The sequence below is a fragment of the Streptomyces sp. NPDC004658 genome (genome assembly GCF_040609555.1).
GTDB lineage: Bacteria > Actinomycetota > Actinomycetes > Streptomycetales > Streptomycetaceae > Streptomyces.
In genome coordinates this window covers 54,158-106,057 of sequence record NZ_JBEXKG010000007.1, presented here as the reverse complement: position 1 = coordinate 106,057, position 51,900 = coordinate 54,158, and the positions used below count along the sequence as shown (strand labels likewise).

Annotated in this window: 80 protein-coding genes and 1 tRNA gene (1 of these 81 running past the window's edge); 71 read left to right on the top strand and 10 right to left on the bottom strand. The window is 70.1% G+C overall.

The window, feature by feature from the left end; all coding sequences use genetic code 11:
- Positions 1–305: 305 nt before the first annotated feature.
- The gene (locus ABZV94_RS05450; protein WP_356337433.1) at positions 306–1,160 is read left to right on the top strand and encodes a GNAT family N-acetyltransferase; all 855 of its coding nucleotides are present in this window, start codon (positions 306–308) and stop codon (positions 1,158–1,160) included.
- A 3-nt stretch (positions 1,161–1,163) separates the two neighbouring features.
- On the opposite strand, the gene ABZV94_RS05445 is transcribed toward ABZV94_RS05450, so the two are convergent.
- Both ABZV94_RS05445 and ABZV94_RS05440 read right to left on the bottom strand, forming a co-directional pair.
- Positions 1,164–1,655 (bottom strand): nucleoside deaminase, encoded by a 492-nt coding sequence (locus tag ABZV94_RS05445; protein ID WP_356337431.1) that lies wholly within the window; start codon positions 1,653–1,655, stop codon positions 1,164–1,166.
- Positions 1,639–2,925 (bottom strand): MFS transporter, encoded by a 1,287-nt coding sequence (locus ABZV94_RS05440; protein ID WP_356337429.1) that lies wholly within the window; start codon positions 2,923–2,925, stop codon positions 1,639–1,641. Before ABZV94_RS05440 ends, ABZV94_RS05445 begins: the two co-directional genes overlap by 17 nt.
- Before the next feature lie 59 nt (positions 2,926–2,984).
- Here ABZV94_RS05440 and ABZV94_RS05435 point away from each other — a divergent pair, with 59 nt between their 5' ends.
- Both ABZV94_RS05435 and ABZV94_RS05430 read left to right on the top strand, forming a co-directional pair.
- A complete protein-coding gene (locus ABZV94_RS05435) occupies positions 2,985–3,356 on the top strand; it encodes a MerR family transcriptional regulator (RefSeq protein WP_356337426.1) in 372 nt (123 codons plus the stop codon).
- Positions 3,357–3,418: 62 nt separating this feature from the next.
- Positions 3,419–4,195 carry a GNAT family N-acetyltransferase gene (locus ABZV94_RS05430; RefSeq protein ID WP_356337424.1) on the top strand — a complete coding sequence of 259 codons (777 nt, stop codon included), beginning with the start codon at positions 3,419–3,421 and terminating at the stop codon, positions 4,193–4,195.
- 1 nt (position 4,196) lies between these two features.
- Here ABZV94_RS05430 and ABZV94_RS05425 read toward each other — a convergent pair whose 3' ends face one another.
- The 3 genes from ABZV94_RS05425 to ABZV94_RS05415 form a co-directional block, all read right to left on the bottom strand.
- Positions 4,197–4,415 carry a GlsB/YeaQ/YmgE family stress response membrane protein gene (locus ABZV94_RS05425; protein WP_356337439.1) on the bottom strand — a complete coding sequence of 73 codons (219 nt, stop codon included), beginning with the start codon at positions 4,413–4,415 and terminating at the stop codon, positions 4,197–4,199.
- 44 nt (positions 4,416–4,459) lie between these two features.
- Positions 4,460–5,827: an integrase gene (locus ABZV94_RS05420; RefSeq protein ID WP_356337422.1), complete on the bottom strand. Its 1,368-nt coding sequence runs from the start codon at positions 5,825–5,827 to the stop codon at positions 4,460–4,462.
- 428 nt (positions 5,828–6,255) lie between these two features.
- Positions 6,256–6,669: a helix-turn-helix domain-containing protein gene (locus tag ABZV94_RS05415; protein WP_356337419.1), complete on the bottom strand. Its 414-nt coding sequence runs from the start codon at positions 6,667–6,669 to the stop codon at positions 6,256–6,258.
- On the opposite strand from ABZV94_RS05415, the gene ABZV94_RS05410 reads away from it, so the two are divergent.
- The 20 genes from ABZV94_RS05410 (at position 6,668) to ABZV94_RS05315 (ending at position 16,247) form a co-directional block, all read left to right on the top strand.
- Positions 6,668–7,108: a helix-turn-helix transcriptional regulator gene (locus tag ABZV94_RS05410; protein ID WP_356337417.1), complete on the top strand. Its 441-nt coding sequence runs from the start codon at positions 6,668–6,670 to the stop codon at positions 7,106–7,108. The two genes, ABZV94_RS05415 and ABZV94_RS05410, sit on opposite strands and share 2 nt — an antisense overlap.
- 3 nt (positions 7,109–7,111) lie before the next feature.
- Positions 7,112–7,411: a DNA-binding protein gene (locus ABZV94_RS05405; RefSeq protein ID WP_356337415.1), complete on the top strand. Its 300-nt coding sequence runs from the start codon at positions 7,112–7,114 to the stop codon at positions 7,409–7,411.
- A 95-nt stretch (positions 7,412–7,506) separates the two neighbouring features.
- Positions 7,507–7,911: a hypothetical protein gene (locus ABZV94_RS05400; RefSeq protein ID WP_356337413.1), complete on the top strand. Its 405-nt coding sequence runs from the start codon at positions 7,507–7,509 to the stop codon at positions 7,909–7,911.
- The gene (locus tag ABZV94_RS05395; protein WP_356337410.1) at positions 7,908–8,420 is read left to right on the top strand and encodes a hypothetical protein; all 513 of its coding nucleotides are present in this window, start codon (positions 7,908–7,910) and stop codon (positions 8,418–8,420) included. The genes ABZV94_RS05400 and ABZV94_RS05395 overlap by 4 nt, the downstream gene beginning before the upstream one ends.
- Positions 8,421–8,622: 202 nt before the next feature.
- The gene (locus ABZV94_RS05390; protein ID WP_356337408.1) at positions 8,623–9,000 is read left to right on the top strand and encodes a hypothetical protein; all 378 of its coding nucleotides are present in this window, start codon (positions 8,623–8,625) and stop codon (positions 8,998–9,000) included.
- Positions 8,997–9,620: a hypothetical protein gene (locus tag ABZV94_RS05385; protein ID WP_356337407.1), complete on the top strand. Its 624-nt coding sequence runs from the start codon at positions 8,997–8,999 to the stop codon at positions 9,618–9,620. Before ABZV94_RS05390 ends, ABZV94_RS05385 begins: the two co-directional genes overlap by 4 nt.
- Positions 9,617–9,820, top strand: coding sequence for a hypothetical protein (locus ABZV94_RS05380; RefSeq protein ID WP_356337405.1), 204 nt, complete (start codon positions 9,617–9,619; stop codon positions 9,818–9,820). The genes ABZV94_RS05385 and ABZV94_RS05380 overlap by 4 nt, the downstream gene beginning before the upstream one ends.
- Positions 9,817–10,083: a hypothetical protein gene (locus ABZV94_RS05375; RefSeq protein ID WP_356337403.1), complete on the top strand. Its 267-nt coding sequence runs from the start codon at positions 9,817–9,819 to the stop codon at positions 10,081–10,083. Before ABZV94_RS05380 ends, ABZV94_RS05375 begins: the two co-directional genes overlap by 4 nt.
- The gene (locus ABZV94_RS05370; RefSeq protein ID WP_356337401.1) at positions 10,080–11,138 is read left to right on the top strand and encodes a hypothetical protein; all 1,059 of its coding nucleotides are present in this window, start codon (positions 10,080–10,082) and stop codon (positions 11,136–11,138) included. The genes ABZV94_RS05375 and ABZV94_RS05370 overlap by 4 nt, the downstream gene beginning before the upstream one ends.
- Positions 11,139–11,209: 71 nt before the next feature.
- The gene (locus ABZV94_RS05365; protein WP_356337398.1) at positions 11,210–11,740 is read left to right on the top strand and encodes a hypothetical protein; all 531 of its coding nucleotides are present in this window, start codon (positions 11,210–11,212) and stop codon (positions 11,738–11,740) included.
- Positions 11,737–12,462 (top strand): exonuclease domain-containing protein, encoded by a 726-nt coding sequence (locus tag ABZV94_RS05360; protein ID WP_356337396.1) that lies wholly within the window; start codon positions 11,737–11,739, stop codon positions 12,460–12,462. Before ABZV94_RS05365 ends, ABZV94_RS05360 begins: the two co-directional genes overlap by 4 nt.
- Positions 12,462–12,812, top strand: coding sequence for a hypothetical protein (locus ABZV94_RS05355; RefSeq protein WP_356337394.1), 351 nt, complete (start codon positions 12,462–12,464; stop codon positions 12,810–12,812). The genes ABZV94_RS05360 and ABZV94_RS05355 overlap by 1 nt, the downstream gene beginning before the upstream one ends.
- The gene (locus ABZV94_RS05350) at positions 12,809–13,039 is read left to right on the top strand and encodes a hypothetical protein (RefSeq protein ID WP_356337392.1); all 231 of its coding nucleotides are present in this window, start codon (positions 12,809–12,811) and stop codon (positions 13,037–13,039) included. Before ABZV94_RS05355 ends, ABZV94_RS05350 begins: the two co-directional genes overlap by 4 nt.
- Complete coding sequence (locus tag ABZV94_RS05345; protein ID WP_356337390.1) at positions 13,036–13,308, top strand: hypothetical protein; 273 nt, start codon at positions 13,036–13,038, stop codon at positions 13,306–13,308. Before ABZV94_RS05350 ends, ABZV94_RS05345 begins: the two co-directional genes overlap by 4 nt.
- The gene (locus tag ABZV94_RS05340; RefSeq protein WP_356337388.1) at positions 13,305–13,823 is read left to right on the top strand and encodes a Holliday junction endonuclease; all 519 of its coding nucleotides are present in this window, start codon (positions 13,305–13,307) and stop codon (positions 13,821–13,823) included. Before ABZV94_RS05345 ends, ABZV94_RS05340 begins: the two co-directional genes overlap by 4 nt.
- The gene (locus ABZV94_RS05335) at positions 13,820–14,530 is read left to right on the top strand and encodes an SAM-dependent methyltransferase (RefSeq protein WP_356337386.1); all 711 of its coding nucleotides are present in this window, start codon (positions 13,820–13,822) and stop codon (positions 14,528–14,530) included. Before ABZV94_RS05340 ends, ABZV94_RS05335 begins: the two co-directional genes overlap by 4 nt.
- Positions 14,527–14,949 carry a hypothetical protein gene (locus tag ABZV94_RS05330; RefSeq protein WP_356337384.1) on the top strand — a complete coding sequence of 141 codons (423 nt, stop codon included), beginning with the start codon at positions 14,527–14,529 and terminating at the stop codon, positions 14,947–14,949. The genes ABZV94_RS05335 and ABZV94_RS05330 overlap by 4 nt, the downstream gene beginning before the upstream one ends.
- Entirely contained in the window at positions 14,946–15,545 is a 600-nt protein-coding gene (locus tag ABZV94_RS05325) for a WhiB family transcriptional regulator (protein WP_356337382.1), read from the top strand. The genes ABZV94_RS05330 and ABZV94_RS05325 overlap by 4 nt, the downstream gene beginning before the upstream one ends.
- Positions 15,546–15,720: 175 nt before the next feature.
- Complete coding sequence (locus tag ABZV94_RS05320; protein ID WP_356337380.1) at positions 15,721–15,924, top strand: hypothetical protein; 204 nt, start codon at positions 15,721–15,723, stop codon at positions 15,922–15,924.
- Positions 15,921–16,247: a hypothetical protein gene (locus tag ABZV94_RS05315; protein WP_356337378.1), complete on the top strand. Its 327-nt coding sequence runs from the start codon at positions 15,921–15,923 to the stop codon at positions 16,245–16,247. Before ABZV94_RS05320 ends, ABZV94_RS05315 begins: the two co-directional genes overlap by 4 nt.
- A gap of 65 nt (positions 16,248–16,312) precedes the next feature.
- On the opposite strand, the gene ABZV94_RS05310 is transcribed toward ABZV94_RS05315, so the two are convergent.
- A complete protein-coding gene (locus ABZV94_RS05310) occupies positions 16,313–16,525 on the bottom strand; it encodes a hypothetical protein (protein WP_356337376.1) in 213 nt (70 codons plus the stop codon).
- Between the two features lie 185 nt (positions 16,526–16,710).
- On the opposite strand from ABZV94_RS05310, the gene ABZV94_RS05305 reads away from it, so the two are divergent.
- From ABZV94_RS05305 to ABZV94_RS05235, 15 genes are all read left to right on the top strand, one after another.
- The gene (locus ABZV94_RS05305; protein ID WP_356337373.1) at positions 16,711–17,517 is read left to right on the top strand and encodes a helix-turn-helix domain-containing protein; all 807 of its coding nucleotides are present in this window, start codon (positions 16,711–16,713) and stop codon (positions 17,515–17,517) included.
- Positions 17,514–18,275, top strand: coding sequence for a hypothetical protein (locus tag ABZV94_RS05300; protein WP_356337371.1), 762 nt, complete (start codon positions 17,514–17,516; stop codon positions 18,273–18,275). The genes ABZV94_RS05305 and ABZV94_RS05300 overlap by 4 nt, the downstream gene beginning before the upstream one ends.
- Positions 18,272–19,033: a hypothetical protein gene (locus ABZV94_RS05295; RefSeq protein ID WP_356337369.1), complete on the top strand. Its 762-nt coding sequence runs from the start codon at positions 18,272–18,274 to the stop codon at positions 19,031–19,033. Before ABZV94_RS05300 ends, ABZV94_RS05295 begins: the two co-directional genes overlap by 4 nt.
- Complete coding sequence (locus ABZV94_RS05290) at positions 19,030–19,338, top strand: hypothetical protein (RefSeq protein WP_356337367.1); 309 nt, start codon at positions 19,030–19,032, stop codon at positions 19,336–19,338. The genes ABZV94_RS05295 and ABZV94_RS05290 overlap by 4 nt, the downstream gene beginning before the upstream one ends.
- The gene (locus tag ABZV94_RS05285) at positions 19,335–19,700 is read left to right on the top strand and encodes a DUF4326 domain-containing protein (protein WP_356337365.1); all 366 of its coding nucleotides are present in this window, start codon (positions 19,335–19,337) and stop codon (positions 19,698–19,700) included. Before ABZV94_RS05290 ends, ABZV94_RS05285 begins: the two co-directional genes overlap by 4 nt.
- Complete coding sequence (locus ABZV94_RS05280; RefSeq protein WP_356337364.1) at positions 19,697–19,999, top strand: hypothetical protein; 303 nt, start codon at positions 19,697–19,699, stop codon at positions 19,997–19,999. The genes ABZV94_RS05285 and ABZV94_RS05280 overlap by 4 nt, the downstream gene beginning before the upstream one ends.
- A gap of 38 nt (positions 20,000–20,037) precedes the next feature.
- Positions 20,038–20,271: a hypothetical protein gene (locus ABZV94_RS05275; protein WP_356337363.1), complete on the top strand. Its 234-nt coding sequence runs from the start codon at positions 20,038–20,040 to the stop codon at positions 20,269–20,271.
- Positions 20,272–20,319: 48 nt separating this feature from the next.
- Positions 20,320–20,643, top strand: a complete 324-nt coding sequence (locus ABZV94_RS05270) for a hypothetical protein (protein WP_356337361.1) — start codon at positions 20,320–20,322, stop codon at positions 20,641–20,643.
- Positions 20,644–20,686: 43 nt separating this feature from the next.
- Positions 20,687–21,121 carry a hypothetical protein gene (locus tag ABZV94_RS05265; protein ID WP_356337359.1) on the top strand — a complete coding sequence of 145 codons (435 nt, stop codon included), beginning with the start codon at positions 20,687–20,689 and terminating at the stop codon, positions 21,119–21,121.
- A gap of 619 nt (positions 21,122–21,740) precedes the next feature.
- Entirely contained in the window at positions 21,741–22,139 is a 399-nt protein-coding gene (locus tag ABZV94_RS05260; RefSeq protein WP_356337357.1) for a hypothetical protein, read from the top strand.
- An 80-nt stretch (positions 22,140–22,219) separates the two neighbouring features.
- Positions 22,220–23,281, top strand: coding sequence for a ParB N-terminal domain-containing protein (locus ABZV94_RS05255; protein ID WP_356337355.1), 1,062 nt, complete (start codon positions 22,220–22,222; stop codon positions 23,279–23,281).
- 158 nt (positions 23,282–23,439) lie between these two features.
- A complete protein-coding gene (locus ABZV94_RS05250; protein WP_356337353.1) occupies positions 23,440–23,850 on the top strand; it encodes a hypothetical protein in 411 nt (136 codons plus the stop codon).
- 44 nt (positions 23,851–23,894) lie between these two features.
- Entirely contained in the window at positions 23,895–24,611 is a 717-nt protein-coding gene (locus tag ABZV94_RS05245) for a DUF6085 family protein (protein ID WP_356337351.1), read from the top strand.
- Between the two features lie 188 nt (positions 24,612–24,799).
- Positions 24,800–25,150 (top strand): hypothetical protein, encoded by a 351-nt coding sequence (locus tag ABZV94_RS05240; protein ID WP_356337348.1) that lies wholly within the window; start codon positions 24,800–24,802, stop codon positions 25,148–25,150.
- Positions 25,147–25,374, top strand: a complete 228-nt coding sequence (locus tag ABZV94_RS05235; RefSeq protein ID WP_356337346.1) for a hypothetical protein — start codon at positions 25,147–25,149, stop codon at positions 25,372–25,374. The genes ABZV94_RS05240 and ABZV94_RS05235 overlap by 4 nt, the downstream gene beginning before the upstream one ends.
- Before the next feature lie 135 nt (positions 25,375–25,509).
- Here the strand turns inward: ABZV94_RS05235 and ABZV94_RS05230 are convergent, their stop codons facing one another.
- Complete coding sequence (locus tag ABZV94_RS05230) at positions 25,510–25,716, bottom strand: hypothetical protein (RefSeq protein WP_356337344.1); 207 nt, start codon at positions 25,714–25,716, stop codon at positions 25,510–25,512.
- An 86-nt stretch (positions 25,717–25,802) separates the two neighbouring features.
- Between ABZV94_RS05230 and ABZV94_RS05225 the strand changes: the two genes are divergently transcribed.
- Positions 25,803–25,878: transfer RNA gene (locus tag ABZV94_RS05225), tRNA-OTHER, on the top strand.
- A gap of 278 nt (positions 25,879–26,156) precedes the next feature.
- Here the strand turns inward: ABZV94_RS05225 and ABZV94_RS05220 are convergent.
- Both ABZV94_RS05220 and ABZV94_RS05215 read right to left on the bottom strand, forming a co-directional pair.
- A complete protein-coding gene (locus ABZV94_RS05220; protein WP_356337342.1) occupies positions 26,157–26,555 on the bottom strand; it encodes a DUF6221 family protein in 399 nt (132 codons plus the stop codon).
- Positions 26,548–27,000: a helix-turn-helix domain-containing protein gene (locus ABZV94_RS05215; protein WP_356337340.1), complete on the bottom strand. Its 453-nt coding sequence runs from the start codon at positions 26,998–27,000 to the stop codon at positions 26,548–26,550. Before ABZV94_RS05215 ends, ABZV94_RS05220 begins: the two co-directional genes overlap by 8 nt.
- A 302-nt stretch (positions 27,001–27,302) precedes the next feature.
- Here ABZV94_RS05215 and ABZV94_RS05210 point away from each other — a divergent pair, with 302 nt between their 5' ends.
- From ABZV94_RS05210 to ABZV94_RS05170, 9 genes are all read left to right on the top strand, one after another.
- Positions 27,303–27,680, top strand: coding sequence for a hypothetical protein (locus tag ABZV94_RS05210; RefSeq protein WP_356337338.1), 378 nt, complete (start codon positions 27,303–27,305; stop codon positions 27,678–27,680).
- Positions 27,680–27,874, top strand: a complete 195-nt coding sequence (locus ABZV94_RS05205) for a hypothetical protein (protein ID WP_356337335.1) — start codon at positions 27,680–27,682, stop codon at positions 27,872–27,874. Before ABZV94_RS05210 ends, ABZV94_RS05205 begins: the two co-directional genes overlap by 1 nt.
- Positions 27,871–28,020 carry a hypothetical protein gene (locus ABZV94_RS05200; protein WP_356337333.1) on the top strand — a complete coding sequence of 50 codons (150 nt, stop codon included), beginning with the start codon at positions 27,871–27,873 and terminating at the stop codon, positions 28,018–28,020. Before ABZV94_RS05205 ends, ABZV94_RS05200 begins: the two co-directional genes overlap by 4 nt.
- A complete protein-coding gene (locus ABZV94_RS05195; RefSeq protein WP_356337331.1) occupies positions 28,020–28,178 on the top strand; it encodes a hypothetical protein in 159 nt (52 codons plus the stop codon). Before ABZV94_RS05200 ends, ABZV94_RS05195 begins: the two co-directional genes overlap by 1 nt.
- An 80-nt stretch (positions 28,179–28,258) precedes the next feature.
- Complete coding sequence (locus ABZV94_RS05190; RefSeq protein ID WP_356337329.1) at positions 28,259–28,465, top strand: hypothetical protein; 207 nt, start codon at positions 28,259–28,261, stop codon at positions 28,463–28,465.
- 121 nt (positions 28,466–28,586) lie between these two features.
- Positions 28,587–28,757, top strand: a complete 171-nt coding sequence (locus ABZV94_RS05185; protein WP_356337327.1) for a hypothetical protein — start codon at positions 28,587–28,589, stop codon at positions 28,755–28,757.
- Positions 28,758–28,852: 95 nt separating this feature from the next.
- Positions 28,853–29,077, top strand: a complete 225-nt coding sequence (locus ABZV94_RS05180) for a hypothetical protein (RefSeq protein ID WP_356337324.1) — start codon at positions 28,853–28,855, stop codon at positions 29,075–29,077.
- Positions 29,078–29,090: 13 nt separating this feature from the next.
- Positions 29,091–30,020: a hypothetical protein gene (locus ABZV94_RS05175; protein ID WP_356337322.1), complete on the top strand. Its 930-nt coding sequence runs from the start codon at positions 29,091–29,093 to the stop codon at positions 30,018–30,020.
- 59 nt (positions 30,021–30,079) lie between these two features.
- Positions 30,080–31,870 carry an FtsK/SpoIIIE domain-containing protein gene (locus tag ABZV94_RS05170; RefSeq protein ID WP_356337320.1) on the top strand — a complete coding sequence of 597 codons (1,791 nt, stop codon included), beginning with the start codon at positions 30,080–30,082 and terminating at the stop codon, positions 31,868–31,870.
- A 234-nt stretch (positions 31,871–32,104) separates the two neighbouring features.
- Here the strand turns inward: ABZV94_RS05170 and ABZV94_RS05165 are convergent, their stop codons facing one another.
- Positions 32,105–32,290: a hypothetical protein gene (locus ABZV94_RS05165; protein ID WP_356337319.1), complete on the bottom strand. Its 186-nt coding sequence runs from the start codon at positions 32,288–32,290 to the stop codon at positions 32,105–32,107.
- A 104-nt stretch (positions 32,291–32,394) separates the two neighbouring features.
- On the opposite strand from ABZV94_RS05165, the gene ABZV94_RS05160 reads away from it, so the two are divergent.
- From ABZV94_RS05160 to ABZV94_RS05050, 23 genes are all read left to right on the top strand, one after another.
- Positions 32,395–32,742 (top strand): hypothetical protein, encoded by a 348-nt coding sequence (locus ABZV94_RS05160; protein ID WP_356337316.1) that lies wholly within the window; start codon positions 32,395–32,397, stop codon positions 32,740–32,742.
- A 141-nt stretch (positions 32,743–32,883) separates the two neighbouring features.
- Positions 32,884–33,423, top strand: a complete 540-nt coding sequence (locus ABZV94_RS05155) for a helix-turn-helix domain-containing protein (RefSeq protein WP_356337314.1) — start codon at positions 32,884–32,886, stop codon at positions 33,421–33,423.
- Entirely contained in the window at positions 33,404–34,903 is a 1,500-nt protein-coding gene (locus ABZV94_RS05150; protein WP_356337312.1) for a hypothetical protein, read from the top strand. Before ABZV94_RS05155 ends, ABZV94_RS05150 begins: the two co-directional genes overlap by 20 nt.
- 214 nt (positions 34,904–35,117) lie before the next feature.
- Positions 35,118–36,605 (top strand): phage portal protein, encoded by a 1,488-nt coding sequence (locus tag ABZV94_RS05145; protein ID WP_356337310.1) that lies wholly within the window; start codon positions 35,118–35,120, stop codon positions 36,603–36,605.
- On the top strand, positions 36,602–36,880 hold the full coding sequence (locus tag ABZV94_RS05140; RefSeq protein ID WP_356337308.1) for a hypothetical protein: 279 nt from the start codon (positions 36,602–36,604) through the stop codon (positions 36,878–36,880). The genes ABZV94_RS05145 and ABZV94_RS05140 overlap by 4 nt, the downstream gene beginning before the upstream one ends.
- Positions 36,877–37,917 (top strand): head maturation protease, ClpP-related, encoded by a 1,041-nt coding sequence (locus ABZV94_RS05135; protein WP_356337305.1) that lies wholly within the window; start codon positions 36,877–36,879, stop codon positions 37,915–37,917. The genes ABZV94_RS05140 and ABZV94_RS05135 overlap by 4 nt, the downstream gene beginning before the upstream one ends.
- An 11-nt stretch (positions 37,918–37,928) precedes the next feature.
- Complete coding sequence (locus ABZV94_RS05130; protein WP_356337303.1) at positions 37,929–39,275, top strand: phage major capsid protein; 1,347 nt, start codon at positions 37,929–37,931, stop codon at positions 39,273–39,275.
- A gap of 85 nt (positions 39,276–39,360) precedes the next feature.
- The gene (locus tag ABZV94_RS05125) at positions 39,361–39,780 is read left to right on the top strand and encodes a hypothetical protein (RefSeq protein WP_356337301.1); all 420 of its coding nucleotides are present in this window, start codon (positions 39,361–39,363) and stop codon (positions 39,778–39,780) included.
- A gap of 2 nt (positions 39,781–39,782) precedes the next feature.
- A complete protein-coding gene (locus tag ABZV94_RS05120; protein ID WP_356337299.1) occupies positions 39,783–40,250 on the top strand; it encodes a hypothetical protein in 468 nt (155 codons plus the stop codon).
- Between the two features lie 100 nt (positions 40,251–40,350).
- Positions 40,351–40,572 (top strand): hypothetical protein, encoded by a 222-nt coding sequence (locus tag ABZV94_RS05115; RefSeq protein WP_356337298.1) that lies wholly within the window; start codon positions 40,351–40,353, stop codon positions 40,570–40,572.
- Between the two features lie 3 nt (positions 40,573–40,575).
- Positions 40,576–40,941 (top strand): hypothetical protein, encoded by a 366-nt coding sequence (locus ABZV94_RS05110; RefSeq protein WP_356337296.1) that lies wholly within the window; start codon positions 40,576–40,578, stop codon positions 40,939–40,941.
- Between the two features lie 35 nt (positions 40,942–40,976).
- Positions 40,977–42,038, top strand: a complete 1,062-nt coding sequence (locus ABZV94_RS05105; protein ID WP_356337294.1) for a LamG-like jellyroll fold domain-containing protein — start codon at positions 40,977–40,979, stop codon at positions 42,036–42,038.
- A gap of 20 nt (positions 42,039–42,058) precedes the next feature.
- A complete protein-coding gene (locus ABZV94_RS05100) occupies positions 42,059–43,126 on the top strand; it encodes a hypothetical protein (protein ID WP_356337292.1) in 1,068 nt (355 codons plus the stop codon).
- 1 nt (position 43,127) lies between these two features.
- Positions 43,128–43,514, top strand: a complete 387-nt coding sequence (locus tag ABZV94_RS05095) for a hypothetical protein (RefSeq protein WP_356337289.1) — start codon at positions 43,128–43,130, stop codon at positions 43,512–43,514.
- A gap of 2 nt (positions 43,515–43,516) precedes the next feature.
- A complete protein-coding gene (locus tag ABZV94_RS05090) occupies positions 43,517–43,975 on the top strand; it encodes a hypothetical protein (RefSeq protein ID WP_356337287.1) in 459 nt (152 codons plus the stop codon).
- On the top strand, positions 43,976–44,728 hold the full coding sequence (locus ABZV94_RS05085; RefSeq protein WP_356337284.1) for a hypothetical protein: 753 nt from the start codon (positions 43,976–43,978) through the stop codon (positions 44,726–44,728).
- The gene (locus tag ABZV94_RS05080) at positions 44,715–45,173 is read left to right on the top strand and encodes a hypothetical protein (protein WP_356337281.1); all 459 of its coding nucleotides are present in this window, start codon (positions 44,715–44,717) and stop codon (positions 45,171–45,173) included. Before ABZV94_RS05085 ends, ABZV94_RS05080 begins: the two co-directional genes overlap by 14 nt.
- 6 nt (positions 45,174–45,179) lie before the next feature.
- Positions 45,180–45,587, top strand: a complete 408-nt coding sequence (locus ABZV94_RS05075) for a hypothetical protein (RefSeq protein ID WP_356337279.1) — start codon at positions 45,180–45,182, stop codon at positions 45,585–45,587.
- 501 nt (positions 45,588–46,088) lie between these two features.
- Positions 46,089–46,421, top strand: coding sequence for a hypothetical protein (locus ABZV94_RS05070; protein WP_356337278.1), 333 nt, complete (start codon positions 46,089–46,091; stop codon positions 46,419–46,421).
- Between the two features lie 2 nt (positions 46,422–46,423).
- Complete coding sequence (locus tag ABZV94_RS05065; RefSeq protein WP_356337276.1) at positions 46,424–46,873, top strand: hypothetical protein; 450 nt, start codon at positions 46,424–46,426, stop codon at positions 46,871–46,873.
- A 126-nt stretch (positions 46,874–46,999) separates the two neighbouring features.
- Positions 47,000–51,094: a phage tail protein gene (locus ABZV94_RS05060; RefSeq protein ID WP_356337274.1), complete on the top strand. Its 4,095-nt coding sequence runs from the start codon at positions 47,000–47,002 to the stop codon at positions 51,092–51,094.
- A gap of 13 nt (positions 51,095–51,107) precedes the next feature.
- Positions 51,108–51,614, top strand: coding sequence for a hypothetical protein (locus tag ABZV94_RS05055; protein WP_356337273.1), 507 nt, complete (start codon positions 51,108–51,110; stop codon positions 51,612–51,614).
- Positions 51,615–51,621: 7 nt separating this feature from the next.
- Positions 51,622–51,900, top strand: partial view of a hypothetical protein gene (locus tag ABZV94_RS05050; protein ID WP_356337270.1) — the 5' portion only. 2,613 nt of this gene lie beyond the right edge of the window; 279 of the gene's 2,892 nt are visible here — the first part of the coding sequence; its start codon is at positions 51,622–51,624; its stop codon lies off the right edge, out of view.

The following is a 51,900-nucleotide window of genomic DNA, read 5'->3' as shown; positions in this document are numbered from 1 at the left end:
GGGCCCCGGCGTGGGCGCATAGGCCCCGGCCCGGCGCGGGGAGGTACGGGGACCGTTGGTGCACACGCGGCCGGGCACTGCATGCGGAATCGGTCACCGCGCCGGGCGCGTCTCCCGCGTGCCCGCCGCCCGCTCCACGCGTCACCCGGGGCGGCGACCGCACGGGCACCCCGTGGACGGAGTCCGGCCGCAACGGCCGGTCTCCCCATGGCGCGTGCTCCCTCGATTCGGAAGGATGCTCCGGGCGGCCGGCGGACAGGCGGGCCGTACCGGCAGTCCCACCCCGATGGAAACGGAGCGCATCGATGACCTCTGCGGCCCCCCACGACCTCGTCGTCACGCAGGCCACCCTCGACGACTGGCCGGTGATCAGCGGGTGGGCGGCGGCCGAGGGCTGGAATCCCGGACTGTCCGACGGGCCCGCCTTCTTCGCGCAGGACCCCGAGGGGTTCTTCCTCGGCCGGATCGACGGGGAGCCGGTGTCGGCCATCTCCGTCGTCAACCACGGCCCCGACTACGCCTTCCTCGGCTGCTACCTGGTCCGCCCGGACCTGCGCGGCCAGGGACACGGGCTGACCACGTGGAAGACCGCGCTGGCCCACGCCGGGAACCGCACCGTCGGCCTGGACGGAGTCGTCGCCCAGCAGGACAACTACCGCCAGTCCGGCTTCCGCCTCGCCCACCGCACCATCCGGTTCACCGGCACCGCTCCCGACAGCGGCACGCCCACCGGTGTCCGCCCGGCCGGGCCCGCCGACCTGGCCGCGCTCACCGCCTACGACGGCGCCTGCCACCCCGCCGACCGCCCCCGCTTCCTCGCCGAGTGGCTCGGCACGCCCGGCCACCGTGCCGTCGTCCGTGAGGACGGCGGTCGCCCGACCGGCTACGCCGTGCTCCGCCCCGGCCACGACACCCTGCGCATCGGCCCGCTCTTCGCGGACACCGCCGACGACGCCCGGGCCCTGTTCGCCGCCCTCACCGCCGAGGCGGCCGGCAACGAGGTGGCGATCGACGTCCCCGAGCCGAACGCGGCCGGCATCGCCCTCGCCGAAGAGGCGGGCCTGCGCCCCTCGTTCGAGACCGCCCGCATGTACACGGGGCCGGTGCGCGGACACGCCCGGGAGCGGGTGTTCGGCGTCACCACCCTCGAACTCGGCTGAGTCTCAGCCGACGCCGGCGTTCCCGGTGTGGTGGCGGCGGTGCAACTCCCGCACCTCGTCGACGAGTTCCGGCACCGGCCCCTCCACGGCCACGCCGGGCGCGATGTCCCGCACGGGCAGCGTGCGCACCGGTGGCGCGGGCACGCCCCACTCGGCCAGCAGACCGGAGAGCTGGACGGAGGAGACGATGTACACGATCCGGCCGAGCCCCACCCAGGCGTGCGCCGCCGCGCACATCGGGCAGTGCTCGCCGGACGTGTAGACGGTCGCCGCCGCGCGTTCCCCGGGCGTCAGGTGCGCGGCCGACCAGCGGGCCAGCTCGAACTCGGGGTGCCGGGTACGGTCCCCGTCCGCCACCCGGTTGCGGTCCTCCGCCAGCACGGTCCCGTCCCCGCCCACGAGCACCGACCCGAAGGGCTCGTCGCCCGCGTCCAGCGCCTCTGCCGCCAGCTCCACACAGCGGCGCAGATACCGCAGCTCACTGTCCCGTACCATCGGCCCACCTCCTCACGGCATGATCCCCGGCGGGGCAGGTCACGGCCACCGCGGCCGACCCGGCGGGCGCTCGTGCCTCGGTGGCAACGGCCGTTCGCCGGGCGGGGAAGGCGTGCCGGCGTCCGGCCGCGACCGTCGTGAGCGCCAGCAGGACCGGCGGCAGCGCGGTCCAGGGCAGGACCCCGGCGCCCGCCGCGTCCAGCGCCAGCCCGCCGGTGAGCGAACCGGCGGCGATGCCCGCGTTGTACACCGTGGTCTGCAACGAGGTCGCCACATCGGCGTCGGCCGGCCCCGACGCGTCGACCAGCGCCGTCTGGATCAGCGTGGGCGCCCCGCCGAAGGCCGCACCCCACAGCGCCACCGCGCCGACCAGCAGCCCGTGCACCCGGGCGCCCACCCCCAGCACCAGCAGCGCGGCCGCGACCAGGGCGAGCGCCGTCAGCAGGGTGGGGCGTGGCCTGCGGTCGACCAGCACACCGGTGAGCCAGACGCCGGCCACCGTGGCGGACCCGAACACCGCCAGCAGTACGCCGGTGGCGCCGTACCCGGCCTGCGCGGCGAACGGGGCGACGTACGTGTACATCGCCTGGTGCCCCAGCAGCAGGAACAGCGTGACGCACAGCACCGGGCGGATCCCGGGGCGCGCGGCGACCCGGAACAGGGGCGCTCGCGCGTGCGGCGGCTCGCCCGGGAAGCCGGGAACCCGCAGCCGCACCCAGCCCACGAGCAGCGCGGTGAGCACGGCGAGGGTGCCGAACGCGGCCCGCCAGCCCACCGCCCCGGCCAGGGCGGTACCGGCGGGCACGCCCAGCGCCAGGGCCAGTGTGATCCCGGCCAGCACCACCGCGATGGCCCGGCCGCGCCGCTCGGGCGGCACCATCCGGGCCGCGTACCCGGCGAGCATCGCCCACAGCGTGCCGCCCGCCGCCCCGGCCAGCAGCCGGGCCGCGACGGTGAGCGGGTACGACGACGACAGCGCCACCAGCGCGTCGCCGGCGGCGAAGCCCAGCAGCGCGCCGCACAGCACCGGCCGCCGGGGCAGTCCCCGCAGAGCGGCGGTCACCGGGATCGCGGCCACGAGGGAGGCGGCGGCGTACGCGGTGACGAGGAATCCGATCCGGGACTCGGCCACCCCGAGCGGGGGCGCCATCGCGGGCAGCAGGCCCGCCGGGAGGAGTTCGGCCAGTACGGCGGTGAATGCGGCGCAGGACAGGGCGAGCAGCCCCGACCACGGCAGGCGACCGCCCTCGGCCTGGGAGGACAGAGTCATGCGAGCATGGTGGAAGCCTCACATCAGTGTGAGGGTCAAGCGTGGGTCGGGAGGCCGGCATGCGGATCGGTGAGCTGTCCCGCCGTACGGGCGTCCCCGCCCGGCTGCTGCGGTACTACGAGGAGCAGCACCTGCTCCACCCGGAACGCACCGGCAACGGCTACCGCAGCTATCCGGAGTCCGCGGTCGCGCGGGTGGGGCAGATCCGCGGCCTGCTGGACTCGGGCCTGACCACCGGGATGATCCGGGCGATCCTGCCGTACCTCTGCGGCCCGGAGCACCTCGTGCCGGCTCCCGAGGACGTGCCGGCGGAGACGGCCGCCCTGCTCCAGGGGCACATCGACCGCATCCAGGCCCGCATCGACTGCCTGGCCCGCAACCGCGACCGCCTCACCGCCTACCTGGCGGCGGTACGGCCGGACGGCCGCTGACACACTGTCACCTGCCCGGTAAATGCGTTGTGCCGCCCGGTTCGGCGTGCTGAAGTGAGGCCATGGATCATGCCTCGGTGCTTGCCGTGTACGACCGGGACCTGCGCGAGGGTGCCCGGCCCGACGGGCCGGGGGCCCGGATCGAGCGGACCGGTGGGGTGGTGCGCCAGGTCGCGGACGCGCACGGCTGGAACGGTGTGCTCTGGTCCGGCCTGGACGCGGCGGACGCGGACCGGGCCGTCCGCGAGCAGATCGCCTACTTCACCGGGCTGGGACTGGACTTCGAGTGGAAGCTCTACGGCCATGACGAGCCGGCCGACCTCGCTGACCGGCTGCTCGCCGCCGGGTTCCGGGCCGAGCCCGCGGAGACGCTGATGGTGGCCGAGGTGTCCGGGCTCCCGCAGGACACCGCGCCGCCGGCCGGCGTCCGCTTCGTCGAGGCCACCGATCCGGCCGGCGTCGACCTCGTCGTGGACGTCCATGAGCGGGTCTTCGGGACCGACGGCAGCGGGCTGCGGCACCGGTTGCTGACCCGCCTGGCCGCCGACCCCGGCACGGTCGTCGCCGTGGCCGCCCTCGCCGGCGCCGAACCCGTCGCCGCCGCCCGCATGGAGCTGGTGCCCGGCACCCGGTTCGCCGGGCTGTGGGGCGGCGGCACGGTCGCGGCCTGGCGGGGCCGGGGCATCTACCGCGCCCTGATCGCCCACCGCGTCCGTGTCGCCGCCGCCCAGGGCTACCGCTACGCCCACGTCGACGCCTCGTCCATGAGCCGTCCCATCCTGGCCCGTCTCGGCTTCCACGCGCTGAGCACGACGACGCCCTACGTGTACGAGAACTGACTCAGCGCCGGGCCCGGCTCCGGTCCAGCGCGGCCACTCCGGCGGCCGCGAGGGCTATCTGGATGAGCCACTCGATCCAGTCGGGCCCCTTCGTGTCGGCGACGCCCAGCCCGGCGGCGATCGCCGAGCCCAGCAGCGCGGCCACGATGCCGACGACGATGGTCCACAGGATCCCGATGTGCTGCCGCCCGGGGACGACCAGCCGGCCCAGCACACCGATGACGAGGCCGATGACGATGGCGCTGATGATGCCTGAGATCTCACCTACTCCAGGACCGGCAGGCCGCTGAACAGGGGCGGAGCCGCCCCAAGAAGATCATCTGGGAGAGCCGTGGGAAACGGAGGCGTCCAAAGCCCAGCCCCCACAACCTCCTTCTCCCACACCGCCTGAAGGTACTCCACGATCCGCTCCTCCATAGGCACAGTCACCTCGCTGTAGACGCCCTCCACGCCAGGCAACTCGTGCCCCATACGAGCCTCCACCGCAACCCTGGAGATGTCACCGGCCTCGTCCAGCTTCGCCTTGTGCCAGTGCCGCAGACGGTAGATGGGCTCACCGGCCAGTTCCGGGACGGCCGGGATCGCAGGCCGAGCCGGCCGCGACTTCTGCGGCCCCGCAGCGCGCGCCTTAGCGCCGTCGCGCATTGGATACCAGTACGTACCGTCGAAGTCCGTTTCCAGCAGCGGCTTTCCAGCGATGGACAGAAACACCCACGGCTCGCGATGAGAGGCGAGAAGCGCCGCATGCATGGCATGCAAGAACGGCGGGATCACCAGTGTTCTCCAGCTGCCGTATTTCGGTGTCGCCAGGAATGACTTCCGGCTCACCTTGTACGCCTGGTACTGGACCCGGAGTGCGGCCATGTGCTGGTACCGGTCCACCGCTTCCTCGCGCAGCTCAGGATCGGGCTCCGACTGGGGCCAGTGCACAGAGGAATAGCCGCGCTGGAACCCATACATTTCTCCGGGTGGCCGCATGCCAGTGAACGCGATGGTCCAGATGTACGCCCAGCCCGGGAACCCCCACACCGTGTACGCGTTGCATGCCAGCTGGTGCACGGCTGTCGTGGGAAGCTGCCGCTTCACCCGCCGTGTCTGCTTCTTCTCGTACTTGCCGCGACGCCGCTGCTCAACGATCGGGGACTCGTCGCGCAGCTTGTACCTGACGACGGCATCATCCATCAGCATCTTGAAGACGCCGAGCACATTCTTGGCGTAGTTGTGCGAGTACTTACCTCGCACGTACCTTTCGAACGTGGCGTACTCGACCGGCGTGATCTCGTCCACTTTCCATTGGAGCCAATACGGCTTGATGACCGAGTTCAGCCGCGACTTGTACGTGTTGTTGGAGCGCACGCGGAGCGAAGTCTCGGCAAACCACAGGTCGCAGTACTCGTCCATCCCAAGGCGCTCAGTTGCCTTGCGGCGGTTCCGCTTGTTCCGCACATCGGATTCCCGGTCCAGCCCGAAGGTGTACGCCTCGTCCTCGTCAGCGAAGGGGACACCGGGCTCCGGACCACTCGCGGAATCGTAGCGCTTCTTCTTCGTCGGCTTGCCGGCGTCATCCAAGTGGTATTCGCCTGACCACCACTTGACGCGGATGGAGTTGCCGCGCACTTCGACAGATGGCATTGGACACCCCGTGCTGCTTGGTGAGTTGGGTGGCGTGGCGGGCACCCCTGCCGCCAACGCCTCCACTGGACTGCCTGTCTACGATGCCCGTCCTATCGGACAGCCGCCGCAGGTTTCGCAGTCCTGGCCCTGCGCCTTCATGAACCGCCTCACGCGCACCTGACTTGCGCGGTCTCCGACGGCTTCGGAGGACAGGACACACACCTTCTCGCCTGCTACCTGGGTCGTGTAGCCGAAAGGCTTCGGCCCAAGATCGAGATAGATGACATTACTCACCTGGCCCCCTTTGTCGCCTGGGACCTCCCCGGGTGGAGATGTCAGCGTCGCATGCCGAACGGGTGAGCGGGAGGGGGTTGTTGAGGTTTCATCAGCATCCGGAGGTTACGATTCGGTCACGGTGAAAAGGTTGTACGGTCGATCGCCCCAGATCAGGAGCCGTCCGTCACAATCCCCGCCCTTCGCAGGTTCTCCACAAGTTCGTTCACAAAGGTGTCAAGCTCACCGACCTGAGCAGTCGGGAGGGTTGCCCTCGCTGTATCCCATGCCATCTGCCGCGCCTGCTCCTCGCTGAGCGACGCAGGGGCCGACGCTGACACTGGCGCCTCGCCGGCGAATACCGGCTCTCCGCCTTCTGCGATGGCAATGCAGCTGCCGCTGGCCCAGCCGAGCGCCTTGTCGATCTTCGTGTAGGTGGACTCGCGCACGTCCAGGCCCTCCTCGACGCGCTTCCACGTGTTGCGTGTGACGCCTGCTGCGGCAGCTGCTGCGTCGCGTGACGAGTACTGCTCCAGCCGGTGCGCCTTCACGTGCTTCGCGAGGCGGTCGAGATCACGAGTAGCCATGTCGACATGGTCTCAGGTCCAACCAGTTCCAGCTAGTTCCAACCAGCTATACGGCTGGTTTCGGTGCGTGACGGGTCATCTGCAACCAGCAAAGCCATGGCCAACAGGGTCAACACGGGTCAGTAACATCCATCAAGGGGTAGACAACCAGGGTCAACTAGGGTTAACTCGAAGCATGCACCAACCGACGACCTTCGAGGTCGACGGGGACGCGATCCGCGAGGAGCGCATGCAAGCGGGGCTAACCCAAACCGAGTTGGCCAGACAGGCGGGAATCAGCCCCCGCTACGTCAGCCACCTCGAAACAGGCACCCGCAGACGCATGGGCCCGAAGCCGTACAAGCGCCTCCGCACCGCCCTCAACGCGACTGACGAGCGCCTCCGGCGAAAGCCCCCTCGCCCCACCGAGGACCCACCCCCACCCCCAGAAAGGGAATGACCCGTGCCCACGGACAAGACCCGCTACCACCAGCCGCAGCCGCCGGCCGACCCGGACCAGGAGTACATGACCGTCCAGGAGACGGCCTACGTCCTTCAGGCCAGCACCAACTGGATCCGCCGCCTGCTGCGGGACAACCCGCACCTCTGCGGCCGGAACGGCAACAAGCGGATCGTCATCAACCGCGAGCAGCGGGCCGCGATCCACGCCATCCGCAGCGGAGGTGACCCGCGCACCGGCCGTTCGATCCCGAGCCAGCGCCGCCGGCCCGCCGCCCGCACGCGGGCCGCTGTCGCCGCCTGACCCCCACTCGCGCCGAAGGGCCGCCCAGCTTGCCCGGCCGGCGACCCCACGACTCGGCGCACCTCAACCGAACACGATCGAAGGAGAGGCCACCGATGGCCACATCATTCCAGACCAGCACCACCGGGATCACCCCGGTGTACCCGTTGCACGAGGCGCCGCTCCCCAAGACCGCGTTCGTCGACAGCCGCGGCGAGACGTGGGTACCGGCGGGCCACACGAGCGCGGGGGAGTTGATCCTCGCGTGCCCGGAGCCGCTGAACGAGGACGACCGCGGTGAGGGCCCGTCGTTTCCGTGGACGCTTCGCGTGGTGGAGGGGTTGTTCGGGCCGCTGACGGCTCTGGCGGACCTGGAGGAGCGCCGGCTGGTTGAGGTCGACACGGAGTTCCTGGAGATGTACGGGCCGGACCAGCGGGCGTGGAAGCGCTGGCAGGTCGAGGCGTACGAGGCCGCGATGGCGAAGGTGTTCGCCGAGTTCATCCCGGCGGTGGCGGCATGACTGGGATCTCGCCGCTCGCCATGAAGGCGAAGCAGGTCATCGAGGCGCAGTGGCTGCACGGCCCGGCGTACGACCTGGCGACGCAGGCTGCTGAGGCGCTGGAAGACAGGCAGATGTTGCAGTCTCCGGAAGCTGCGCGGGAACTGGTGGCGGACGCGGTCCGGGTCGCTGAGGAAGCAGTCGCGGAGCTGCGGCGGGAACACGAGGAGTCCGCGCGGCTGCGGGCCCAGCTGGAGGAGCTCCAGCGGAAGTACACGCTCGACACCGCCGAGCTCAAGCGTGAGCGGGACGCCCTCCAGGGGCGGGTCGCCGAGTTGACGGTCGCGGTCGAGACCCCGGAGCTGTGCGCGGACTGCGGTCACATGGAGGACGCGCACAAGGGCGACGGCGACACGAACTGCACGGCCTCGGGCGCGCGGCTCGCCGAGTGCACCTGCGCCTTCTTCATCCCCCGCTATGACGCGGCCGAGCTGGTCGTCGCACCGCCGCAACCGGGCGCCGCCACGTGATGTGGCTGCTGAGCCTGTCCGGGCTGGCGCTTGCGTTCCTCGCGCTGTGGCTGCTGCAACTGGCCGCCGACATGCCGCGACCGCCGCGCACGCCCCGTCCGGCTCCGGGTCCGCGTGTCCCGCATTGGGCGCGGACCGGCCACCTCCCACCCTCTCCTTCTTCTTCTGCGGCTGCTGGCCGCCATCGCCGAAAGGCCACCCGATGAGCACCACGACTCCCGTGGACGGGCCGTTCCCGATCCGCGTCAACGCCACCCCCTCCGGCTGCGAGTTGGACGTCTCCGCGTTCCTGTTCAAGGCCGTGTTCACCGAGCTGATCACCGCTGCTGACGAAGACCCCGAGGGTCTCGTCGAGGAGCTGAAGGACATGGCGGAGCTGTTGCGGTCCGCTGTCCACCAGGGCCGCGACTCGCACGCCCGGCACGAGTTCGACGCGCGGATGGTGCAGATGCTCGCCGAGTACGCGGGTGACGGTCTGATCCCCGTGTACGGCGCGCAGGTGGGTCGGCTCCGTGACCGGCTCGCCGAGATCGCCGCCCCGCGTCCCGTCCCCGCCCAGCGCGAAGGGAGCGCGGCATGACCCTCGACACTCGCATCTACGTTCTCGACAAGGTCGACCCGCACGAGACGTTCCGCTTCTGCCGCGAACTGCTCGGCGCCACGGATCGGCACATCTGGTACGACCGCCAGGACAAGACCTGGCGCAAGGGCGAGTCGTTCGTCGAGCCGGGCAACCCGTGGACGGTCGGCAATGAGCTGGGCCAGGGACTCCCCGCCCTGCTCGACGTCTCGTACCGGCCCGACGCTCCCCTCCGTACACCGGAGCAGGCGGCAGAACACGACGAGGACATCTGCAACCTCCCGGGCGTCTCCTGGTACGACCCCGAGGCTGGCCCCTGCGACGGCACCCACTCCTGGACCCGCGCCTGCTGGCTGACCGTCTCCTTCGACACCGCCTACGGCTACCGCGACGAGCGCGGCTACGGCTGCGGCGACCTGCACGCCGAGTACGTCGCGAAGCTCGGCCAGTGGTTCGACGCCAAGGGCGTCCGCTGGGAGTGGATGAACGAGTTCACCGGTGAGATCCACACCGGCTATGAGCGGCTCATCGACCTTCAGTCCGGCGGCTTCGAGGCCAGCGCCTGGTTCCGCACCACCGTCCTGCCGATCATCGCCGCCGAACGGGGTGAGCCCCGATGACTGCGCTTCAGCCTGAGATCACGGCGCTCGTCGCCCGGCAGCAGCGTCTCGCCGACGGCATCGCCGCCGAAGCCCGCCACCAGATGGACCCCGCCGAGGGCCCCATCGAGACCGCGTTCGCCCAGCTCTGCTGCGCCCACCCCGAAACCTGCTCGTGCGAGGCCGACTACCCCGGCTGGATTCCGGGAGGCACCGCATGAGCACCGCCGCCCCGGCCGCGCCCACCGGCCGCCTCGCCGACCTCCTCACGGTCATCCGCCGCCACGGCGGGCGCTGGACCACCAACCGCGCGTTCGCCGCCTACCGCCACCACCCCGCGCTGACCGGCATGCCGCTCGGCAAGGTCCGCACCGTCGCCCGTGGCGACCTCCGCGACCTCGCCGCGTGGGGCTGGCTCGTCGCCCACGACGACACCGGCCGCCGCGAGTACAGCCTCAACACCCGAAAGGACGTGCGCTCGTGAGCGCCGAACTCGTCAAGCACCAAGCAGCCCCGGCGGCCACCCTCCCCGAGAAGATGCAGTACGCGAAGGCTCTTGCCGAGTCCGGCATGCTGCCCGGCCAGTACCGCAAGCAGCCCGCCAACCTGCTGTACGCCCTGGAGTACGCCGAATCGCTGGGCTTGCACCCGATGGCCGCCATCACCGGGATCCACGTCATCGAAGGCAAGCCGTCCGCATCCGCCGCCCTCATCTCCGCCCTAGTGCGCCGGGCCGGGCACAAGCTGCGGGTCCGCGGCAACGACCAGGAGGCGGTGGCGCAGATCATCCGCGCCGACGACCCGGACTACACGTTCGAGGCACGGTGGACGATGGCTCGCGCCGAGCAGGCGGGCCTCGCACGGAAGGCGGTGTGGAAGAACTACCCGGCCGCGATGCTCAAGGCCCGCGCGATCACCGAGGTAGCCCGCGACGCCTGCGAAGAGGCCCTGTCCGGGATGCACTACACGCCGGAGGAGCTCGGGGCGAACGTCAACGCCGACGGCGAGATCGTCGAGGCCGAGGTCCAGCAACTGCGCCGCGTGCAGCAGGGCGAGCAGGACCCCTGGGCGGCACCCGCGCCTCAGCCGAAGGGCACGCTCGTCGTGGACCCCGAGTGCATCGTCACGCACCCGGAAGGCCAGGCCATCGTCGACGCAGCCGCTGAGGCCACGCACCGGGCCGAGGTGAAGGCACGGTGGGCCGAGGCCAAGGATGCGGAGCTGCTTCACGCGATCGTCAAGGCGCCGGACACCGGCGAGTGGGAGATGGTGCGGGAGTACCTGTCCCGCCTCGGCAAGGCACTCCCCGAGGGAGCGCCCGCCGCGTCCGACGAGGACGACGTCACGGACGCCGAGGTCGTCACCGAGGGCGAGACCGAGGCCGACGTCGCCGAGCGGGAACTCCGCTCCGCCGCGAAGGCCGCGGGCCTCGACAACCTCGACGAGGAGTTCGAGCGCTCCTACGGCCTGCCCATCGCCCAGGCCGGCGCCCAGCAACTGCGCGAGATGACCGCGCTCCTCACCGGCTCCGCCGCCTGATCCCTCACGAGTTGGGGTCGTCCTGCCCGTTCACAGCAGGCAGGACGGCCCCGCCCAAGGAGACCACACCCATGAACCTGAAGGAAGCCGCAGCGCGCGAGGCCGCGCTGAAGACGCTCCTCGACGTCGTGGAAGCCGAGTACAAGGCCGCCCGCGCCGAGACCCGCACCGCCCTAGAAGCCGCCGCCGAAACCACCGGCGTCCGCCAGGTCGCCGTCACCCTCCCCGACGGCCCCGACATCGCCACCGTCAGCCTCTCCTCCGGCGAGGCCGCAGCCAAGGTCGTGGACGAGGAGGCGTACACCGCCTGGGTCCGCGACCACTACGCCACCGAGGTCGAGCGCCGCTTCGTCACCACCGTCCGGCCCGCGTTCACCGACCGCCTACTCAAGCAGATGACCGCGGCCGGCGCCGCCGAGTACGCCGACCCGGAGACCGGCGTCATCCACGAGGTGCCCGGCGTACAGATCGCCCCGGCCCGCGCGCGCACCCACTCCGTCCGCTTCAAGAAGGACGGCCGCGAACAGGTCATGCAGGCCTGGCGCGAGGGCCGCCTCGCCGCCGCCGTGCTGCCCGAGCTGACCGCCGGGGGTGCCGAGTGAAGTACCTCGATTCCCGGCGCATCGGCTGGGACACGGAGACCACGTCCAAGGATCCGGCTGAGGCCCGCATCGTCACCGCCGCCCTCGTCGGTCGCGGCGGGGTCAGCCCGGACCGAGTGCAAACGTGGCTCATCAACCCGGGCGTCCCCATCCCGCCCGAGACGACCGCCATCCACGGCGTGGACGACGAACGAGCAATGGCTGAGGGCCAGGATCCGCAGTCCGCGCTCGAAGAGATCGCCGACACGCTCGCCAAGGCCATCGACTACGGCATGCCGATCGTCGCCTACAACACCGCCTACGACTGGTCGGTCCTGCACCACGAACTCGTGCGGCACGGCCTGCGCCCGGTCGCCGACCGGATCCACATGGACGAGCCGTACACCCTGCTCGATCCCCACGTCGTAGACAAACAGGTCGACCGGTACCGCAAGGGCAGCCGCAAACTCCAGACGGTCGCCGAGCACTACGGCGTGCAGCTCACCGACTGGCACACAGCGGACGCCGACGCAGCCGCCGCACTCGGCATCGCCGACGAGCTGTACCGCCGCTACCCGCAGCTCGACGAGATGGGCCCGAAACAGCTGTACGCCGCGCAGAAGGCGTGGCGAGCGGAGCAGCAGGCGGGACTGCAGGAGTACCTGCGCCGCACGAAGCCGACCGCGGTCTGTGACCCGGCCTGGCCCCTCACCATCCCGCAGCCCAGGAAGGAGGGCCAGTGATGTTTGTGACCCTGGCCAAGTACAACGACCTCCGCCGCATCCTCGACGGCGAGTCCCGCCGCCGGCAGGAAGCTGAGGACAAGGTGGACCGGCAGACCGCCGCGATCCTCCGGCTCCAGTCCCTCGTCGAGCACCACCGCGACGAGCACCCCGACAGCCCCGTCCCGGTGCAGCCGGCCACGGGTGACGCCCGGCTGGTGCAGCAGCTGGCCTTGTCGGAGAGGGCCCGGAAGGCGCTGGACGAGCAGATCTTGACCCTGCACTGGACGAACGTCGTCCTGGAGCGGGAGCTGGCCGCGGCGCACGAGCAGCTCGCCGCGCTCCAGACCGCGCCGGGGGTGGCGTCATGACTCCGGAGATCACGATCGGTGCCGCTTCCCTCATGGGTGCGCTCGTCGTCGCGACCGCCGCGGTGCGGTGGGCTGTCCGCCCGGCACCGGTGCGCCGCCGTGAGTACGGCGCCGCCATGGTCCAGCAGTGGACCCACTGCCCGCTGTGCGCCCGGCAGACGACCGCCACCGTCCACGGCACGACGCTCCGCTGCGACGCCGGCCACCTGATCGGGGGCGAGTGGTGAGCCCGCACGACATCGAGCAGCGGCTGATCGGCGTCGCCTGGGCCTACCTCTCCTTCGCCGCGCTGACGATCGCCGTGTTCACCGCGGTCCTCATCAGCCACGGCATCCGCGCCCTCGTCCACCGCCACCGGGCCCGCCGCAACGACTGCGGCCCGGACCGGCTGTTGGAAGAGGTCAACGCCCACCTCGCCGAGGTCATCGGCGCCGACCCGCAACTCGCCGCCGGACTCAACCGACTCCTCAACAACGTCAGCAAGGAGGACCAGTGACCAGCGCGCCGCGCATCCTCGGACTCGACCTGTCCATCACCGCCACCGGCATGTGCCTCCCCGACGGCTCCACCCGCACCATCACCACCCGCGACAAGGGGGACTGGCGACTCGTCGCCATCCAGCACGCCGTCCGCCAGCAGACCGGCGCCCTCGACCTCGCCGTCATCGAAGACCTGCCGACCCATGCCAAGAGCGCGGGCATCACCGGCATGGTCCACGGCGCCGTCCGCACGGTCCTCCTCGACGAGGGCATCCCCTACGTCCTGGTCACCCCGGCCACGCTGAAGGCGTACGCCACAGGTAAGGGCAACGCGGACAAGACCGCGATGGCCATCGCCGCGTTGAAGCGCGCGGGCCGGGAGTTCGGCGACGACAACCAGTGCGACGCCTGGTGGCTCCGCGCCGCGGGCCTGGACTGGTACGGCGGCCCGGAGTTCGAGGTACCGAAGGCGCAGCGCGACCGGCTCGGCAAGGTCGACTGGCCCGCACTCGCCACGGGGGTGGCGGCATGACCTTCACCCTGCCCCCGCGGGTCCCCAACGGCCTCACCCTGCTCGACGTCTGCTGCAAGCAGGGCATGGCCTCCTTCGGTTACTACCTGGCCGGGTTCGACGTGGTCGGTGTGGACCGGGAGCCGCAGCCCCGCTACCCGTTCCCGTTCATCCAGGCCGACCTCCGCGACCTCGACCCCGACTGGATCCGGGAGAACTTCAACGCGTCGGCGTGGTCGCCGCCGTGCTGGGCTCACTCCGACCTCGCGCACCGCACCGGGCTGGAGTACGAGGACTTCATCCCCGATGCCCGCGAGATCGCCGAAGCGACCGGCCTGCCGTTCGTGATCGAGAACGTCGAGGGCGCTCCCCTGAAGAACCCGATCACCCTGTGCGGAACGATGTTCGACGGGCTCCGCGTCAGCCGGCACCGCATCTTCGAGTCGAACCTCGCGCTGTACGCGCCGCGGCCGTGCCCGAAGCGGCACCCGCTGCACTACACCCGCGACAAGCGGAAGGCGCACTACGGGCAGTTGGACGAGTGGACGGCGTTCGTCCAGGTCACCGGTGGCGGTAACTGCTCGAAGGCCGCGGCTGAGGACGCGATGGGTGTGCCGTCCGGGTGGATGACGAAGGACGGCCTGAACCAGGGCGTGCCGCCCGCGTACACCCGCTGGATCGGCCAGCAGCTCGCCGACCACCTGGCCGCGGTGGAGGTGGCCGGATGAGCGTCCGTGCCGACGTCGAGGAACTGCTGCGCGCCGGCTATGGCGACCGCACCATCGCCCGCCGCCTCAACCTCACCCAACCCAGCGTCGCCCGCGCCCGAGCCGCTCTCGGTATCCCGGCCGGGCGTCCCGGCCCCAAGGCCCCGGACAGCCCGGAAGGTGTGTTCTGGCGACGTGCCGAACCCACTGACGACGGTCACCTGCTGTGGCCGGGCTACGACCCGCAGCACGGCGCTCACCTCAGGCACAACTACGCCCGGTACAGCGTGCACCGGATCGCCTTCCGCATCGGCAACCAGCGGGAGCCCGACGGCCGCGTCATGACCGGCTGTGACCGGGTCGGCTGCGTCCACCCGGCGCACGTCGAGGACCAGCGCATGCGTAACCAGTACAACGCGATCTTCGGAGTAGCAGCATGACCCACTACAGCGGCTCGGTCCCCGAGACCAAGCGGAAGATCGACTGGCGGGCCAAGGCCGCCTGCCGTGACGTCGACCCGGACGACATGTTCCCGGAGAACTACGAGCGCGGCATCCAGTACGCCAAGAGCATCTGCGGCGGCTGCCCTGTCCGAACCGCCTGCCTCATCGACGCCATCGACGTCGGCGACAACGACCACGGCATCCGCGGCGGCCTCCGCCCCCAGGAACGCCGGGCCGTCGCCCGCACGGTCGGCGACCAGTACCACGACCCGCAGGCCGTGGAGTCCGCCATCATGCGGGCCCTGTACCCGTCGTCCGGTGAGCGGTCCCTCCGTGAGGTGTGGGAGGGCTACACCAAGGTGCTGCCCGGCGGCCACGTCGGCTGGACCGGCAAGTCGACGTTCCCGTACCGCGGCCACTCCTACGCGCCGAAAAAGGTCGCGTTCATGCTGCACCGCGGCCGGGCCCCCGAGGGCAACGTGCGCAGGACGTGCGCAGTGGTGGAGTGCGTGAACCCGCTCCACCTGGCGGACAGCGAGGAACGCGCTCGCGCCGAACAGTTGGACGCCGCCGCAACGGCCAACGCGGCCTGATGCCTGCCGCCGACGAGCCCGTCTGTGACATCCCTGCCCCGCATGAGGGCCCGGTCCGTCAGTACCCCGCCGGGTGGCTGTGCTCCGCGCACAGCCCCTGGCGGGCCCTCGGACTCCCCGAACCACCACCCGGCCTCACCCCGAGGCCACGCCCGCAGCAGAAGGAGAACCCGTCGTGACGTCGAAGCCCCGCTCCACCGGCCGCAAGATCGCCGGTCATCTGGCCGCCCTCAGCCTGGAGATGCCCCCGGCCGCATGGATAGCGGTCACCGGCACCGTGCCCGCGTGGGCGCGGATCTGGCTCGCCAGCTGGCTGACGATCTGGCTCGTGTCGACCGTCGTCACCGCGGCGGCCCGGCAGGCGGAGACCCAACTGTGACCGCCGCGATACAGCCCGCCCTCGACGGCAGCGTGCCGGCGCCGACCCTCGACTTCCACTCGTGGTGCGACCTGGTGAGGCCGGCCTTCATCGCCGCCGCGCGGTCTGGCCGCAGGTTCACCACCTACGAGGTCGCCGCAGACAACGACCTGCCGGAGCCGCCGAACCCGCGCGCCGACTGGGGCAACTTCGCCCAGTCCCTCGTCCGCGACCGGGTCATCGAGCACGTGGGGTTCGACCGCAGCAGCCGGCCAACGGGGGAGAAGTCCGCGGTCGCCGTGTGGCGCGGCACCCGCGCCGCCCAGGCCGGACGCATCGCCTGACGCACACGGCAGAGCCCCACACCAGCACGGTGCGGGGCCCGCAGAGAAGGGGAGGGAAGGTGCGATCAGAGGATGTCGCCGTCGGCAGGTTCGTCGCTGAGGTGCTTGAGCCGGCGCTCCAGAGCCTGCTTCTTGCGCCAGGCAGCGACGCGCGCGTGGACGTGACGACGGATGTCATCGGCGCGCGAGGTTCCCTCCGCCTCGCACAGCTGCCCGTACGCGGCCCACACCTCGTCATCGATGCGGACCATGCGGCCCGGGGTTCCCTTCGTCGTCATGTCGACAGCGTAGCTGACTTGTCAGTGCCTACACACCCCCTACGGCCTGCCTGTATGTCGAATGTATTGCGGGTGACTATACACCCTGGGGTAGAATCGAAGTCAGGTAAGGCGCTCCAACAGCCGCCCTGAACAGGGGCGTTACTCGGCATGCCCTGACCAGCACTAACGCGAAGAGAGATCCCGTGAGCTTCAAGGTCACCAACTGGGTGTGGGCCCGGTCCGAGTCCCGCAACGGGGCCCGGCTCGTGATGCTCGCCCTGGCCGACCGGGCCGACGACAACGGCTACTGCTGGCCGTCCATCGATGACCTCGCCGAGCGCACGAAGCTCAGCCCCCGCGCAGTGCAGAAGGCCATCGCCACCCTCGCCGACCTCGGTGAGCTGGACGTCGAGAACGGCGGCGGCCGGCACCGGTCGAACCGCTACCGCATCGTCCCGAAACCCCGCACATCTGACGGGGTTACCGACCAGGAACCCCGTCAAAACGACGGGGTATCGACCGAAGAAACCCCGAACTCTGCGACAGAAACCCCGAACTTTGAAGCAGAAACCCCGAACTTTGAGACCGAAAACCCCGTCCAAAGTTCACCCGAACCCTCAGTAGAACCAACAACAGAACCATCAGGGAATCTCCCTACGCGCCGCCGCGCAGAGCCCACCCCCGCCGAGCAGATCTTCGATCAGTGGTGGGAGACCTACGGCCACACCACCGCCCAGGGCAAGCGCACCATCCAGCGCGCCATCGCAGACGCCCTCGGTAACGGCATCGACCCGAACGAGCTGTGCCAGGCCCTCGCCCGCCTCGGTGCCCTCTCCAAGCCCGTGACCGGCGGCACCCTCCAGTTCGCCCTCGCCGAGCTGCGCAAGCCGCAGCCGCAGGCGAACGTCTACCAGCTCCCCACCGGCCAGACCCTCACCGGCACCGACGCGAAGGTCGCCGGCTGGATGGCCATCGCCGAACAACTCCGCCAGGAAGGAGACTCCGCGTGAACGCCGACGAGGCCGCCGCGCTCCTCGCGCACTGCTCCGGGTTCGACAACCGCCAGCCCTCCGTCGCCGCCGCCAAGTCGTGGGCATCCGCCCTGCACGACGTGCCGTTCGACCAGGACGCCCGGGACGCGGTCGCCATCTACTACACGACCCCGCCACAGAACCCGAGCGAGCGGCTGTGGATCCTGCCCCACCACGTCCGCACCCTCCGCACCCGCCTCCGCAACGCCCGCCTGGAGAACTTCCAGTACGAACCCGTCGCCGACGAGACCACCGCCGAGTACCTCGCCCGCTACCGCGGCCAGGTGCAGGCCATCGCCTCCGGCGCCGTCGCCTCCCCGAACGACCGGCCGGCCCTCGAAGGCGGCCCGACGAAGCAGTTCATGCGCGAGCTGGAAGCCCGCGGCTGGGAGGGCCTGCGCGTCGTCCCCGACGACGAGGGCGACGTCAAGGCGGAAGTCATCGACACCGTCCGCCGAGCCGGCCCCCTCGGCATCGTCTGCCCCGCCTGCGGAGCCGCCATAGGCAGACCGTGCAAGACCCCCGGCGGTACCGACAAGCAGCCGCTCGGCAAGCCCCGCACGAAGCCGCACAGCGCCCGCCTGCGGGCCGCGAGCGGCCAGACGGACCAGACCCCCGAGGAACGCGCCGCACACGAGCAGCGGATCCGGGAGATGTCCGCCCGCCACCTCGCCCGCAAGCAGGCCGCCGAGGACGACATCCCCGACGCCGAGATCGTCACCGAGGAGACCGCATGAACCGCCACTGGTACCCGCGCCAGAACACGAAGCGAGGCGGCATCCACCCGCCCCGCACGTCCATCGACCGCATCGGCGACTACTCCTCCGCAATGCGCCGCCAGGAGCAGCGCATCCACGACAAGCAGATCCTCGCCAACTACGTGCAGCTCAAGCCCGGCGTCCTCGTCATCTGGGACCGGCAGCCGCACCGCGTCGTTGAGCTGGCCGAACGTCCGCTGGATCTGTGGGGCGAGAAGCACGAGATGCGGTTCGCCACCGCCCTCGAACGCTGGAAGACCGGCGGGGAGCGTGGCGAACGCCCCGAGAAGGCGACATGGTCCGGACGCCCCTACGTGTTCGTCCTCCAGCCCGACGGCAAGCCCCACGAGAAGCCGCTCCACCTCATCGGCCCTGCCAACCACTCCTGGGACGTCCTGCCCGAGCACTACGCGATCTGCTCCGCCTGCGGCGAACTTCCGCCCTGCCGACACGAGATCGCCGAGCGGGAAGCCGACCAGCAGGCCGCCATCGCCGACGTCCTCATGGACATCCCGGCCGGCCACTGCCTCGCCTGCGGCGAGTACATCACCGTCCGGCAGCAGGCCACCCGCTTCCCCGGCCCGAACCTGTGGCGGCCCGACCTCCCCGAGAACTCCGCCGTCTTCCACGCCCGCCGCGAGTGCTCCACCCCGCGCGAGAAGTACCGCGAGCAGTGGGAAGCCCGCGGCGGCATGAAGCAGCCCGACCTCTTCGCCAACGAGGAGACCACCCGATGACCCGCAAGCCCGGCGCCCCCATGTCCAACACCCTCCGCGCCCTCATCCACAGCACCGCCACCCACCCCGCACGCACGGTCACCTGCCCCCACTGCCACGCCCCAGCCGGTAAACCCTGCACCCTCCGCACCAACGGCCGGCTGCTGCCCGAACCCCACCCCCGCCGCGTCTCCGCCTGGGCCCAAGCCACCGCCGTCTGCCCCGAATGCCAGACCGCACCCGGCGCCCCCTGCCACGACAACGGCCGCCCCCTCCGCTACGTCCACGACCGCCGCACCACCGAAGCGAAAGAGACCGCAGCATGAGCCCCGCCCGCGTCCAGCGCCGCCGCACCAAGGGATGGCGCGCCCCCGCCGGAGCCCGCTACGTCGGCCGCGGCACCCGCTGGGGAAACCCCTGGGTCGTCGCCCAGACCCGCACGGGCTGGGCCGTCAACTGGGCCGGCGAGGGAACGCCTCGCCCCGAATGGACCGCGAGCACCGACAGCCAGCACGCCGCCCACCTGATGGCCGTCGGTCTCTATCGCGAGTACGCCGAGCGAACCATCGGCTTCGCTGTCCGCGCCCGCGTCGAACTCAAGGGCCGCGACCTCATGTGCTGGTGCCCGCCCAACCTCCCCTGCCACGTCGACGTCCTCCTCGAACTCGCCAACCAGGAGAACCCGTGAGCCCCCAGCCCCGTATCCCGCCCGCCGCCATCGCCGAAATCGCCGCCGCCCTAGAGGACTACCACCGCACCATCCCCGCCTACCGGCAAACCCCCCGCGGCGCCGCCGAATTCACCGCCCACTACCTCACCGCCAGCGGCTGGGGAATCCACGTCCCCCGCGACATACAGCCCCGACCCCGCGCCCGCGCCACCTGCCCCCACTGCACCGCGAAGCCCCTCATCACCCGAGCCGGCCGCATCCGACGCCACGGACCCCACGGCCACCCCTGCCCCGGCAGCGGAACACCCGCCGCCTGACCCCGCCCCCCACCACCCACCACACCACGGAGACACCGATGACCAGCATGAACCGCCGCCAGATGAACGAGACCGCCGACCAGCTCGACAAGCAGGCCGCCCGCTACGACGAAGCCGCCCGCGACGCCGCGCAGTTCGCCTGCAACGCCACCGATCAGCTCCAGCGCGACCAGGCCGCCGCCATGGCCCGCCAGCACCGTGAGAACGCCACTGACGCCCGCGCCAACGCCGAAGCGCTCCGCAGCGGCGAGACGCCCTACGGCTGGCAGTAACCCCGACCACCCGACCACCCGACCACCCGGCAGCGAGGAGACCCCCCCATGAACCAGACCACCGACCCGATCCGCGACCTGCACGAGGCCGCCCTTGAAGGCGTCGTCCGCCTGTCCATCCGCTGCGGCAAGGCCCGCGACCCGCGCGAGACGTGGGCCTATGCCGAGGGCGCGTCGATGTCGTGGGCGTTCTACCGGGCCATGGAGCGGCTCGCCGAGATGGACCCGAACGGCACCGCCTCGTTCGCCGCCGAGCTGATCGGCGAACTGGAGGGCGCCACTTACGGCGACCTCATGTGCGACGTCGCCAACGGACTCGGATTCGACACCGAGAAGTGGATCAACCACGAGCACGAGCAGCCCACCGCCTGAGCCTGCCTGCCTGCCGCACCCAACCACCGAAAGGACCCGAACCGTGACCGACCAGCAGCTCGACCTCGACGCCATCCAGGCCCGCGCCGCCCACCTCTACGAGCACGCCACCACCACCGTCCCCGACGTGCAGGACGACTTCGATCAGTTGGCCGGGACCGACGTGCCCGCGCTCATCGAGACCATCCGCCGCCTCCGCGCCGAACTGGCCGGTGCCCAGAAGCAGGCCATCGACTGGGCCGCCGACCAGGTAGACGCCAAGCTCACCACCGAGCCCGACCACAACCGAGCCTCCGCCCTGTACGAGCTTCTGCTCCACCTCCGCGGCGAACTGCCCTGCACCTGCGCCCGCACCGGCGGCCTGCACGCGAAGGACTGCCGGAAGTACGTGCCCGGCCACGAGCTGATCAGCCGCCACAACCAGCTCGCCCGATACCGAGCCGAGCGCCCCGCCGTCCTGCCGTCGTCCGGCGCCTGACCAGCACACCAACACACCAACACACCGACACGGAGTGCAGAAGCATGGCTGTCATCCCCTGCGCAGACTGCGGAAGGCTCCGCCCGCACGCCGCCCACGGACAATGCATCGCCTGCTACCAACGGCGTCGCCGACAAGGCCGCCCACAGGAACCCCGTCGCACAGCAACCTGCACAAGTTGCAACGGCGACCGCCCGCTGGCAGCCAACGGCTGGTGCCACACCTGCTACCAGCGGTGGGTGCGCCACGGCCGGCCCGTCGACGGCCCCCCGGCACCGAAGCAACCACAGGGCTGCGGCACGGACGCCGGCTACCAGCGGCACGTCAAGAACGGCGAGCCGATCGATGACCGCTGCCGGGACGCCCACAACGCCGATCAGAGAGAGCGGCGCGCAGGGCAGCAGCTGAAGCCCACGCCTCGCGCCCAGTGGACAGAGGAGCAGGCGCGAGCGGCACGCACCGTCGCCGTGGCCACCGCAGACAGTCCGGCGGATCGGAGCCTCCTGCTGGAAGTCCTGGGGCTTGCACCCGCCCTGAACCCGGCCGCCACCGGCCAACGCGCCGCGTGAGCCGGCCCCGCACGACGACGGTCCCCAACCCACCCATCAGAAGGAACCCCATGACCACTGACGACGCCCACGTCCAGCACACCTGGCAGCTCCGCCACCCCGACGGCGACGAGATCAGCATCGACCTGTGGACCGACGACTACACGGTCCGCGTCGACGGCGGCCCCGACGACGGCGACCAGCGGGAGGGCGGTCGGGCAGACGTCGACCACCTGCTGGCGAAGTACCAGGCGAACGGGCACCGGCTGGTCCGCGACTACCCGGTCAACGACCCCGCCGTGGCCGAGGAACCGTTGGAGGACGACGAACGGGAGCCGGACGGCCGGCCCGAGCACTGCCCGGAGTGCGGCAGCCCCGTCGAGTACGAGGCCCGCTACAGCGACGACTTCCGCGAAGGTGCGGCGTGGCTGTGCACCGGCTGCAAGTGGGGCCAGTGGCTCACCGCATGACCACCCGCACGACGACGGCCGGCGCTGTTGATGCCAGCGCCGGCCGCCTGCCCCGACCTTCTCACACCCCTGGAGCCCCGATGAACCAGCCCGACCGCACGGCCGCCATCTACGACGCCCTCGCCGGACTGCAAGGCGGACCGCACCACCTGCCACCCGGCACCCGGCAGGCCATCGCCGAGCACTTGGCACAGACGCTGCCCGCCGTGCCCGCGGTGCAGTCGCCCGCCGGCCGCACCACCGAGACCGCCCGCGAGCATCTGCTGCACGCCCTGGACTTCGCCTACTGCCAGGGCATCGGCTACAGCACGCCCGAGGAACTGCTCGCCGCCTTTGAGGCGACCCTCGCCAAGCAGACCGCCCCCAAAGCCGACGCAAAGGCCGCCGACCGGGCCGCCCTGCGCGACCGCATCGCCGCCGTGGCCACGCCGTTCTTCGCGAACTTCTCCGACGAGGAGGCCGCCAAGGACAACGCCGGGGAACTCGCCGTCGCGGTCCTGGCCGTGCTGCCCGAGCCCGCCGACCGGGCCGCCTTGGAGCGGGCCGCCGACATCGCCGAGGACGTAGCCCTGCGCCTGCGCAGCGAGTGCCTGCTCGACCAGATGAACGGCGCCTACGAGGTGATGGCCGAGCTGCGTCGGCTGGCTGGCGAGCAGCCCACGCCCGAGCGGCCCGCCGACATTCAGGTCTGGCCCCTCCAACGCGTCCTCACCGAAGTCCGCTGCGGCTCCGAGGACTGGTCATGGGAGGAGGAGTGGGCCGACCTCGACCGGCGCCACGCCGACACCGGCTACCTGGCCAAGCTGGAGCAGCAGATCCGCGAGAACGGCGTCACCATGCCGGTGCTGATCGGATCGGACGGACGTCTGTGGGACGGGCATCACCGGCTGCGGATCGCGGTCCGACTCGGCATCGGCTACGTGCCGGTGGAGATCACGTCCCCGGCTGGCGAGCAGCCCACGAACAGCGAGGCGGCGTCGGTCGCGGTCACCGCCTACAGCGATGGCAAGGGCCGCACCTACTGCCTCGGCTGCGCCCCGAAGATCGGCGCGGACGTGCCGCTCACCGCCGACGACGTCGACCACTGGGAGCTGTGCCCGAGCTGCGGACGGCATGTGGTCGACGTGACCCGCCCCGCCTGACCGTCTGCCTGCCGGGGGTCGTGCCCGTCCACGACCCCACGGTGGGCCCTCAGCGCCCGCCTCCCGGCCTCACAGCACGCGCGGGCAGTCCCGGAGGGTCCAACCCCTCACGCAGCCCCACAGGCCCCGCCACGCCAATCCAGCACCGAGGAGAACCCGTGATCCGCGAAGACCGCTTCCTCATCAGCCGCAAGCCCTACGCCATCGACCTCACCAGCCTGCGCGGCCACCGCAGCCCCACCCCGCAAGGCCGCAACCCGTACTACTTCGACGGCCGCATCAACGCCGTCTGGTTCCGCCGCCGCAAAGGCGTGACCGTCGCCTGCGTCGGCACCCTGTGGGACCTCCAGCACCCCGAGCCCACCGACGCCCGTCAGTTCCTGGAGCAGCACGACGACGGCCGCTACGGCGGCGACTGCGAGGGCCGGTGGGACGGCGAACGCTACTGGGGCGCGCAGGAGCCCGAGATCATCGGGGCTCACCTCTCGCTCCTGCGGCCGATGCTCGCCAACTACCCGGCCATCCCGCCCGGCTACGACGGCTGGTGGACCTTCCAGCCCGCCCGCTGACGCCCAGCCGTAGCCCGCACCCCGCCCACCACCAGGAGCAGCACATGACCGAGACCCACCCGATCAAGACGTTCCCCAGCATCCAAGGCCGCTGCCCTGCGTGCCGAGGCGACAGCCTGTTCATCGGCTCCGGCGGCTACGTCACCTGCTCACGCATCGACTGCCCCGACCCGTGCGCAGCAGACGACTTGCTGCACCGCCCCGAGGACTACGACGCCTCCTGGCAGCAGCAGAACGACGGCACCTGGGCCCTCCCCATCCGCGACGGTGGCGGCGTACTCACCGTGCCGGCCCGCACCACCATGGGCGAACGCGCCCGACTCGCCTCCGCGTGGAAGGCGGTCAGCACACCCGACCCCGCGCCGGCAGCGACCCAACCGACCGACGGCACCGTGTGCACGGCGTACCAGCCCCCTACAACCGCCGAGATGACCGGCCTCTGCGCCCGCTGCGGCATGTACGACTACCGGCACACCACGCAGCAAGCCAGAGCCGACGCGGTGGGCGTCGACCCGATAGACCCGATCGACCAGTACCGACGCCTGAAGATCGAACTGGAGCACTGGCAGACCGTCATCGTCCCCGAACTCCGCGCACAGCGAGACCGCGCCACCACCGCGCTCGGCGAGACGCTTGCCGTGTTCAGCCCCGTCAGCAGCCACAACGGCGTCCGCATCGGCTGGACCGCCGCGCACCCTATCCACCCCGACGACTACGACCGCTGGACCGCCGCCCTCCCGAAGGGACGCCCCGATGCCTGAACTCCACGGCTGGGCCGGAGCCCCGTGGGCGTGCGTGTGCGGGCGCTCCCACGCCCCATGGTGGCGGACCACCCCACCACCGACCTGCCCGCACGGCTGGCCCGCACAGCCCACACCGGAACCGAGCCCGGTCACCTTCCAGACCCTCGTCCAATGGCTCGACGCGGTCGCTGCGCAAGGAGACGTTCATGCCTGAGCCCGAGCTGACCGCCCGGAAGCTGATCCAGTGGGTGCCGGCCTGCGAGACCGGCCGGCACACCCACCACCCGGGCGAAACCTGCGACGAGTACGAGGAGTTCGCCGCCCACGTCCGCGCCTGGTTCGAGCAGTCGTTCGCAGCCCTGTACGCGGCAGCCGAACGGAGACTGGTCACCGGCGACGGCACTGGCGAACCGCGCGGCGTCCTCGCCTGGGAGCCCACCGAACCCACGCCGGTCGAGCGCGCCCTTGCCATCCTCGGCCCCGAGCTGCGCTGCTGCCCGCTGTACAACGCAGGCCCGCCCGCACTCCGCGTCCACAACTGGAAGGCACGCCCGTGAACGCCCGCATCACGATCACTGAACGCACCGGCAAAGACCTCATCGACCGGCTCTCGGGATGGCACTGGTTCTGGATGGTCGTCGTCCCCGGACACGGCGCGCGTAGCGGCATGGCCCGTACCCGCGGCAAGGCCAAACAGCGTGCGGAGCTGGCCGCGAGAGAGCTACTGGCTCAATCCGAGGAGAGCGTCGAGCGGTACACCTACGAGCCCGGCCCGGCTTGACGCCTGTGGCATCCTGAGCGTGGGACGTCCGTCTGCCCGTGGGAAACCCGGGCCCCCGAGTACCAGTCGGAGTGACAGCCGGACGACCACCCTCTTCCGCCCGCCCCGATTCTCGCGGGGCGGGCGGTCGCATGCTCAGTGCACCCACACCAGCGGCCCGCCACCCCGCCACTCGATCCAGTCCGCGCGCACCACGTCCGTATCGTCCACGCCCTCCAGGCCAGCCCGGCGCAGGAACTCGACCACATCGCCGAGGTCGAACGCCCGGCCAGCGATCTCGCCGTCGATGCGGACACGCCGGCCACCCTGCTCGTCAGGCGGGTACACGATCACCACAGGCATGACGCCACCCTGCCGCACGCCACTGACAACGGCACGCCAGGCGCAGCCGGACGAGCGTCGCTTGACACTGGTGTGATCCTGGATCTGCGGGTAGCTCAACGGGTACAGAGCAACCGGGCTCATCCCCGGAACGGACGCCGGTTCAACCCCGGCCCCGCCCCACAGAGGTCCCGGAAGGTGCTGTCGCTCTCCCGCAGCGTGGTGCACCCGGCAGTAACCACGGGATGCGGTATCCGCAAGGACCGTGACGGCGCCCAGTCCTAGGCAACTGGGCGCCGATCAGACTGCTTGACACTGGTGTGATCCTGGGAGTGCTGCCGGGCGGACCAGCTGCTCGCGCCTGGTGGCGTGCTCTCAGCCTGGGAAGGCTCGGGGCGGAGGACACCAGAGAGCCCCCCGAGTTCAGGTCTCGGGGGGCTCTCGTCTGTTCGGGGGCGCGGCTACGGTCGCCACTCGGCGCGGTAGTCCGGGTGATCGACGTAAGGCAGCGCGAGCAGGCGCAGGGTCAGGCAGGGATAGTCCTGGTCGACTTCCTCGTTGTCGCAGGTGGAGCACACCCAGCCGTTGAGTGCGTGCGCGGCGAGGATCTGCCGCTTCGCTTCGACCTCGCGCAGGACACGCGCCGGATCATGACGAGCGATGTGCGCCCGGTCCTCGTCTCGCTCCACCGTGGCGACGTAGCCGAGCGTGCCCCACTTCCACTTGTTGTCGCGGCGCGCCTGCACGCTGACGTGAATCATGGGCGGGATCTCGATGGCCCACGGCGCGCTCGCGCACGCTTTCGCTGCTGCTTCGTCCTCTTCCAGTCGAGCCCGCAGGAACTCCACCAGCTCATCCATCCGACGCCTCCGGCTCGTCGGCCATGCGGCGCAGCTCGTTCGCGGCGGCGTTGACGTCGTGCATGTGGTCGTCCGTCAGGTCACGCAGCGTCTCGGACTGGTCCAGCTTGTCGGCAGCGTCGAGCAGGACGGCTCGCCGGTAGGCGTCGATCTTCTCGCTCGCGCGCTCGGAGATGTCCGGCGAGTGCTCCTTGCCCTGCATGACGAAGGCGTACAGCTCCTTGCGGGCGTCCATGGGCTCTCCTTGCTGCTTGGGCGGGAAGGTCCGCTTCTTGCGTGGCTGCTTGGGGTTCGCCTTGAAGAACGCGGCCACCTCGTCCTCACGGAACCGTGGCCGCGTACTGCCCTCGCCCTCGACAGGGGAAGGGAAGATGCCGGTCCGCCGATAGGTGTGGATCGTCTGACGGCTGACCCCGTGCTCGGCCGCGATCTCGGTGGTCGTCATCAAGCGCGGGCTCCCCTCGTGTTCGGGGTTCTTGGGCACGGCAACATCCTCCCTGATCTGCTTGACGTTGTAAAGCAGATCGTGCACTGTGGAACAGCACCAACAAGTCGGCCCCGGTCGGTGTGTGAGAGCCCGACCGGGGCCAGTCACCCCGCCTGCCTACCAGGAGGAATGACCGTCATGCAGGGTACCCACGCGCAACCCCAACCGCCCACCCCCCGCACCGCGCCCCTCCCGCCCGCCGCACAGCAAGCCCTGGCCCGCCTGGAGCGCGCGCTCGCACCCCGCCCGGCGGTGACCCGATGATCGGGGCCAGCGACATCCGTCGCGTCTCCGAGATGGAACGCCGCGCCCGCCAGCAGGCCGAGGCCGAAGCGTGGCCCGAGGGTGTCATCGCCCGCTACCTCACCGTCGGCGGCGCGACCGTCGACCTCCGCACCCACACCTTCCGCACCCGCTACACCCAACAGGGACGCCCCTACATCGGCGACGAGGGCCGCGAAGTCGACGGCTTCACCTGGGCCTGCCACGGCTGCGACGCCACCAGCTCCACCGACGGCCGCAACTACATCCGCTTCGACTACGGCCGCTACCTGCCCACCGAGCGCGGTGAAGCCCGAGAAGACGCCCAGGCCCACGCCGAGCGCTGCCGCGCCCTGCCCCGCCCGGAGGTGTCGTGATGGGATCCGCAGACCGCTGGCCCGACCTCACCGGCAAATCCTGGGCGACCAAGACCACGCCCGAGATGACCGACGACGAGGTCAACGACGCCCGCGCCACCTTCGAAGCCGTCGGCCGCAACGACTACGAAGGCGAGTGGCTCCGCCGCCACGGCCTCCCCGAGAACTACGGCGACCCGGAGGCCGCGCGATGACCGAGCAGCAGCCCGAGCCGGACCGCACCCCCCGCGCCAACACGATCCTCGCCGAACCCGCCACCGTCGCCGCCTGCGCCCGCGACTACGCCGCAGCGGCCGACGTCCGCCAAACCCTCGCCGCACAGGAAGCGAGGCAGCACTGATGCGCTGGCTCAGCAGGCATGCTGCCGCCCCGCAGCCCCAACCGACACCGGCCCCCGACGACCCCGCGGACGAGATCGCCCGTCGTGAAGCGGACGCCCTCCGCAAGACCGCCGACGCCCTCGGCGAGATCCACCCCGACGACCAGAAGTACTGGTAACCCCCACAGACCGCCGGGCTGGCGGCACCCAACCCCCTCGTCCCGCCAGCCCGGCATCCCACTCCGAGAGAGGAACCCTGATGGGCCTGTTCAAGAAGACCCCCGAAGAGAAGACCGCGATCGCCGAACTCCGCGCCGCCGACGCCGCGCTCCACGCCAACCAGCGCAAGGAGGAGAAGGCCGGCATCCGCCACGAGACCCCCGAGTACCAGCGCCTCAACAAGGCCGCGAACCAGGCCGCCGCCAAGGTCTCCCGCTGGCACGGCGGCACGAAGCGAGGCCGCTGATGCCCACCAACCCCGACACCGGCAGCCAGATCGAGCACGAGGACGACGGCGACTACACCGTCACCTTCTCCATGAGCCTCCCGCCCCAGCAGCCCACCACCGACGAGGAGAAGTAACCGCCATGGCCTGGAAGAAGACCGCCGCCGAGAAGCTCGACAACACCGCCGCCGCCCTCCACAAGGTCGGCGGGAAGGCCGGGGACGCCGTCGCCAACGCGGTCATCGCCCCCGTCCGCCGGCAGATCGACACCAGCTGCACCCGCTGCGCCAAGGGCAAGTGCAAGACCCACTGACCGGCCGGTAGTCCTCGGCCCACGTCCCCGCCCCGGGACGCGGGCCCTGGAGATCCGACCAGCCACCCCACCCCGACCAACCCGGGAGACCCCCGATGCCGAAGCTGCCCCGCTGCGCCTGGCTCCTCATCGGCGCCCTCACCCTCCTCCTCCACCACACCATCGGCACCGCCGCCACCATCGCGTTCCTGTTCGCCGTACTCGGCTGGGCGCTCACCACGCCAGCCGTCCTCGTCGCCGTCGCCAGCGTCGCCGCCTGGCACCTCCTCAACGCCCACACCCCCCGCGCCCGCCGCCGTACCGCCCGCGCCCACCCCTGACCGGAGACAACCGATGCCCAGCCTGTTCCGCCGCGCCCCGACCCAGACCATCACCGAGAACGTCAACGGCGTCACCGTCGACTACGAAATCCCCGACACCACCCCGACCCCGCCGCGGCTCCCGTTCAACCTCGACGCCACCCTCCGCCGCCTCCTCTTCGCGTTCGCCATCTGCATGACCGCAGGCGCGATCGTGTGGGGCACCGTCGCCATCGGCGGCATGCTCGGCCTCCTCGCCCCCGCCTGGGCGGCGTACCTCGTCGCCGGAGTGTTCGACGCCGGATGGGCCGCGTGCCTGATCGCCGAGTGGCTGCTCCGCTACGACAGCAAGCGCGCCGCCGTACCACAGAAGGTCGGCGTCGCCATGCTCGCCGTCTCCATGGCGGCGATCGTCCTCGACGGCCACCGCAACAACGCGCTCCTCGTCGGCATCGTCGGCGCCCTCGTCTCCGCCGCCGCCAAGGGCGTGTGGGCGATCGGCATGCACACCATCCGGATCAAGCTCGAACCGAAGTACGAGGCGTACCTGCGGGCCCGGCAGCAGCAGGCCGGCACCGAGCAGGCGTTGGCTCTCGGCGAGCGGGACCGGATGCTCACCGAGGAACGGACCGTCGCCCTGCGCCTCGCCCTCGAAGCGCGCCGGCCCGCGCCCGAACCGACCGTGGACCAGATCACGCAGCCCACCCAGTCCACCCCGGTCCAGGGCGCTGACCAGCCGGTGAACCAGGTGGACCCGGCGCCCGAGCCGGTCATGGTTCAGGCCGCGGGCCGGGCCACGGACCGGCCGGTCCAGCCCGAGGACCAGGTGACCGAACTCTTCCGCCGCCTCAAGCTCGGCGAGCACATCACGAAGAAGGGCGCTGCGGAGATCCTCGGCGTCCCCGAGTCCACCGCCTACCGCCGGCTCACCGCCGCGCAGAGCCTCCTCCGCCAGTACAACTGACCGCCAGCCGTCCGGCCCCCGCCCCGCGCGGGGGCCGCCGTCTCTCCGGAGCCCCAGCCGTGAAGCTCAGCCGCGCCGCTGCCGCCACCCTCCCCATGCCCAAGCCGGCCGACATCGCCGCCGCAGTCGCCCTGCCCAGCCTCGTCTCCGGCGCCGCGCTCATCGCCGACATGCAGTACGGCAGCCACGCCGCCACCGTCGAGCTGATCACCGCCCTCGCCACCGGCAAGCTCAGCTTCGTCTCCTTCGCGAAGAGTTGGAGCCCGGCCCTGTCCTGGGGCGCCGGCGCTGTGTCAGCGGCTTTCACGCAGGCCACCATCACCGGCGCGGTCGGCGGCGGCCCCGCGGTCTACGCCTGGCTCGTCTCCATCGGCCTCGCCGGCGCCGCACGCGCCGTGTACCGGCACCACACCCGGCACGACCACATCAAGCTGGAGCACGAGGCGGTGAAGCTCCAGACCGGACTGGTCCGTCTCCAGATGGCTCAGCATCAGTTGGTTCGGCGGACCACGCCCGAACCAGTTCAGTCCGGGCCGGACCTGACCGGGCGGACCGTGGAAGAGACCAGGCTGCGGACCGTGATCCACGAACTGTTCCAGGCCGAGCTGCCGGGCTGCACCGTGGAACGGACCCGGACCGGGTGGACCGCGGTCCTGGACCTGCCCGTGAGCCTGGACCGGACCCGGCTGCGGGCCGCCTGGGACAAGGTGGCGTCCGGGATGGGCGTGGCCGGCGAGTTCATGCTGGAAGACGGCGCGCTCACGAACCAGCTCGTCGCGAAGTTCATCGACGGCGACCCCCTGTCCGCGGTCGTCCCGTACCAGCGGACCAGCGGAGCGCGGTTCACCGACCCGGTCCTCCTCGGCGTGGACCGGTTCTTGAACCCGGTCTGGCTCGACATGGCCTACAACCACACCCTGGTCGCCGGGTCCAGCAAGTTCGGGAAGTCCACGCTGGTTCGGTCCATCGCGGTCCAGCTCGCGGACCGCCCGGACACCGTGCTGTACGGCATGGACCTCAAGCCCGGCGCACCCGAACTCACCCCGATGGCGCCGATCCTCCAGGACGTCGCCACCACCCCCGAGCAGGCGCACGCTCTGCTGGACTGGCTGAAGGAGGAACTGGCCGAGCGGGGTGAGATCCTCGCCCGCGCGGGTGACCAGGAGTGGGACCCGCAGAAGCACGGCCGGCCCGCGATCTGGGTCATCGAGGACGAACTCGCCGAGCTGGTCCGGCAAGGCGACGACGGCCCCTGGAAGAAGACGCCGGCGTCGAAGAAGCAGGAGTCGCTGCTCGCGCTGATGCGGTTCGCTGGCATGCACTTCCTGTCCGCGACCCAGCAGCCTTCCCGGAAGGTGTTCGGTGGGACGACGGACGCCCGCGGGAACTACGCGAACCGCCTGTCCACGCGCATGAACGACGCGGACCACCGACGGTTCATCTTCGGGAACACCCCAGGCTGGGAGCCCGGCAAGCTGGACCAGCCCGGCAAGTTCTTGTTGCAGTCGCCGGTCCACCAGGTGCCAGCCCCGTACAAGGGCATGTGGCTGACGGGCGATGAGTTCCGTGCGGAGGTGGCCCGGATCGGGGCGACGACGGTGCGCGCGCCGGTGGGGAAGCGGCTGATCCTGCCCGTCGCGGGGGAGACGAACCAGCACAAGGTGCGCGCCGCGCTGGCCAAGTACGGCAACGCCACACGGCGCGAGCTGGAGCAGGCGACCGGGCTAGATGAGCGGCAGGTGCTGAAGGCGATAGAAGGCCTCAAGCCGGAGGTCGAGCGCACGGACGCCGGCACGTGGCGGCTGGTCCCGGGGGAGGTGTGGGAGGCGCAGGCCGTATCCGTCGCCTGACCGCAAACCCACAGGTCACCGTCTGCCCCGACGGGTCCCGTACCCCGTCCCCTGAGCGCCGCGGATACGGGTGTCGGGGGACCGGCCGGGGGTGGCTGCGGGACCCGGCAGGGGACCCCATCGGCCGCCTGCGGAGGGCCGTTTGACAGCCCTGCGACACTGAATCTGTCCGTGACGTCGAGCACCACGGATGCCCCTGTGAGACCCCGCCGTGCACCCCCGTCGCGGCGGGGTCTACTGCTGCCCGGGGTCCGGCTCGACGTCGGCGGGCGGGGTGGGGACGGCGCGGGCGAGCCAGCCGTTGCCGAGGACGTCGGTGGGCAGCGTGGCCGGGCGGGCGCCGAGCCGTTCGCACAGCTCGGTGAGCGCGCGCATGCATTCGTCGCGGGTGTCGGCCTGGACTCCGTACCTGATCGCCATGGGTCTGAGTGTGCCGTTACCGGAAGCGGGCGGCTACCGGTTCCCTCGAACGAGGGTCACAGATCAGTGACGACGTCTTCACGCCACCTGCACAGGGGCGCATCATGCGGCGCAGCACACACCACCTCGGGGGGACCCTCATGCGCCGCCAAAAACTCGTCATCACCATCGCCGCGCTCGTCATCGCAGCCGGCGCCGCCGTCGCCGTCTGGATGATGGTCCGACCGTCATACGACGACATGGTGAAGGACTGCCAGAAGTCGCTCACCTCGTCGGCGACGAAGACGCACAGACCCGAGGCGTGCAAGGGGCTGAAGCAGGACGACTACGACACGCTGCTGATGGCGTGGACGTTGAAGCACGCGTTGAAGGAGATGCCGCAGGACGATCAGGACATGCTGGACTACTACGACGACGGGTCGGTGAACGGCAGCCTCACCGACGGGGAGTAGCCCGGGCGTACAGCGGCCCCGCCCGGACTCCGGTGCGGGGCCTTCGTCCTGCGCGCCGCCCCCAGAGCCGCCACCCGGTTGACGCGCATCGTTACCATCAAACCACGCCAACCAGTAACACCCCCACGAGGAGGGGACACCGTGGCCAACGGCAACCCCGCCCACAACCCCCACCAAGACGACCGCGACGGCAAAGGCCAGTACATCCGCACCATCAACAACGCCCGACGCGACGCCCACGCCGCCGAACTCCGCGCCGAAGGCTGGACCTACCAGCAGATCGCCGACGAACTCGGCATCGACAAAAGCAACGCGATCCTCGCCGTCCGCCGCGCCGTCCGCGACGCCTGCGCAGGCCCCGGACAAGACCTCATCAACCTCGAAGTCCACCGCCTCGAAGCGATGTACGACCAGGTGATCGACATCCTGAGCAAGGATCGCCCGGTCGTCTCGCACGGCCACATCGTCTACGGCGACGACGGCCAGCCCCTCGTGGACGACGAACTCAAGCTGAAGGCGATCGACAGGGCGCTCCGCACCCGCGAGTCCTTCCGCAAGCTGTTGGGCCTCGACGCCCCATCCCGCGTCAGCATCGAAGCCGAACAACTCGGCCGCGAGATCAGCCGACTCCTCGACGCAGCCACGACCCCCGAGGACGCCGGTGACGACACCGACGCGTGAAGAGGTCCACCAGCAGATCCAACAACTGGTGCGCGCCGGCGACACCAAGGCGCTCAAGCAGATCCGGGATCAGCTTCAGTCGAAGGTGGACCGCCGCAACCTCAAGCAGCGCACCCGCCTGTACGCGCACAACCCGACCGGCTGGGTCGAGGAACGCCTCGGCCAGGTCGTCTGGTCGAAGCAGCGAGAGATCATGCTCAGCGTGCGGGACAACCGCCGTACCGCCGTCCGCTCCTGCCACGGCGTCGGCAAATCCCACACCGCATCCCTCGTCGCGTCCTGGTGGCTCGACACCCACCCACCCGGCGAAGCGTTCGTCGTCACCTCAGCGCCCACCTTCGCCCAGGTCCGCGCCATCCTCTGGCGGTACATCCGCCGCGTCCACCGCCGCGGACAACTCGCCGGCCGTGTCAACCAGACCGAGTGGCACATGGAGGACGAACTCGTCGCGTTCGGCCGGAAGCCCGCCGACCACGACGAGAGCGCGTTCCAGGGCATCCACGCCCGCTACGTCCTCGTCATCCTCGACGAGGCGTGCGGCATCCCCGGGCAGCTGTGGGTGGCCGCTGACGCGCTGACCACGAACACGGACTGCCGCATCTTGGCGATCGGCAACCCCGACAACCCGGCGAGCCATTTTCGGAAGGTCTGCCAGCCCGGCAGCGGCTGGCACGTCATCGGCATCAGCGCCTTCGAGTCCCCGAACCTCACCGGCGAACACGTCCCGGACGACGTCGCGCAGGCCCTCGTCTCCCGCGGCTGGGTCGAGGAGAAGGCCACCGAGTGGGGCGAGGACAACCCGCTCTACAAGTCCAAGGTGCTCGGCGAGTTCAGCGAGGACGCCCCCAACAAGGTCGTCCGCGCAAGCGACATCGCGAAGTGCCGCATCGACCCCGAGACCAAGCCGACCGCCGCCGACCTCGAGCCGGTGGAACTCGGCGTGGACGTCGGTGGCGGCGGCGACGAGACCGTCATCCGGGAACGCCGCGGCCGGTGCGCGGGCCGGGAGTGGCGGGCGCACACGGACCGCCCGGAGAAGATCGCCCCTCTCGTGTTGCGGGCGATCGAGGAGTCCGGCGCGGAGGCGGTGAAGGTCGACTCCATCGGTGTCGGCTTCGGTGTGATCGGCGAACTCCGCAACCTCGCATCGCAGGGCAAGCACAGCGCGCGGATCGTCGGCGTGAACGTCGGCGAGAAGTCGCAGCAGCCGGACAAGTTCAAGAACCTGCGCGCTGAGATCTGGTGGGAGTTGGCGCGTGGTCTGTCGGAGCGGCAGGGCTGGGACCTGTCCGTGATGGAGAACGCCGACACCACGGTGGCGCAGTTGCTGGAGCCGCTGTGGGAGGTCGACGCGCAGGGTCGGATCTTTGTCGAGCCGAAGGACGAGATCCGGAAGCGGCTGGGGCGTAGCCCCGACAACGCAGACGCGCTCTTGTTGGCGTTCTACAACGGGGCCCGGACGAGAGTGAGGTGGCTGTGACCAGCCGATACGAGCAACTTCGCAGGTGGGTGCAGGCGTGGCGGAAGTTGGCGCCGATTCTGCTTGACACGGCTGGGATCATCCTATTGTCGGGTTCCGCCATTCTGTGGTGGGGCCTGGCAGCAGGCATGGCGGCAGCAGGCGTCGGATGCTTCGTCCTCAACTTCCGGATCTTCGAGGGCAGGCGCGACAGCCAGTAACGATGGGAGGGGCGTTGGCACGGACCCTCCTCGGCGCGCTCCTCAACCGAGCCAGCACTGCAGCTCAGACCCCGGTCCCCTTCGCCTCCCGCTCCCAGTCCTACGGCCGCGGACTCTTCGGCGCTAGCCGCAGCACCACTGCCCAGCTCGACGCGATGGGCTCCGTCGGCACTCTCTTCGCCATCGTCAACAGGACCGCCAAGGCCGAAGCCGGCGTCGAGTGGGGCCTGTTCCGTAAGGCCAAGTCGGGCAAGAAGGAAGACCGAGTTCAGGTCACTTCGCACGCGGCGCTGGACCTGTGGAACAAGCCGAACGAGTTCTACACCCAGTCCGTGTTCGTGGAGGCCGGCGCGCAGCACAAGCTGCTGACGGGCGAGCAGTGGTGGGTGATCGCCAAGAACGAGCGGTCATCGCTGCCGCTGGAGTTGTGGCCGGTCCGCCCGGACCGGATGCGGCCGGTACCCGACCCGGAGACGTTCCTGTCGGGGTACATGTACACGGGCCCGGACGGGCAGGAGATCGCGCTCCGCAAGGAAGATGTGATCTTCATACGGACTCCGCACCCCACCGACCCCTACCGCGGTATCGGTCCGGTGCAGGCGCTCCTCACCGACCTCGACGCCGTGCAGTACTCCGCCGAGTGGAACCGCAACTTCTTCCTCAACTCCGCTGAGCCCGGCGGCATCATCGAGGTTCCGCAGGCCCTCAGCGACCCCGACTTTGACCAGTTGCGGGAACGCTGGAACGACCAGCACAAGGGCGTCGCCAACGCTCACCGCGTCGCCATCCTCGAACACGGCAAATGGGTCGACCGCAAGTACACCCAACGCGACATGCAGTTCGCCGAACTCCGCAACCTCTCCCGCGAGGTCATCCGCGAAGCGTTCGGCTTCCCCAAGCCCATGACCGGCGCAGTCGAGGACGTCAACCGCTCCAACGGCGACGCCGGCGAGCGAATGTTCGCCCGCTGGCTGGTCTGCCCCGACCTCGAAGCCATCCGCGACGCCCTCAACCACCAGCTCCTGCCGCTCTACGGAGCGACCGGGCAAGGCCTGGAGTTCGACTTCGTCAACCCCGTCCCCGACGACGTCGAATCCGAGGCGACACAGCTGACGTCCCGCTCGACCGCGGCGGCCGTACTGGTCCGGGAGGGCTTCGACCCTGCTGGCGTGCTGAAGGCGGTCGGGCTGCCTGACATCCCGTACTCGCGGCGCTCGGATGCGCCGGCACCTCTTGCACCGACGGCCGCGTGGGATGACGCCGTGGCTGGCCTGCTCGGTACGGACGTCGAGGCGGCGATGCGGTGGGAGGTCGTCACCGAGCACGACGACAACGTCTGCGGCCCCTGCGCCGAGCAGGACGGACGGCTCTACCGCAACCGCGCGCAGGCGTACAAGGACTACCCGGGCGGCTCCGGCTACATCCACTGCGTCGGCGCGGAGTACGGCAACGACTGCCGCTGCAAGGTCGTCAAGCGACGGAAGACAAGGGACGACGAGTGAGCAAGTACAGCAACCGTCCCGGGAGACTCCGCATCGGCGGCACCGGCCTTCCCGGTGGCACCGAGATCGACCTCGACGGCGAGGACATCGCCGGTGCAGTGACACATCTATCTCTGCACGTCGGGGTCGACAACAAGCCGACGGCCGTCATCGACGTGGTGCTGCACGAGCTGGACACCGACCTGGAGAACCCGCGCGTCACTGTCCCGCAGAAGACGCGCAACCTGCTGGTCCGGCTCGGCTGGACCCCGCCCGCCGAGGAGGCGCAGTCATGAACATCACGCTGCCCGGTAAGGCGGCCACCTTCCAGGCCAGCCAGCGCGCGCAGGCCGCCAAGCAGCGAGAGCAGCTCGGCATCGAGGCCCGCTCCTGGTACCGCATCAGCAACGCCGCCTCGCAGGACGAGGCCGAAGTGATGTTGTACGACGAGGTGGGCGGCTGGTTCGGCGCGACCGCCGACGAGTTCATCGCGGACCTGCGCGGCATCACCGCCCCGAACATCCGGCTGCGCGTCAACAGCCCTGGCGGCAGCGTGTTCGAAGGCATCGCCATCGCCAACGCGCTCCGCTCCCACCCGGCGAACGTGACGGTGCAGGTCGACGGGATCGCCGCCTCGATAGCGAGCGTGATCGCCATGTCCGGCGACCGCATCGAGATGGCCCCCAACAGCATGCTCATGATCCACGACGCGTCCGGCGTCTGTATGGGAAACGCCTCCGACATGGAAGAGATGGCCGAACTCCTCGACCTCATCTCCGACAACATCGCCGACGCCTACGCCGCACGCGCCGGCGGCACCCGCGACGAGTGGCGAGCCCGGATGCGCGCCGAAACCTGGTACCTCCCCGAGGACGCCGTCGACGCCGGACTCGCCGACGAAGCGCTGGCCGCACCGAAGGCCGGCACCCCGGCTGAGCCGGACGAGGGCGACGAGCCGGAGATGGCCCGTGCCTGGGACCTCGCCGCCTACGGCTACACCGGCCCGCGGCCGACCGAGCCGAAGGCAGAGGCCGGGCTGACCGAGGACATCCGGTCCCTGATCGGTGAGGAGATCGCCGCGCAACTCCGCGCCGCGGTCACCCCGCCCGCCGAGGACACGACCACCGTCGAACCCGCTGCCGCAGCCGAGGAAGCAGCACCCGAGCCCGAAGCGCGCATCGACGACCCGGAGCCCGAGGCGCCTGCCGCCGAACCCGTAGACGAGTGGGCCGCAGCCGTGGCCCGCCTCACCCAGGACGAGCCCGACGCGTGGTCGGTGCTGGTCTCCAACCTCACCACCACGGCGTCGTCCAGCGCGGCGACGGAAGCCTAGAAGGAGGCACTGTGGCTACTCCCACCATCCCGCGCACCCCGGACGAGCTGGAGGACATGCTCGGCGACACCGGGTTCCTCAAGCAGTTCAAGGACCAGGGCGAGCTGAAGGACTGGATCGTCGCCTACGGCAAGACGCAGGGCGAGAAGGATCCCGGCCTGGAGACCCAGATCCGCGAACAGGTGCAGGCGGAGATCGCCAACAGCCTGCGCGGCGACCAGATCGAGAACATCCACCGCCTGAACATGGCCCCCACATGGAGCGATGGCGCGGGCAACCGGTCGAAGTACTACAACGCCAAGGCCCCCGGCGCCGCGCTCGACAAGCAGTTCACCAACTGGGGTGACTTCCTCACCGCGACGTGGGCCGGCGCGAACACGGCGGAGGCGTTCTCCGCGCGCTCGGACATCAAGAAGATCCAGAACGCGTTCGGCTCCACGGTCCCGTCCGACGGCGGGTTCCTCATCCCCGAGGCGCTCCGCTCGGAGCTGCTGCGCGTGCCGATGGAGCAGGGCGTCGTTCGCTCCCGCGCCCGGGTCGTGCCCATGGAAACCCTCATGGTCCCGTACCCGATGATCGACTCCACGTCGAACGCATCCTCGGTACACGGCGGCATCACAGGCTACTGGACCGAGGAGGGCGGTACCCTCACCGACTCCAGCCCGACGTTCGGCCGCATCGAACTGATCGCGAAGAAGCTCACCCTGTACAGCGAGATCCCCAACGAGCTGTTCCAGGACAGCCTCGCCTCGCTGGAGCAGTTCATGAGCGAGTCGTACCCCGAGGCGCTCATGTGGTTCGAGGACTGCGCGTTCACCGACGGCAACGGCGTCGGCCAGCCGCTCGGCTACCTGAACGCCCCCGCAGCCGTCAACGTCCCCAAGGAGTCGGGCCAGTCCTCGGGCACGATCCTGTGGGAGAACATCATCAAGGCGTACTCCCGCATGCTGCCCGCCTCGCTCGGCCGCGCGGTGTGGGTCGCCAACAACGACACGCTGCCCGAACTGCTCACCATGGCCCTGTCCGTGGGGACCGGCGGTTCCGCGGTGTGGGTCGGTGACGGCGGCGGCCAGGACGCGCCGCCCGTGCGGATCCTCGGGCGCCCGGTCATCTTCACCGAGAAGGTCTCCAGCGTCGGCACGGCCGGCGACATCAACTTCGTGGACTTCGGTTACTACCTCGTGGGTGACCGGCAGGCGATGCAGATGTCCACGTCGACCGAGTTCAAGTTCGGCAACGACAAGACCGCGATGCGTCTGATCGAGCGTGTCGACGGCACCCCGTGGATCAAGTCCGCGATCACCCCCCGCAAGGGCTCCAACACCCTGTCCCCGTTCGTGAAGATCGCGACCCGCTGACTTCGCACCCCCGGCCCGGCATTAACACCCCGGGCCGGGGCCAACCCCAGGACGGCAGTAACGCCCCGTCCGGAAAGGCAAGATCATGGGAGCCATCGAAGGTCTCGGGAAGGACTTCCTTCCCGTTCCGATCGCGGCAGGTCAGGCGCTGTCCCTGCGCGACGCCGCTGCGGTCACGTTCGTCTGCACCGGCAACGACACGTTCACTCTCACCTGCTCGGACAGCTACAGCGGGACCTACGCGTCGCCGGGCAACATCATCACTCGCAAGATCACCAACACGGCAACGAACGGTACCGCGGCATTCGTCACCGCTACGCAGAGCGCGTCGAACGCCGTCACCATCTCCTCCGGCACGGTCGCCTTCTGCGTCACCGGCGACTCTCTGCCCGACGGTAAGTCGTACGTCAAGGTCTCCGCTGGCGGCTCCGGCCTCGTGACGGCACTCCTGCACGGTCTGACCGCGCAGCGCAAGGCCGACAACCTCGCGATCCCGGGGGCCTGACCATGTCCGTTCTCATTCAAAGCGACCAGCTGCGTACGCTCGCTGTCGGCACGAAGGTCGACCGCGCCACCGCAGCGCTGCCGCAGACCACTCAGTCCCCGATCTTCACTGTTGCCGGTGGCCGAGTCCTGGTGACGGGCCTGGTTGGCGAGGTCACCACCGTGATGGGGGCGACCGCGACGAACCTGAAGGTCACCGCCAATCCGACCACCGGTAGTGACGTCGACCTCGCGGCCAACGCTGCGGTGACCTCGAAGGAGGTCGGCTCTCTCATCACCCTGCCGGCCGCCAGCGGTTCGGCCCTGGTGGTGAAGAACGGTGGCGGTGGAGGTCAGTTCCCGGCGCACAACCCGTACGTGGTGCCGGTCGGCACGATCGACCTGGTCACGGACGCGTCTGACACGGGTTCCGTGAAGTGGACGCTGACGTACGTGCCCCTGGACAACGGCGCCACTGTGACGGCGGCCTGACGTGGCTCTGTGGCGATGCCGGGAGTGCACCACCGCCTATGCGGTGGGCCTCCCGGCGTGCCCTCACTGCCAGTCGAAGGACTACGAGGAGGACGGCGGCATGTCGCCGAAGATCACCGTATATGGCGGCCCCAGCGTGGCCGGCGTCTCCGCCATCGGGGGCGCGTGGAGCAACGAGGACGACGCCGACGAGTGGCACTCTCCCGGCGAGTTGGGAGGGGGCGACGAACCGGCCGTTGCCGACTCCGCGCCCGCTGAGGAGCAGCCGAGCGAGAAGCCCCGCCCGGCGCGCACCCGCACGGCCAAGAAGACCCGGGAGTAGGCCATGAGCGTCGGATTCTCCACCACGGCGGCGAACACGGCCCTGGACACCCTGGGCTCAACGTACTCGTGGATCAAGCTGCACGTCGGAGACCCCGGCGCTAACGGCACCGCCAGCGCCGCGACCGAGACGACCCGCAAGCAGGCGACCTGGGCGTCCGCGTCCGCCGCCTCCAAGGCGACGAGCGCGGACCTGGTCTGGACGGGCGTTGCCGGCAGCGAGGACTTCACGCACTTCTCGCTGTGGACCGCATCGACCGCCGGGACGTTCGGCGGCTCCGGAACGATCACCGCGAACGCGGTCACCTCGGGTGACACGTTCACCATCCCCGCCGGTCAGCTCACCCTCACCCTGCCCGTCGCAGCCTGACCAACCAGCCCAGCTTAGAGAGGAGGTGACCGCGCATGTCGCAGCGTTCCGATGCGGCGAGTGACCGCGTCAGCTACACGGCGAGCCCGCCGCCGGATCCCGCGACCGCGTTCACGGTCACCTTCTGGGCCCGGCTTCGCGTGGACCGTGATGATTTCTCCACGATGCTGCGGCTGCACTCGGCGTCCGGCGGGTCGACCACGGTCAACGTGGCGACCGGCAGCAGCGGCGTGACACCGGTGGTGGTGAGCCCCGGCAACACGAGCGGCATCGTCGCTACCGACTCCCTCGCGGTCGACGCGTGGCGGATGATCGCCGTCACGGTCGCCGGGACCGGCGCCACCGGCGGCAAGATCTACACCAAGACCATCGGCGGCACCACGAACATCGTCACCGGGCAGGTGTCCGGCGGCAGCGCACCCGACGGACTCACGCTCTTCGGTCGGTCGCCTGGTGACGCGGGCGAGTGGTTCAACGGCGGCTTGGCCTACGTGCGGGTCTGGTCGGCGGTCCTGTCGCAGGCCGAGATCGAAGCCGAGTGGGCGTCGGCGACGATCGTTCGCACGTCCGGGGTGTGGGCGAACTGGCCCATGCTCACCAACATCCTCGACGTCTCCGGCAACGGCAGGCATCTCACCGCCGGAACCACCGCGCTCACCACCGAGGACGACCCGTCACTCAACACGAACGTCACCGGATCGGCTACCGCTGCGCTCGGCGGGCTCACGGCCACGGCATCCGGCACACGCACGGTACGAGCCACCGCGGCCGGGCAGTTCGGCGGACTCTCCGCCACGGCAACGTCACCGTCCCACATCACCGGATCGGCCACCAGCACGCTCGGCGGGCTCACCGCGACCGCGCACGGCCGCGTCCCCGGCGCCCCCGAACAGGGCTCCTGGTGGGGCCTGGTCGACATCCTCCGCGAAGGCGCACAACTGGCCCGGGAGGAACGCGAGCGGGACCCCGTGGCCTGCCTCGACTGCGGCGAACCACTCCGCTCCGGCCCCCGTGGCCAGCTCTACTGCCCGTTCGACGGCTCCATCTGGGGCGCCGGGAACCGCCGCGTCGGCCACGTCAGCGCCACCCACCACTGAACCTGAGAGGAGGACGAGAGATGACCCAGCAGCCGGTGTACGCAACCCGCGAGGACGTCCAGCGCGCCCTTGACACCAAGCCGACCGCCCGCAACGCGTCGCAGATCGACCGGGCCCTCCAGTCCGCCTCCCGCGACGTCGAGCACCTGTGCCACAGGCGCTTCTACCCCGAGCAGGGGATCCGCTACTTCGACTGGCCGGACTCCCAGTACCGGCCGTCGTGGCGGCTGTGGCTCGACGACAGCGAGCTGATCTCCCTCACCTCCATCACCAGCGGCGGCGTGACCATCCCCCTGGACGACGTGCTGCTGGAACCGAACCGCAGCGGCCCGCCTTACACCCGCGTCGAGATCAACATCGGCACGTCGGCTGCGTGGGGCGGCGGCAGCACTCACCAGCGGGACATCACCATCACCGGCCTCTGGGGCTACCGCAACGACGAAACCACCGTCGGTGCCCTGGCCGCCGCCGTCTCCTCGGCCACCGCCACTACGGTGACGGTCGACGGCCCCACCGCCGCGGCGGTCGGCGTCGGCTCCGTACTGCGGGTCGACGCGGAGCGGATCCTCGTCACCGGCCGCACCATGGCCGACACCGGGCAGAACCTCGGCGGCACGGGCCTGACCGCGCAGCAGAACAACGTGGCCATCACCGTGGCCGACGGCAGCGGCTTCGCGGTCGACGAGGTACTGCTCATCGAGTCCGAGCGCATGCTCATCGTGGACATCGCCGGCAACACCCTGACCGTGAAACGCGGATGGGACGGCTCGGTGCTCGCCGCGCACGCGGCCGGCGTCGACATCTACGCCTCCCGCACCCTCACCGTCACTCGGGGCGCGCTCGGCACCACCGCAGCCACCCACACCAACGGCTCAAGCGTCGTCCGCTGGGACGCGCCCGGGCTGGTCCGGGACCTCGTCATCGCCGAGGCGATCGGCAGGCTCACCTCCGAGACGTCCGGGTACACGCGCGCCCTCCGCGCTGGTGAGGGCTCCGGGGAACGGAACCGCGACAACGGCGCGCTCTCGGCGCTGCGGCAGGCCGTGTATGACGCGGTGGGCCGCAAGGCCCGGATGAGGAGCGTCTGACGTGGCCATCGACATCACCTTCCGCGGCCCTCTCTTCGACGGTCGTGCCGAACGCGCCATTCAGGATGCCTGCATCGATGCCCGCGACGACGTCGCCAGCTTCGCGCAGGAGCACGCGCTCGGCCTGATGCGCGCCGCGTTCCGGAACCCGACCGGCTACTACGAGTCCCGCGTCACCACCACCCGCGTGTCCTCCGAAGTCGCGCTCGTCCACGACCAAGGCGTCGTCTACGGGCCATGGCTGGAAGGCGTCGGCAGCCGCAACGCCCCCGTCACCCGCTTCCCCGGCTACTGGCACTGGCGCCGCACCAAGGGCGTTGTCGCCGCGCGCGGCCCGCAGATCGCCGAGGCCGCCGTCCGCCGGCACCTGCCCGAGATGGGGGGCTGACCATGGCTCTCGACATCGCAGGGATCCTCGACGCCGCGGTCTCGCACGCCTCCGCGTCCGGCTACTTCGACCAGGTCAACGGCCACGAGCCGCTCCACCCCGCTGTCTCCGGCGGCCTCACCGCTGGGGTGTGGGTGGACCGGGTCACCCCGGTCCGGTCGTCCGGCCTGGACTCGGTGACTGCACTCGTCGTCCTCAACGTCCGCCTGTACACGTCGGCGCAGCAGCTGCCGCTCGACGCGATCGACCCGAACATGGTCGCCGCCGTCGACGCCCTCTGCACCGCCTACACAGGCGACTTCACCCTCGGCGGCCTCATCCGCCAGGTCGACATCTTCGGCACCTACGGCCAGTCCCTGGACGTCCGCGCCGGCTACCTGCCCCAGGACGGGGCTCTGCAGCGGGTCATGACGATCTGGCTGCCCTGCATCGTCAACGATCTTTGGGAAGAGGTGGCATAGGTGGCCAAGACCTCAGGCCTCGGCGACAACCTGTACATCGCCGGGTACAACGCGTCGGGCGACATTCAGGCCCTCGGCAACATCGGCGGCGGCCCGGCCCTGCTCAACGTCACCGGCATCGACAAGAGCGCCTACGAGCGGATCGGCGGACTGCGGTCCGGCCAGTTCGAAATGACGACGTTCTTCAACTCGGTGGCCGTCACCGGCGCCACGCACGAGAAGCTGTCTGCACTGCCCCGCACGGACGTCATCATGACGTACTGCCGCGGCACCACCCTCGGCGACCCCGCGGCGTCCCTCGTCGGCAAGCAGGTCAACTACGACCCCACCAGAGGCGACGACGGCATGCTCACCTTCGCCGTCTCCGCCCAGTCCAACGGCTACGGCATCGAGTGGGGCCGGCAACTCACGGCCGGGCTGCGGACGGACACGGCGGCGACGAACGGCACGAGCATCGACACCGCAGCGGCGGCCTCGTTCGGCGGTCAGGCGTACCTGCACGTGACCGCGTTCACCGGCACCGACGTCACGATCAAAATCCAGGACAGCGCGGACAACAGCACGTTCACCGACGTCGCAGGCTTCGCGTTCACCCAGGTGACGGCTGCGCCCGCATCGGAGCGGATCGCGCTGGGGAACACGGCGACGCTGCGCCGCTACCTCCGCGCATCGACCGTCACCACCGGCGGGTTCAGCTCGGTGACCTTCTCCGTCAACGTGATCAAGAACGAGGTCGCCAATGTCCAGTTCTAACGTCGTCCACCTCAACCGGATCGCGCCACGCATGGACGCCGCCGCGTACAAGACCTACGCGGTCGTATCCCCGATCGGCAGCCACTTCCGACGCGGCACCTGCGCGGAAACCCACTGCCCGCACTACCTCAACGGCTGGCGAACCCGCATCGAGAACCTCACCCCCGACCTGCTGCACACCGCCACCCACTCGGGCCGGCAGTACACCGTGATGCAGGTCGCCGAGGGCGAGTCGTACCTCGTCTTCCCCGCCGGTCAGCCCTGCTTCCGCGCGGCCGAGCACCGGGTGCGGCTGGACCGGGAGCCGCTCTACATCGTCCGCGACGGCGACCACCGCGGGAACCCGCGGGGGACCCGGGCGCGGCAGCACCTCAACCCGGCGAACTGGGTCGAGGACTTCTCCGAGCACCAGCAGAAGCTGGCCGACGAAATCAAGAAGGGGTGATTGGCTATGGCCAAGGCTTCCGGGTTGGGGCAGAGCGTCCTCTCTGTGGACGACGCGTCGGGTACCGCCCGCGCGATCAAGAACGACATCACCAACTGGCAGATGAGCACCCCGCGCGGCGTGCAGGACATCACCGGCGTCGACAAGTCCGCGAACGAGCGGCTGCTGCTGCTCGCCGACGGCTCCGTCACGCTGAACGGCGTCTTCAACGCCGCCGCCAACCAGTCCCACGACGTGTTCAAGACCGTCCCCAGCACCTCCGTGCAGCGGACCGTCACGCAGACCGTCAACGGCGTCACCCTCGCCATGGAGATGATCGCCACCGACTACCAGCTCACCCGCTCCGACTCGGGCGAACTCACCTTCTCCGTCCCCCTGTCCCTCGCGGACGGTTCGGTACCGACCTGGGCGTAGCTCCAAGTTGCGTACTGAGTCTGCTAGTTGCTCGATAGACTATCCAAGTCATCAGCGCTGGGAGGCCAGGTCATGGGCGGAGCAACGTCCGGCAAGTTCACCGTCAAGTCATGTGGCAAGGCGCACGCCTGGTGCGCCGAATGCCGCCCCGCACAGGCAGCCGCACAGCGGAAGCCTCCGAAGCCGAGGAAGGAGCACGACAAGCCATGCAGGAACTGCGGACGCTGCGACGCGTGCCTCGGTCTCACGGCTCCGGAGGGCATGAAGATCTGCCGGGACTGCAAGGAGACGAAGCCGCTGACGGCTTTCGCTCGGCGCAACGACACGGGCGGCTACCGGAATCAGTGCATGCAGTGCCGAAACAAGGGCATGTCGGCTGGTCACTGCCAGCGGTGCGGGAAGTCCTTCACTCGACATTCGGCCGGTCGCACGCACTGTGCGGCATGCCGTCCGGCCCTCACCAAGCCGTGTGCCCGGTGCGGCAAGGAGTTCGTCGGTTCGATGGAGCAGCGCCGGTACTGCTCGCCGGAGTGCCGCGAGGCCACGCTGAGCGAGCGGCGGCAGAGGGCGTATCGAAGGCAACGCACGGCGGCGCTCCGAGCGTATGGCGGCGAGGTACCCGCTTGCGTCTGCTGCGGGGAGACGATCACCCAGTTCCTCGCCCTCGACCACATAAACGGCGGTGGCCATCAACACCACCGGGAGACCGGCGGCGGTGGCTTCTACACCTGGCTCAAGCGCCACAACTACCCGGCCGGGTTCCGGGTGCTCTGCCACAACTGCAACTTCGGCCGACAGATCAACGGCGGGATCTGCCCGCACCAGGAGAGATGAACATGGGCTACCGCAAGACGACCCGCCGTATCGAGGTGTCCCTCAAGGGCCACAAGACCTACGGCGACGACACCGACTACCCGCTCGCCTACGCGCGCGGCAAGAGCCTCGGCGAATACCTCGGCCTCATGGGCTACAGCGAGCCGGAGGAAGGCGACGAGCGCAGCGGCGTCGTCCGCCAGCTGGAGGAGTTCGCCGACGCCCTCATCTCCTGGAACCTGGAACGCGAGGACGGCACCCCGATCCCGTGCACGCGAGAGGCGCTGTTCACCGAGGTCGACAACGACCTCGCGCTCGCGCTGGCCACGGAGTGGATCGAGCGGCTCGGCGGCAAGGTGGACGACGCCGACCCTTTGCCGAGCAGCTCGCCCTCTGGCGAGCCGTCCCAGGTGGCGTCCATCCCGATGGAAGCACTGTCGGCCCCCCAGCCGAGTTCCAGCGTGCCCGCCTGATCTTGTCCCTCTGCGAGCGGTTCCACTGCCTACCTTCGGCGCTGCTCGCAGAGGACTCCGAACTGCTTCACCTGATCGAGATCGAACGACTCGGCACGCCCGAGCACACGGAGGGAGGGGACGGCCTTGGGTAACGACATCGAAATCCGCGTCAGGGTCGCGAACAACACCGCGGCCGGCCTCGCGGCCGTCAACCGCTCCCTCAACCAACTCCGCGACCAAGCCCGGGAAGCCGGCCGCGGCCTGGACGGGCTCGCAGCGCGCGCCACGGTTGCGTCGGTGGCGCTGCGGGAGCTGAAGGACAGCGCACAAGACGCGGCCCGCGCGCTCCGCTCGCTGAACACCGCGGCCCGGAACGCCGATGGCCGCCTCACCACCATGTCGGACCGGTCCCGCACGCTGCGCCGGGACACGGACGAACTCGACGGCAGCATGCGCCGCCTCACCACCACCATGGGCGACCTCCGCGGCGGCAACGGCAACCTCCGCGTCAGCCTCAACGACAGCGGGCGCGGCCTGGACAACCTCCGCAAAGCCGCACTCCTGCTGTCCCCGGCGCTCATTCCGATCGCTGCGGCTGCGGTGCCCATCGCCGCGAACCTGACGGCGGCCGGCGCTGCCGTGGGCGCGTTCGGGCTGGCGATCGCGGGGCAGCTCGGCGCGGTCAAGGACGCCTCCGACGCCCAGAAGAAGTACGACGACGCGGTCAAAAAGCACGGCCCCGCGTCGAAGCAGGCAGCCGAGGCTGAGGCCCTGTACCTGGAGCAGGTCCAGAGCATGGACCCGGCCACCCGCAAGGCCGCCGCCGCACTCACCGTCCTCAAGGACCAGTACAAGGACTGGTCCAAGAGCCTCGCTGGCGACACGATGCCTGTCTTCACCAAGGGCCTCGCCGTCGCAGGCGCGCTACTGCCGAAGCTGACCCCCGCGGTGAAGGGAGCGTCGACCGAACTGGATCGGTTCATGACGATCCTCGGCGGCGGCATCCAGTCCGGCGGCTTCGCGAAGTTCATGGACAGCTTCAGCCAGTTCGCAACGGGCGCCTTGTCGAAGGCGAATGACGCGCTCGTCCACTTCATGCGGACCATGTCCGGGGGCGCCGGCTCGTCACAGTTGTCCGAGTTCATGGACTACGTCCGCAAGGCCGGTCCGCAGGTCGGTGAGACGCTGGGCAACCTCTCCCGGGCGCTGGTGCACCTGGTGACGGCAGCGTCTGACACGGGCCTGTCCGTCCTGACGCTGGTGAACGCGCTTGCCAAGTTGGTCAACGCGATCCCGACCGGTGTGTTGTCGAACGTGATCCAGTTGTACGCCGGGTTCAAGCTGCTCCAGGTCGGTATGGCCGGTGTTTCTGGTCTGGCGTCGTCGGCGGCGGTCGGGCGGCTGCGGGCGTACTTCCAGGTGATGGGTCGGGCTGGCGTCGGGACGACGCTGCGGGCTACTGCGGCCAGCCTGACGACGATGCAGAAGCTGGGTGGCGTCGCGGGTGTCCTGGGCGCGGTCGCGCTTGGCATCAACGCGTTGGCGGAGAAGGCGCGCGGGGCGCCCCCGGACGTCGACAAGCTCGTTACGTCGCTGAAGGGCCTGGCCGACACGGGGAAGTTCTCTGGCGAGTTGGCGAAGACGTTCGGCTCGATGGACGGCTTCGTCGCCAAGGTCGGCCAGATACGCGCCGAATCCGAGTCGCTGAAGAAGGTCAAGTTCCTGGGGGACTTCGGCGGGCTGGGTGCTTTCACTGACACCGCCGTGTCCAAGGTCGATGACCTGCTGAACGGGACGAAGAGCCTCGGCGCGGTCAAGGACGACCTGAAGTCGTTCGATAAGGCGTTCGCGCAGCTTGCCTCGGGTGGGCACGCGAAGGAGGCGGCGAAGCAATTCAAGCTGTTTGAGGACGCCCTCAAGAAGGCCGGGTACTCCCAGAAGGACATCAACAAGCTCTTCCCCGAGTACAAGTCGGCCGTCGCGGACGCTAAATACGAGCAGGAGTTGGCCGCCCAGTCGATGGGCCTGTTCGGCGATGCGGCGCAGAAGGCGTCGGCGAAGCTCAACGAGCAGAAGGCGTCGGCGGACGGGCTGCGGGGCGCGATCCAGGCGTTGAACGACGCCCAGCGCGCCGGGCTCGGCGGCATGATCGGGTTCGAAGCGGCCATCGACAACGCCGCGAAGGCCGCGAAGGACAACGCAGGCGCCCTGACGATGACGCACGGCGTGCTCGATCTGAACTCGGAGAAGGCCCGGAACGCGGCCAGCGCGCTCCAGGATCTCGCGGACAAGACGGACGCTGCCGCGTCGAGCGCGCGGGAGTCGGGGTCGTCGTGGGAGACGGTCAACGGGATCTACTCCCGTGGCCGCTCGCAACTGATCAAGTCGGCTGAGGCGATGGGTCTGACCAGGGACCAGGCCAGGCAGCTCGCGGATCAGATTCTGAAGATCCCGAACAAGACCGCGCGCGTCAAGATGAACACCGAGGACGCGAAGGCCGGACTGGACGCGTTCAACGCCGCGGTCAGGAAGACCCCGGGCGCCAAGAGCGTGACGCTGAAGACGCTCAGCAAGAGCGCCGAGGAGGTACTGGAGTCCTTCGGGTACAAGGTCAAGCGCCTCCCCAACGGCAGCGTCAGGGTGACCGCGGCGACCGGCAGCGCGCTCGCTGGGATCCGGAACGTCGCGGGTGCGATTGCCGCGCTGCACTCCAAGAGCGTCACGATCACGACGAATCGCGTCACCAAGTTCACCAGCGTGCAGAACGGCGTGACGGTCGCCAAGCGGGACTACGCGAGCGGCGGCCTCGTCAAGGGCTACGCCGACGGCGGCGACGTCCAGGCGTTCCCCGACGGCGGATACGTCCAGGGCCCCGGCTCCGGCACCAGCGACAGCATCCTCGCGTTCATGGGCTCGGGCGCGGTCGCCGCGGTCTCGAACACCGAGTACGTCGTCAAGGCCGCCGCGGTCCGAAAGTACGGCGTCAAGATGCTCGACGCCCTCAACGAGGGCCGCCTCCAGGTCGCAGGGTTCGCCAAGGGCGGCCACCTCAGCAAGGCTCAGCAGAGGGCGCGTGCGCAGGCTCAGGCGGAGGCACAGGCCCGTAGCGACGCGCGCGGGGACCTGACCATCAGCCACTTCGGGTACATGGCGGGCTACCGCCGCTCGGAGATCGGCAACGCCCTCGGCAAGCCCGACAGCCTCGGCAGCCTGGTGTCGGCGCTGAACCAGTGGCGCAACATCATCATGAAGGCCACCCACGGCAACACCGAGTCCCGGCTGCTCAAGCAGCTCGACTCGGCCGGCCGGTCGCTGCTGAAGTGGGAGAAGCAGCTCACCAGCGTCACGAAGTCGCTGGAAGGCGCCAAGTCCAAGCTCAGCGACCTGAAAAACGCGTCCGCACAGCTCGCCGCCTCGGTGAAGGGCAACCTGCTCTCCTCCACGAACATCACCCGCGGCGCGTCCGGCGACAGCACGGTGACGCTGGGCTCGATCCAGTCCGGGATGCGCACCAGCAAGGACAAGGTCACCGCGTTCGCCAGCGCACTCAAGCAGCTCCGCGCGAAGGGGTTCTCAAAGTCCATCATTCAGCAGGTCGCCGAGGCCGGCATCGACGGCGGCGGCCTGGAGACCGCAGGCGCCCTGCTCCAGGCGTCGGCGTCCGAGGTCAAGACGATCAACGACACGCAGGCGCAGATCGAATCAGCCGCCAGCAGCGCAGGCAAGACGACCGCCGACGCCGTGTACGACAAGGCGATCAAGCAGCAGGAGCGGTACGTCAAGAGCCTGGAAGGCCAGCAGAAGAAGCTCACCCAGTCCATGGACAAGCTCAGCCAAACCATGGAGAAGGCCATCGAGAAGGCGTTCGGGAAGAAGGCCGCGGGCGGCATCGTCGGCGCCGCAGCCTCCGGCGGCCTCCGCTCCGGCCTCACCCTCGTCGGCGAACACGGCCCCGAACTCGCCGACCTGCCCATGGGATCCCGCGTCTGGTCCAACCCCGACACCCGCCGCAAGCTCGCCGCCGGCCAGGCGCCGTGGGCGTCCATGCTCACCGCACCCCGCCGCCCTGCCGCCGCGGCTGTGGGCGCGGCACCGGCGACCGGCGACGGACAGCCGATCGTCATCCAGCTCCGCATCGGCGAGCGGGAGTTCGGCGAGCTGTGGGTGGAGACCGGCCGGAAGGCCGTTAAGACGCGCGGCTCCATCGAAGCGACACTCCGGCCACCGCGCGGTCGGTAAGAGAGGAACGAAAGTGCACCGCTACAAAGTGTGGAACTCTGCGATGCCGACGACGTCGGCCATCGCGAAGGTGGCCACGGGCACGAGCATCAAGACGATGCTCCAGCTCGCCACGCCCAGCACGAGGCAGATACAGCTCATCTCGTGGGGCTACTCGTTCGATGCGGGCCCCTCGTCGGCGGGCGTGGTCGAGCTGATCCAGACCGACGTCGCCGCCACCGTCACCCAGCACGTCGCATCCGGAGTGCAGCCGCTCGACCCCAACGCGCCCGCGTCGCTGCTTACCTTGGGCACTACCGCGACCGGCTACACCGCCACCGCAGAGGGCACCACCACCGCATCCCGCGTCCTCGACGCGGTCGAGGTCGCCCCGTCCAGCAGCTCGGCGCCGTCCGTCTGCTACTCGTACCAGTGGATGCCCGACGAACGCCCGATAATCGCCGTCAGTAAGTTCCTCCGAGTCCGGGCGACCATGGGCAGCAGCGTGAACATGCTGGCCTGGGTCTGCTTTGACGAGTAGGTAGCCCGTGCCGGGAAACATCGCAGCGCAGGTGATGGCCTGGCAGCGCCGTATGGGCGGCATTGCAGGCCCGCTCGCCGCCGCACCCAGCGGATCCGGGGACGCCGACAACGGCACCCCCGTCCAGGTCGAAATGCTCGTCTCCGGCACGTGGGTGGACATCACCAGCTACACGCTGGTCCGCGACGACAGCGGCCAGATCGCCATCACCAGCGGCATCCGAGACGAAGGCTCCCAGACTGAAGCTGGCACCTGCTCGCTGGAGTTGGACAACAGGGACGGGCGG

Bases quoted from the DNA above. Each gene is read 5' to 3' on its own strand.
- ABZV94_RS05450 (WP_356337433.1), top strand. From the start codon at position 306: ATGACCTCTGCGGCCCCCCACGACCTCGTCGTCACGCAGGCCACCCTC.
- ABZV94_RS05445 (WP_356337431.1), bottom strand. From the start codon at position 1,655: ATGGTACGGGACAGTGAGCTGCGGTATCTGCGCCGCTGTGTGGAGCTG.
- ABZV94_RS05440 (WP_356337429.1), bottom strand. From the start codon at position 2,925: ATGACTCTGTCCTCCCAGGCCGAGGGCGGTCGCCTGCCGTGGTCGGGG.
- ABZV94_RS05435 (WP_356337426.1), top strand. From the start codon at position 2,985: ATGCGGATCGGTGAGCTGTCCCGCCGTACGGGCGTCCCCGCCCGGCTG.
- ABZV94_RS05430 (WP_356337424.1), top strand. From the start codon at position 3,419: ATGGATCATGCCTCGGTGCTTGCCGTGTACGACCGGGACCTGCGCGAG.
- ABZV94_RS05420 (WP_356337422.1), bottom strand. From the start codon at position 5,827: ATGCCATCTGTCGAAGTGCGCGGCAACTCCATCCGCGTCAAGTGGTGG.
- ABZV94_RS05410 (WP_356337417.1), top strand. From the start codon at position 6,668: ATGTCGACATGGTCTCAGGTCCAACCAGTTCCAGCTAGTTCCAACCAG.
- ABZV94_RS05415 (WP_356337419.1), bottom strand. From the start codon at position 6,669: ATGGCTACTCGTGATCTCGACCGCCTCGCGAAGCACGTGAAGGCGCAC.
- ABZV94_RS05400 (WP_356337413.1), top strand. From the start codon at position 7,507: ATGGCCACATCATTCCAGACCAGCACCACCGGGATCACCCCGGTGTAC.
- ABZV94_RS05395 (WP_356337410.1), top strand. From the start codon at position 7,908: ATGACTGGGATCTCGCCGCTCGCCATGAAGGCGAAGCAGGTCATCGAG.
- ABZV94_RS05390 (WP_356337408.1), top strand. From the start codon at position 8,623: ATGAGCACCACGACTCCCGTGGACGGGCCGTTCCCGATCCGCGTCAAC.
- ABZV94_RS05385 (WP_356337407.1), top strand. From the start codon at position 8,997: ATGACCCTCGACACTCGCATCTACGTTCTCGACAAGGTCGACCCGCAC.
- ABZV94_RS05380 (WP_356337405.1), top strand. From the start codon at position 9,617: ATGACTGCGCTTCAGCCTGAGATCACGGCGCTCGTCGCCCGGCAGCAG.
- ABZV94_RS05375 (WP_356337403.1), top strand. From the start codon at position 9,817: ATGAGCACCGCCGCCCCGGCCGCGCCCACCGGCCGCCTCGCCGACCTC.
- ABZV94_RS05365 (WP_356337398.1), top strand. From the start codon at position 11,210: ATGAACCTGAAGGAAGCCGCAGCGCGCGAGGCCGCGCTGAAGACGCTC.
- ABZV94_RS05355 (WP_356337394.1), top strand. From the start codon at position 12,462: ATGTTTGTGACCCTGGCCAAGTACAACGACCTCCGCCGCATCCTCGAC.
- ABZV94_RS05350 (WP_356337392.1), top strand. From the start codon at position 12,809: ATGACTCCGGAGATCACGATCGGTGCCGCTTCCCTCATGGGTGCGCTC.
- ABZV94_RS05335 (WP_356337386.1), top strand. From the start codon at position 13,820: ATGACCTTCACCCTGCCCCCGCGGGTCCCCAACGGCCTCACCCTGCTC.
- ABZV94_RS05330 (WP_356337384.1), top strand. From the start codon at position 14,527: ATGAGCGTCCGTGCCGACGTCGAGGAACTGCTGCGCGCCGGCTATGGC.
- ABZV94_RS05325 (WP_356337382.1), top strand. From the start codon at position 14,946: ATGACCCACTACAGCGGCTCGGTCCCCGAGACCAAGCGGAAGATCGAC.
- ABZV94_RS05310 (WP_356337376.1), bottom strand. From the start codon at position 16,525: ATGACGACGAAGGGAACCCCGGGCCGCATGGTCCGCATCGATGACGAG.
- ABZV94_RS05295 (WP_356337369.1), top strand. From the start codon at position 18,272: ATGAACCGCCACTGGTACCCGCGCCAGAACACGAAGCGAGGCGGCATC.
- ABZV94_RS05290 (WP_356337367.1), top strand. From the start codon at position 19,030: ATGACCCGCAAGCCCGGCGCCCCCATGTCCAACACCCTCCGCGCCCTC.
- ABZV94_RS05285 (WP_356337365.1), top strand. From the start codon at position 19,335: ATGAGCCCCGCCCGCGTCCAGCGCCGCCGCACCAAGGGATGGCGCGCC.
- ABZV94_RS05275 (WP_356337363.1), top strand. From the start codon at position 20,038: ATGACCAGCATGAACCGCCGCCAGATGAACGAGACCGCCGACCAGCTC.
- ABZV94_RS05270 (WP_356337361.1), top strand. From the start codon at position 20,320: ATGAACCAGACCACCGACCCGATCCGCGACCTGCACGAGGCCGCCCTT.
- ABZV94_RS05260 (WP_356337357.1), top strand. From the start codon at position 21,741: ATGACCACTGACGACGCCCACGTCCAGCACACCTGGCAGCTCCGCCAC.
- ABZV94_RS05255 (WP_356337355.1), top strand. From the start codon at position 22,220: ATGAACCAGCCCGACCGCACGGCCGCCATCTACGACGCCCTCGCCGGA.
- ABZV94_RS05245 (WP_356337351.1), top strand. From the start codon at position 23,895: ATGACCGAGACCCACCCGATCAAGACGTTCCCCAGCATCCAAGGCCGC.
- ABZV94_RS05240 (WP_356337348.1), top strand. From the start codon at position 24,800: ATGCCTGAGCCCGAGCTGACCGCCCGGAAGCTGATCCAGTGGGTGCCG.
- ABZV94_RS05230 (WP_356337344.1), bottom strand. From the start codon at position 25,716: ATGCCTGTGGTGATCGTGTACCCGCCTGACGAGCAGGGTGGCCGGCGT.
- ABZV94_RS05220 (WP_356337342.1), bottom strand. From the start codon at position 26,555: ATGGATGAGCTGGTGGAGTTCCTGCGGGCTCGACTGGAAGAGGACGAA.
- ABZV94_RS05215 (WP_356337340.1), bottom strand. From the start codon at position 27,000: ATGACGACCACCGAGATCGCGGCCGAGCACGGGGTCAGCCGTCAGACG.
- ABZV94_RS05210 (WP_356337338.1), top strand. From the start codon at position 27,303: ATGATCGGGGCCAGCGACATCCGTCGCGTCTCCGAGATGGAACGCCGC.
- ABZV94_RS05205 (WP_356337335.1), top strand. From the start codon at position 27,680: ATGGGATCCGCAGACCGCTGGCCCGACCTCACCGGCAAATCCTGGGCG.
- ABZV94_RS05200 (WP_356337333.1), top strand. From the start codon at position 27,871: ATGACCGAGCAGCAGCCCGAGCCGGACCGCACCCCCCGCGCCAACACG.
- ABZV94_RS05195 (WP_356337331.1), top strand. From the start codon at position 28,020: ATGCGCTGGCTCAGCAGGCATGCTGCCGCCCCGCAGCCCCAACCGACA.
- ABZV94_RS05190 (WP_356337329.1), top strand. From the start codon at position 28,259: ATGGGCCTGTTCAAGAAGACCCCCGAAGAGAAGACCGCGATCGCCGAA.
- ABZV94_RS05185 (WP_356337327.1), top strand. From the start codon at position 28,587: ATGGCCTGGAAGAAGACCGCCGCCGAGAAGCTCGACAACACCGCCGCC.
- ABZV94_RS05180 (WP_356337324.1), top strand. From the start codon at position 28,853: ATGCCGAAGCTGCCCCGCTGCGCCTGGCTCCTCATCGGCGCCCTCACC.
- ABZV94_RS05175 (WP_356337322.1), top strand. From the start codon at position 29,091: ATGCCCAGCCTGTTCCGCCGCGCCCCGACCCAGACCATCACCGAGAAC.
- ABZV94_RS05165 (WP_356337319.1), bottom strand. From the start codon at position 32,290: ATGGCGATCAGGTACGGAGTCCAGGCCGACACCCGCGACGAATGCATG.
- ABZV94_RS05160 (WP_356337316.1), top strand. From the start codon at position 32,395: ATGCGGCGCAGCACACACCACCTCGGGGGGACCCTCATGCGCCGCCAA.
- ABZV94_RS05135 (WP_356337305.1), top strand. From the start codon at position 36,877: ATGAACATCACGCTGCCCGGTAAGGCGGCCACCTTCCAGGCCAGCCAG.
- ABZV94_RS05125 (WP_356337301.1), top strand. From the start codon at position 39,361: ATGGGAGCCATCGAAGGTCTCGGGAAGGACTTCCTTCCCGTTCCGATC.
- ABZV94_RS05120 (WP_356337299.1), top strand. From the start codon at position 39,783: ATGTCCGTTCTCATTCAAAGCGACCAGCTGCGTACGCTCGCTGTCGGC.
- ABZV94_RS05115 (WP_356337298.1), top strand. From the start codon at position 40,351: ATGTCGCCGAAGATCACCGTATATGGCGGCCCCAGCGTGGCCGGCGTC.
- ABZV94_RS05110 (WP_356337296.1), top strand. From the start codon at position 40,576: ATGAGCGTCGGATTCTCCACCACGGCGGCGAACACGGCCCTGGACACC.
- ABZV94_RS05105 (WP_356337294.1), top strand. From the start codon at position 40,977: ATGTCGCAGCGTTCCGATGCGGCGAGTGACCGCGTCAGCTACACGGCG.
- ABZV94_RS05100 (WP_356337292.1), top strand. From the start codon at position 42,059: ATGACCCAGCAGCCGGTGTACGCAACCCGCGAGGACGTCCAGCGCGCC.
- ABZV94_RS05090 (WP_356337287.1), top strand. From the start codon at position 43,517: ATGGCTCTCGACATCGCAGGGATCCTCGACGCCGCGGTCTCGCACGCC.
- ABZV94_RS05080 (WP_356337281.1), top strand. From the start codon at position 44,715: ATGTCCAGTTCTAACGTCGTCCACCTCAACCGGATCGCGCCACGCATG.
- ABZV94_RS05075 (WP_356337279.1), top strand. From the start codon at position 45,180: ATGGCCAAGGCTTCCGGGTTGGGGCAGAGCGTCCTCTCTGTGGACGAC.
- ABZV94_RS05070 (WP_356337278.1), top strand. From the start codon at position 46,089: ATGGAGCAGCGCCGGTACTGCTCGCCGGAGTGCCGCGAGGCCACGCTG.
- ABZV94_RS05065 (WP_356337276.1), top strand. From the start codon at position 46,424: ATGGGCTACCGCAAGACGACCCGCCGTATCGAGGTGTCCCTCAAGGGC.